Here is a 57,671-nt window from a genome sequence, read left to right on the forward strand (position 1 = left end):
GCATGTTCAGCGTCGCCGCTAGGCCACCATGTCCTTCGCCGACTCGATGTACTCGAGCGACTGGTGCCGGAAGTACGTGTTGTACAGCTCGGCGTAGTGACCGTCGTTCCCGATCAGTTCGTCGTGCGTGCCCTGTTCGATGATCTCGCCCTTGCGCAGCACGATGATCCGGTCGGAGTTCTTGATCGTGCTCAGGCGGTGGGCGATCACGATACTGGTGCGGCCCTTCATCACGGTGTCTAGCCCTTCCTGAATGAGCGCTTCAGTCAGCGGATCGACACTGGCGGTCGCCTCGTCGAGGATGAAGATGGCCGGATCTTGAAGCACAACGCGCGCCAAACACACGAGCTGCCGCTGCCCCATCGACAGCGCGCTGCCGCGTTCGCCGACTGGCGTATCCAGCCCTTGCGCCAGCACCGACAGCCAGTCGCCATTCGCAACCTGCATCGCTGCAGTTTCAACTTCTTCGTCCGTCGCGCTCGCGCGGCCGTAACGGATGTTCTCACGAACGGTACCGTCGAACAGGAACGGCGTCTGCGTTACGATGCCCAACTTGCTGCGGTACGAGTCGAGGTTCACCGTGCGCAGGCTGATCCCGTCGACCGTGATGTCACCCCCTTGGAACTCGTAGAAGCGTGCCACCAGCTTGCCAAGCGACGATTTGCCCGACCCCGTATGCCCGACCAGAGCCAACGACTCGCCCTGACGGATGTGCAGGTTGAAGTCCGACAGCACCGGCTGACCGTCCACATAGCCAAAGTCGAGGTTCTTGAACTCGATCTCGCCATTGATCCGGTCGAGCATGCGGTTCGCCGTCTGCACGACCTTCGGCTCGGCGTCGATCAGTGCGAAGACGCGCTCCCCTGCCGCCAGCCCAAGCTGGAATTGACTCCAGAACGACGCAATGCTCGTCAACGGAAACCAGAACAGGGCCAGACCCTGAATGAACAGGTACCACTGCCCCGGCGTCAGCAGGTTCGGGCTGTCGATCGCGATGCGTCCGCCGAAGAACACCAGCGCCGCCGTTCCGATGCCAGCCACCATGTTCAGGATCGGGAAGATGCTGCTGAACGTGTAGCCGGTGCGCAGGTTGATCCGGTAGCTGCGCGCGTTCACGTCCAGAAAGTCGTCGTAGATCGCCTGCTCTTGACGGAACGCCTTCGCGATCCGAATGCCGCTGACCGTCTCTTGAATGTGTGACGAAACCTCGGCATTCACACGGCGGCTCTGCGTGATCGTCGATCGTGCGATCTTTCGGAACGCCAGCGCAGTCACGACGATGAACGGGGCCAACGCCAGCGTGATCAGCGCCATGGTCACGTTGACACTGAACAGGTAGCCGACGAGCAGCACGACCAGCAGGAACTGGCTCATCAAGTCGGTCACGAGACCGACAGTCTGGCTGAACTGCTGCGTGTCGCTGGTCACGCGGCTGACGATTTTCGCGCTCGGAAACTGGTCGTAGAACGACATATCGCGCTTGGTCACCGCGTCGAACGCATCCTCGCGCAGGCGCAGCGTGACGTTGCCGATGGCCGCTGCGCTCAGCCATTGGCGAAACGCATTGAACGTCCAGCCTAGAACGCCAAGCGCGGTCACAATCAGCATAAGCCGGATCAACACCTCGGGCGTCGGACTCGTCAGCCCCAGTTCGTCCAACCCGTTCGAGATGACGACTGGCAGCGCGGTGTTGACCAGCGACGTTAGGAAGATCGCAAGCGCCACGACTCCGATCCGCCAGCCTTCGGGACGAAAGTAAGCGAGGATGCGCCGCACGAGATCGCGGTCGGAGTATTGGCGGTCGTAGGCCTCGGCATCGAGGCCGTCCATGATGAAACCCATTGTGGAGTTCTCCTAAGCGGCTAGTCGGCGGCGGTCTGAGCCGCGGGTTCGATCGCTGGAAGCGGCGTGTCGTAACGGGCGAAGATGCGCCGGTAGATGGCTGACGTTCGCAGCAAGTCTTCGTGCGAGCCGCTGGCGATCAACTCGCCGCGCTCAAGCACGAGGATGTGATCGGCCCAGCGAATCTGCGACAGGCGGTGTGTGATCAGCAGCGTCGTGCGGCCGACCTGCGCGCGGTTGATCGCCTTCTGAATCTCGTCCTCGGTCGCAGAGTCGATCGCGCTGGTCGAGTCGTCGAGAATCAAAATACGCGGATCGCTCAAGAACGCGCGTGCCAGCGCCAGCCGCTGACGTTGGCCGCCGGAGAGCGTCACACCGCGCTCGCCGATCACCGTGTCGTAGCCGTCCGGCAGCGCCATGATGAAGTCGTGCGCCTGTGCTTCGCGCGCGGCCTGTTCGATCGCTTCCTGTGGCGTCCCCGGCGCACCGAACGCGATGTTCTCCGCGATCGACCGGCTGAACAAGAACACGTCTTGCTCGATCCGGCTGATCTGCGACCGGAGCGAAGCCATATTCCAGTCGCGCACGTCAACGCCGTCGATCAGAATGCGTCCCTCGACCGTGTCGTACGTGCGGTTGATAAGGTCGGTAAGCGTCGACTTGCCACTTCCGGTCTGGCCGACGATAGCGATGGTCTGGCCGGGTCTCACGTCGAACGAAACATCCTTGAGTATGGGGATGCCGTCTTCGAACGTGAACGTGACGTTTTCGAACGTCAGCCCGCCCTGCATGACAGCAGAATGGCCGGCAGCGTTCTCGTCCATCGCCGTTTCGGCGTTGATGACTTCCAGAACGCGGCGTGCGGATGCAATGCCGAGCTGCAGCAGACTGAATGAGAAGATGCTGACGAACACTGGAAAACGCATCACGCCGACCAGCCCCATGACTGCGACGATGTCGGCCACGCCTACCCGACCGATCGCGAACAGCAGCATGCAGTGCATGAACACGCCGCCCGTGAGCAAGGCATAGAAGAACATGGGTAGGTAGCGCGCTTCGATCCGCCCCTGCTGGGCGAAGTAATCGCGGTAGGCCTTGGCATTGCGGCGGAACTTCTGGCGTTCAAAGGTTTCTTGTGCGCTCGCCTTGACCACCTCGATCCCGACAATCGTCTCTTCGAGTCCGGCGTTCATCGTGCCGAACGCCCCACGCTGGCTGTTGACGACCGGATTCAGCGCGCGCGCATAGCGCCGCACTGCGAGCGCATAGATCAAGATGAAGATCACTAGCAGCGACAGCAGTTCGAACTCGATCGAGGCAATCATGATGACCGGAACGGTCATGCCGAGCACCATGTCGAGCATAAACAGGATGCCCGGGTTGATCATGCCGTTCATCTGTTTCATGTCGTCAGTCGCGCGCGCCATGATGTCGCCGACACGCTGCCGGTCGTGCCACGTCTGGCTCTTGCCCAGCAAGGCCTCATACAGCTCCTGCCGGCCATCGCGTTCCATTCGCTGCGCTACCGTCTCGATCGAAAGTGACCCTGCCAGCGAGGCGACGCTGTCAACGAGGAGAATCAGCAGGACGGCCAAACCCGCCGACGCAAGGGCCTCCGGGTTCGGATTGATGATCGCCTCTGCGGCTTGTCCGATCAGGATGCGTGCGTAGCTGAAGCCGATGTACCCGATCATGAACCCGGCCACGCACTGCAGGAACAACCGCTTGTAACGCCAAACATGCGACCAGATCCAGCGGATCGGCCCCGAACGATCATAGGGATAGGCGGGTTGGACGAAGAACTCCGACTTCAACGCCATGCATGACTCCTGAAGCTGTTAGGTTGTTTGCGAAGCGCGTGGGGGCCTAATGCGGCACGGCAACGCGCGGGACACTCGTCCTGCGCGACGAAACTCCGTAAATGTCAGTGTAGTTTGACTCTTTTTGAATGTCAACCACGGGCCATTATAGATCACAATGGTTCAGGAGGGCTGAGACACGCGCTCCGACCGCCCGGTCGGGTCAACCCCGATGCGGTTACCAATTGCGACCAATCCGATGCTCAGAACGTAGAGCGCAATCAGAGGCCCCATCACCAGCATCATGTTCACGGGGTCAATGGTCGGGGTGATCAAGGCGGCCGCAATTGAAGACCCGACAATCGCGATGCGCCACTGCGACGCGAGCGCACGCGGCCCGATCAGACCCAGGATTCCGACGACGAAGAACACCAGCGGAATTTCGAACGCAACCCCCATCCAGAAGATCAACGCCGTAACAAACCCCAGATATTGGTCGGCAGTCCATTCGGCGCGGAAGATTTCCGATTCGAAGTTCTCCAGAAAGTTCAAGGCCGGTGGAATCAAGATGAACCATGCAAACAGTACGCCGACAACGAACAGCCCGACGATCGCCGGCAGGGCCATCATCACCACCCGTTTCTCGCTGGCCAGCAGGCCGGGCAATATGAACATCAGCAGTTGATACGTGATGACCGGAATCGCCAAAATGCCGCCAATCAGCAGCGATACGCGAAAGTACGCGACCACACCTCCGGTTGGCCCCAGTACGGTGAACTGCTGACCATACGGGGACTGCAGGTATTCCAAGACCGGGCTGGCGAACACCAAGCCGATAATCACACCGACGACGAGCGCGAGAAACGCCTTCGTCAGCCGCTGTCGAAGCTCGTTGAGGTGGTCGAGCAGGCCCATGTGTCGTTCAGGATCGGCCGTGGGTGGCGCAGGGCGCGGCGTCCGCCGCAGTCTTAAGCGTGCCATGCTGACGTCCCTATTCGTCCTTGGGTGCCTGCGACCACGTTCCGAATGCTTCGCCGGAGGACACGCCCTCCGTGTCACCTCCCCATGCGCCGAACCCGCCCTTCTCGTAGACCGACTTGTCTTTCGGTTTGGGCGGCGTGGCTGCGGGCTTACTGGGTGACGGTCCATTGGCGGGCGCAGTGCGCGACGTCGCCGGTGGTGTGGGCTTGTTGGCCGATGTCGCCTCGAGCATCTTGCGTTCGACGCTGCTCAGCGCGCCGGTGACCTCGCTTGCGGCAGTCTTGCCCTCTTCGAGCGCGCTCTGAACTTCTTTGATCGGCTGCGCGAATTCTTTCACGGTGGAGCTGCGGTTGATCTCATCCATGATTGCGCGGCGTGTCGGAAGTTCCTTGGGCACTTTGAAGTCAACACCGGCGTCATCCAACTCACGCTGCAGCTGGGCTGCGGCGGACTTCCACAAATTGCGAAGCTGCCCGGTCCACTGGCCCAACTTGCGCGCCCAAACCGCCATGCGTGCCGGCCCGGCCACAATCAGGGCAATAATGATGATCAGCGCGAACTCGAATCCGCCTACGCCAAAAAGCTCCATGCGGTCTCCTGCCGGGTGTTCACCCACCCCAGCCATTATAGACGACGATGCGCCGAAATTGACCGGTGTGCCGTGCTATACTCATTCGGTTCAATTCTACGCTCAACGTGAACCGATGCCGACAGATCCGAGCATAACTGATGCCGACCTCATGGTGCGTGTGCAGAGACGCGACGAATCCGCCCTCGCGCTGCTCTATGACCGATATGGCAAAGTCGCTTACAGCGTCGCCTATCACGTATTGCAGAATTCAACGTTGGCAGAGGAAGCGACGCAAGACGCGTTCCTAAAGGTGTGGAATCAGGCGCATCTGTGGGACGGCAACCGTGGCAAGCCGTCGACTTGGCTGCTGACAATCACGCGTTTCACTGCTATTGACCGCTTACGCGTCGAGAACCGGCGTGCGGCGTCCCATGCAGTGGATCTGGACGACGTCCTGTACACACTGGGGACAATCGCCCCGATGGACGAACCGACGTGGGCCGACGAAAGGCTGGCAAAGTCGCTGCTCAACCATCTGCCGCCCGATCAGCGACAGGTGCTTGAACTCGCGTACTTCCGCGACATGTCGCATTCCGAAATGGCCGAGTACCTTGCCATCCCGCTCGGGACGGTCAAGGGCCGGGTGCGCGCGGCACTTCACAAGCTGCGAGACCTCTGGGCGGAGCAGACGGAGGACAGCGCAGAGTGAACGCGAACAGGCTCGCCGCCGTGGACTCATCTGATCGTCCAATTTCATCGTACATAGAACTAGGGAATGCAGGTCCGGTCCCTGAGCAAGGCACTCGAAGCAGATGAACGACGAACACAACACCGGCAGCCGCCCTGATGACGCTGACCGCCTGCGCGACGATCTCGCGGCGTTCAGCCTCGGCGCTGCCGATTCAAGCGAAAGCACCGCCCTCGAAAAGCTCCTGTCGGAACGCCCCGATTTACGGGCGGAAGCAGCGCGCTTCGCAGCACAGGCAACCGTGCTGTTGTCTGACGTGCCGCGCCGCCAGCCCTCGTCGGATTTGAAGGCGCGCATTCTGTCCGCCGCACGCACCGAACCCGACGCGCATAGTCCGAGCGGCCGCATGGTCGCATTGCCGCAGCCCTCATCACGCGCGGCACCCGGCATCCGCGGCGCGCTGCTGTGGCTGAGCTCAACAGCCGCAGTGGTCCTGTTGGCGCTGTGTCTCTATATGTTTGGCGAGGTCAACGCACTGCGCAGCGATCGCGCAAACCTCGAATCGCTGCGCGGCGATCTCACCCAGCAGGTCGATGCGATGTATAAGGACCTCGCGATGGCCGTCGATCTCGTCATGCAAACCCAAAGCCGACGTGTCGAACTGATGAGCGACGATGGCGAGATGCGCGCGATGGTCGTGCTTCAGCCCGAGATGCACGAGGCAGTCATCGTCACGCACGGCTTACCCGCACTCTCGCCAGATCAAACATATCAACTGTGGATGATCGGTCCTGAAGGTGTCGTCAGCACCTGCATGTTCAACACCGACCCCGGAGGCGACATGACGATGGTGTTCAAGGTGGCCCAGTCGTGGGACAATGTATCTGCGCTGGGAATCTCGGTCGAGCCGCAAGGTGGCAGTGAGGCGCCAACGAGCGAGCCGCTCGCCGTAGGCGAACTCTAGACCCGCACCGGTAAGCTGCCGGATCGACACTGCGTCGAGGTTCGGGCCGTTAGGACGACTCTACACTCATTACGCGCCACTTGGAGCACGCGTCAAATGCCCAAACAACGCTACGATCGGCGGCTGGTGACGATTCTCGCCATCGTCTTCGCCCAATTGCTTGGCGCGTCGATGATCCTGCCGATCCTATCCCTGTACGCCATCAACGAACTTGGCGTCGCTGAAACGCAGGTGCCACTGATTCAGGCCTCGTTCTTCATCGCACAGTTCGTTGCCGCGCCCTATCTCGGCAAACTGAGCGACCGGTTCGGTCGCGTGCCTGTACTGCTGGTGAGCCAGATCGGCACTGTGATCAGCTACCTGATGATCGCATTCGCGCCGAGCATCAGCGTGGTGTATGCGAGCCGAATTCTGGACGGCATCACAGGCGGCAACATCATCGTTGCGCAAGCCTACATCATTGACATCACCCCGCGCGAGCGCCGCACGCAGGCCATCGGCATGATCTTCGCCGTATTCGGCCTTGGATTCATCTTCGGCCCTTCATTGGGCGGGGCGCTGGCGGCTGCGACAAGCCGCGAGTTCACGTTCTTCACCGCTGCGATCGTGACGACAATCCCAACTATCATGACCTATTTCACGCTCAAGGAGACGTTGACGGCCGAGGAGCGCATAGCGAATCGGGCGCGCGGCGGGCAAGCCAGCCTCGCTTCGATGCTGCGCAACCGGACCATCCGGTCAATCCTGGCCATCAGCGTCGCGGCGAGCCTCGGCATGGGTATCGTCCAGTCGACGTTCGCCGTCTATGGTCAGAACGTCTTGTTCGCCGGCCAGAGCGAAGAAGGCGTCAACCTTGGGGTTGGACTCATGCTGGGCGCAGTCGGCCTCGGGCAAACAGTCACCCAGATCTTCGTCCTGCGACGACTGCTCAAACGTTTCGGCGATGCACCGCTGGTCGCCGGCGGAACGGTCATCCGGTCGCTTTCGATGCTGTGGTACTTCGTGGTCGGGCTGCCGTTTGTGACCGCGCTGTTTGGCCAGAGTGCGCTCGGATTGGTCGCTGTGCCTGCTGCCCTGTCGTTCGCATTGGGCAGCGGAATCATGATGCCGCCGCTGCAATCGCTGGCAACGCATGCCGCGCCCGACAACGCACGTGGAGCAGTTGTCGGCCTCACTGGATCGGCCCAGAGCCTCGGTGTCATTATCGGGACGTTGATCGCCAGCCCGCTGCTGTCGATCGTCGTCGCCGGTCGGCCTACGCTTGGTCCGTACCTGTTTAATACGATCCTATTCGCCGTGATGCTCATCCCGGCAATCGGGCTCGTGCGTCGTTTCGGCGTTGGGCCCCGCGAAACGGCTGCTGCGGCGGCCCCGCCTCAGCCGGCAGAAGCGACTGTCTCGGTTGGGGACTAGACGAGGCTTTCGGCAGCGGCGCGCCCGGCGACATAGCCGGACGACCAAGCCCACTGGAAGTTGAACCCGCCAATTCGGCCGTCTACGTCGAGGATCTCGCCGCAGAGGTGAAGGCCGGGGCGGCAGCGCGATTCGAGCGTCTTCAGGTCGACTTCGGTCAGCGGAACGCCGCCTGCAGTGACCTCTGCGTAATTGAAACCCCGCGTCCCTGTGATCGGCAGCGGATAGCGTGTCAGCACGGCTGATAGTGCTCGTCGCTTCTCGCGCGTCAGTGTCGACAGCGGCGCGGACGCGTTGACGTCTGCCGCAGCGCAAAGCGTTCGCGTCAAGCGTTCAACGAGACGTCCCCCAATCCACCGAAGCGCCGATCCGGGCTGGGCTGCCAGCGCACGGTCAACCGACTCGAACGACTCCCCCGGCAGCCAGTTGACCGTCAGCACCGCAGAAGAATCGTCCAGAGTCGCATGCTGCCAGTGCCGGCTGATGTCCAATACGGCCGGGCCGGATACGCCGAAGTGCGTACACAGCATCGACCCGTCGACTGTAACTCGCGCGCGACCGCCGCGGTCCGCCAGCGTCAGCGAGACTTCGCTGCTGACACCGGAAAGCCCGGTCAGCGGATGCCCTGACGGAAGCAGCAAAGGCACCAATGCGGGAAGTACTCTGGGGGTCAGCGTGTGGCCCAGCGATCGCGCTAACGCGTAGCCGTGACCGTCGCTGCCGGACTTTGGAACGCTGCGTCCGCCTGTTGCGAGGATCAAGCGCAGGGCCGTCAGAGTTCCCCAATCTCCTTGAAGATCGAACGCTCCGCCATCGAAGTCGACCGACTCGACACGCCGCGGATGCAGGAGTGTAGCGCCAGCGTCCCGTGCTGCCGCGAGGAGCGCTTCGAGCACCGTCCGCGCGCGATCTGTGGTCGGAAACAGCTTGCCGGTCGGCTCGCGTTTGAGCGTAACGCCGAGATCGCCGAAGAAGCGCACCGTCTCCGGTACATCGAATCGCAGCAGCACCTTGCGAATAGCATGTTTCGAGCCGCCGTTGAAATCATCCGGCTCGACGCGCTCGTGGGTCACGTTGCAGCGGCCACCACCGGCAACAAGAATCTTTGCGCCGAGCCGCTCTGCGCCGTCAAGGACAATGACCCGGGCCTCTGGCCGCGTGCGCGCCGCCCAAATCGCGGCCATCAGCCCCGCGGCCCCAGCCCCAACGACGGCGATGTCCGCGTCGGCCACTAATCCTCGTCGGCGTCGATATCGCCCGTGATGATCTCGTAGACCGCGTCGAGCAGGTCCTCGCTGCGGCTGATCGAGTCGAAAGCCACCTCGTCGCCTTCGGTGAGAAACTGCGCAGCGGCAGCGAGCAGCGCCTCGGCCGCACGAATCGTCAGCGCGGCGACATCCTGATAGTCGTTGGGAACCAAAAGGTTGTCGACCGCACGGATCGCGGCATCGGCGCTGGCGCGTGCGGTCTCAAGATGCTTGACTGCTTCGCTCGTAGTCATCGTTATCCTCCTGACGTGACGCGTACCCATCGGGCCAGTATGAACATTGCGACCAGCGCCGTCACGCCAGCAGCGATCGCGATGGTGCTGGGCCCACCAGCAGCATACAGCACACCTCCGAGCAATCCGCCTGCAAACCGGCCGAGCGCGATGAATCCGATAATCGTGCCCAACACCGATGCGCGCTGGCCGGGCACGAGTTCGGTGTACAGCGGTATAGCCGCGACGACAGCGATCTCGTACCCGAAAAAGAGCAGGAATATGCCGGCTGTGGCGAGCGTAAGCGAGCTGGCGAACAACGGAAGCGCAACGTAGCAGGCGGCAGCTATCCCGAGTCCCATCAAGGCGACACGCTTTGTGCCGACCCGATCGCCAAGCGCCGCGACAATCCCTTCGCCCACGCCCTCCGCCACCGAAATGGCGATCGTCACGAACCCGAGCGCCGACAGCGCCAGCCCGAAGCTGGCATCCATGAACGCGCCGTAGTTGATGAATACCAGTTCGTTCGCTGCCGCATTCAAGCCGGCGTACAGCGAAGAAGCGACAACAACCGGGTGACGCAGCACCGCCAACGGACGGATGCGCACGCGCAGTGCGCGCGCCTCCTTGGATGGTCGATCTGCGGGAAGCAGCAGGATGACCGCCAGCGCGCCGGCGAAATTGACGATCCCGAGCGCCAGAAATACCGCCGAAAGCGTCGCCCGTTCAAGCAGCAGGCCGGTCATCGGGGCGGCGATCAGCAGCGCGCCTCCCCAGCTCATCTCGTTGATTCCGACCGCTGTCGCGCGTCTTGCGAACGGCACACGATCGCCCAAGTAGGCCAATGCCGCCGGATCGAACAGCATCTTCCCGACGCCGAACCCGATCATCATCAAAAAGAACGCGCTGTACGTCGTGAAAGCCGCGCCAAGCAGCCCGAGCACGCCGAACGCGATCATCGCGCCTGCCATCACGTACTTGCGGCCGAACCGGTCGGCTATCCCACCCACGAACGGGCTGAGAAACGACACACCGCTTTGGGCAGCAATCACGTTCTGCACCGCACTATTGGCGACTCCGAGCGAGCGCGCGATTTCGGGGACGAACGTATAGGTAAATCGGCGCGTCATGTTGACGCATGTGCGCGCCAACGTGAGCACCAAGACGGCAGAAAAAACCCCGCGCGCCGGGGCATCCGACGCGCGGGACGACAAGTCGGCCATACGTAGACCTTACTTCTTGCCTTGGAACAGCTCCCGGACAATGATGTTACGCTGGATCTCGCTGGTGCCTTCGTAGATCTGGAATATCTTGACGTCACGCAGCAGCTTGGCGACCGGATACTCTTCCATGTACCCGTAACCGCCGAACACCTGCACGGCGTCAACTGCGGCCTTGGTCGCCATGTCGGCCGCAAACGCCTTGGCGTAGGCCGGAACGGCCGGATTCTGGATGCCGGCGTCCGCCTGCCACGCCGATTGCCACACCAGCAGTCGCGAGGCGTTGTAGTTGATCGCCATATCCGCGATCTTGTGCCCGACGGCCTGATGCTGATAGATTGGCACACCGAATGCCATACGCTCGCTGGCATACTTCACCGACTCATCGAGGCAGCGGCGCTGCAAACCGACCGCGGCAGCGGCAACGCCCGGCCGGCTGTAATCGAACACCTTCATCGCAAGGTAGAAGCCCTTGCCCTCACCGCCGACCAGATTCTCGTCAGGCACTTCGACGTCCTCGAACACGATCTCAGCCGTGTCGCTGGCGCGCTGCCCGAGTTTCTCGAACTTGCGCCCGACCTTGACGCCCGGCATGTTGCGATCGACGATGAAGCACGTCATTCCGCGATGGCCCGCGCTCGGATCGGTTTTTGCGAACACCGTGAAGAAGTTGGCGTGGCTCGCGTTGGTGATGAACGTCTTGCTGCCGTTGATCACCCAACCGGCGCCCTTCTTTTCGGCGCGCGTCTCGATGCCGACAACGTTGGACCCGGCCGCGGCTTCGGTTACACCGTAGCTGCAGAACTCGCCCTTATCCATCAACCGCTCGCCGAGCCAGTGCGCCTTCTGCTGCTCGGTGCCCGCCAATAGGATTGGAAGCGAACCCAGACCGTTCGTGCCGACGCTCGTGCTGATCCCGGTGCATCCGTAGGCCATTTCTTCGCTGACGAGCACTTCCTCGAATACCGAAGCGCCGACGCCACCGTACTCGGCCGGGACGTTCATATTGGCGATTCCCAGCTCGCGCGCCTTGTGGAATATCTCTTCGGGGAACTTGGCGTGGCGGTCGTGTTCTTCGGCGACAGGAATGATCTCCTTCGCAGTGAACTCGCGCGCCAGCTTCTGCAGCATCAACTGATCGTCAGTCAGGGCGAAGTTCACGCCGGCCGACATATGCTCAACTGCGCTCATTGCAATAACCCTTTCTCACAACATTGTCGGCGCCAGTATACAGCGGCCGCCTTGCGCCTAGCAAAATTTACATTTGATTACGGCGTTGGACTGATCCATTCCAGCCGCACGTCGTCGATCCAGACCTTCGCGTTGTCCTGACTCTTGTGGCGGAACTTGACCTCCAGCCCGGACAGCGGCACTGGCCGCAGAAAGATTTCGGCCGCGCGAGGCTCGTAGTGGTCGGCGCCTTCGAAGCGAATCTTGGACTTCTGACGGACGCCGTCCGCGTAAGTGATGCGGGCCATCGCAAACCCGTCAGGAATTCGGCGAGTGTCGATATGCGCCACAAACTCCATGACGTCGCCTGCCGCCGGCATGATGCCCGAGACGTCGACCGACTGTACGAGCTTGACGTCGTCGCCTGCGCCGCCCTTGAACTGGAACGCCCACCCGCCGGAACGCTGCTTGCGCTCGCGCCGGGCGTCGCCGCCGGTACCATCGATCAGCACCCACGCGTCGGACTCAAGTTCGAATCCGCCATCGACCAGCAGGTCACGCGCGACGCGCTCGGGCGTGCTGGTCGGCGTGTATGTGACCGTTGGAGTGTTGGTTGGCGTGGGCGTATTGGACGGCGTAAACGTTTGTGTCGGAGTGAAGGTTGCGGACGGTGTGAGCGTAGGCGCCTCGGTCGCGGTGGGCGACGCGGTACTCATCGGCGCGATCGGCTGTGGAAAATACGGGGCGAGCAGCGGCCAGATCTGGTCGATGCGCACGGCTTGATTGTAGTACGGCGACGGGCCGCACTGCGATCCGTCCGGGCGACCCGCTCCGAGATGATGCAGGCCGACGACGCGGAGCGTGTCAAGCGCGATGACCGGCGAGCCGCTGCTGCCCCCTTGCGTGTCGCAGGTATACGCCAAATCCGAATTGGCGGCATACCCGGCCGTTGACGGAACGATTACGCGGCACCGCCCGCCGTCCGAGGTGCTGTTGAGGCCGAACTTCTTGGGCAAGCCGGCCGGGTGCTGAGGGATGAAGATCGTCTCGTTCGCAGTAGGCGCCGACGTATCCAGTTCCAGATATCCAAACTGCTGAACAAGCGGGAAGTCCGCCTCGCGCAGCGAGTACAGCGCCACGTCGTAGGTCGTATTGACGTAGATCAACGTGCCGCCACGCACTTCGACATAAGGCTCGATTGAGCTTGCACCACATCCCGCCGCCTGAAAGTTGAAGCGGATGATCGCCGTGTTCATGACGGTCTGGTTCGGGATACAGTGCTGGTTGGTAAGCATGAAATTGTCAGGCGTGACGCGCCACGTTGTACACACGTATTGGCCGCCGCCGTTGGTATAGAACAGCCGCGCAACGGGCTGGCGCAGACCGTACTCGATCGGGTGGCTCGACGCGCTGCACGCAACATCGACGATGTCGTTCGAGCCACAGATACTCTGTGCGAATTCCGTCACAGTGAACCCCTGCCCGAGCCGCGGGATCGTCACGCCAGCCCGGTCCGGATGGTCGCCGCTCAGGCTGATTAACGTGACGACCGCCGTTTCGCCGTCGATCGGGAACGTCCACTGCCCGGCCGAAGACGCATCGTACGTGTAGCGCTGAACGCCGTCGGGCGATGACACCACGACAGTGTCACCGGGCGCAATGTCGACCTGCTCGAGAAACGGCTGGATGTAAGTCGCGCCCGCTTTGGTTATCACGACTTCGCGCGGCGAGTCGCCGTACCCGACCGCATACCGATCTTCAACGACGCTGCCGACCGGCTGAACCACGACTTCCGCCGTATCGGTCAGAAGCGTAGGTTGGGCGTCAGGCCCACCCTGCTGCATTCCCGACACAAGCGACAGCGCACCTGCAAAGCCGAGTGTGCCGGCCACGAGGATCAAGCCGCCGATAATCCATGTTCGAGTATTGGGGCCACGCTTAGGGGTCGTCATGCGGGTAATGATAGCGCAAACGCCCCTACCGTCAGGGGGCAAGGGCGTTTGAATGCTGCAACATGGGTTGGGTTGGCTTTACAGGCCGAACTCGTCCTTGACCTGCCGCACCCAAGCTACGATGCGCTCAGGCGTCATACCCTGTTGGCCGTCTTCATCGATCCCGAGGCCGATGAAGTGGTCTTCGACCTGAGCCTTCGACTCGTTGAATTCGTACGATTTGGCCGACCACATGCCGTACAGGTCGCCACCCTGCATCAAGATTTCGTCCGCAACGATTCCAATCGCGTCAAGAAAGTTGAAGCCGTAACCGTTCTGATCGCCCAATCCGAAAAATGCGACCTTATGGCCGGAGAAATCCATCTCGCGCAGGCGGGGGAAGAACACATCCCAGTCGTCTTGCAGTTCGCCCGTGTTCCACGTCGGAATGCCAATGATGATGTTCTTGAATTTCAGCACCTGTTCAGGCGTCGACGCGCCGATGTTGTGTACCTCGACCATGTCCTGTTCGATCTTGTCGAACTCGGATTTGATCTGGTACGCGACAGCCTCGGTCTTACCCGTGCTGCTCCCGAAGAACAAGCCAATCTTCGCCATGGGGCGCCAACCTCGCGTGATCTCGCTGCGGAACAGCGACTATTGTGCCGATTTTCACGCAGAACCGCAAGGCGCAGACATCACGTCGCCCCGCGCTTCGATCATCGCATCGGCGCGTCGACCCGCACGTCCGCGTTGTCGTCGTCATCGGATTCGTCCCAGCGCATGCTCGGGCCGATGTCGATGAAATCCTCGATATTGGTGTCGTTCAGGCGGCTGTCAACGTCCTCAGCGAAGTAAGCTGGCTCCGGGATATCTGTGTGGCCGAGCTTGAGGAGCGCCTCTCGCAGCGCGTTGTAGGTATAAGTCTCCTCGTGAGCCTCTTTGGTGATGGCTTCGAGCAGCGCGGGAATGGCCCGCGTATCGCCGATCGCGCCCAGCGCCGCGGCGACCCGCGCCCGGAAGTCCGGCGACCGTTCATCCTTCGACACCAGCTTTTCGCACAGCATCGGCACAGCTTCGGGGCTTGCGATGCGTCGCAGCGCCTCGACGATGCAGTCCTGCGTCTTGCTGGCGGGTTCGGTCGAGAACAGCCGCAAGAGATGCGACACGCTCTCGCGGTCGTTCAGCCGTCCCAGCACCTCGATGATCGTGGACATCGCCCCGTGATCGGGAACCGACAGCTTCTTGCGCAGCGCCGGGGCCGCCTGCGATGCCTTGAGCCGCGCCAGCGCCAATGCTGCCTGTTGTACGACCGAAATGTGCTCGCTGTTCAGCATGTCGATCAGCGGATCGACCGCGCGCGCGTCGCCAAACGCTCCGAGCGCCTTGCACGCGTTTTGCAGGATCGCCGTACTCGAGCTCCTTCGCAGCAGTGGCAGCACGTAGTTGAACGCCGATGGGTCGGCGATTGCGGCCAACGCTTCCACCGCGGCGGCCTGCACATCGTCATCGGGGTCTGCCAGCAGCTTGACCAGATCCGGCACACTCTTTGGATCCAGGTTGTATCCGAAGGCTTGCGCAACGTGACGGCGCACCTTCGCGGAGTGCACGTCCTTGAGGATGAAGCGCAGCACCTGCGTAGCGCGGGGATCCTTGATGCGCCCGAGGGCGAGCGCGGGGCTCCAGAAGCGATCGGTGTATTCGCTCGGTTCTTTCCAGTGTTTGGTGCTGTAGAAGAATGCCAAGGTATCACGCACCATGAGGTGGATGAATTTGTAGCGGCTTGATGCCATACGCTGCAGCAGCCCAAGCTGCAGGGCGATTTCCTTGATCGCGCGGCGCTCTTCGACGTCGGCGCTGACCAGCTTGAGGTCGTTTTCGGACAGCGAGTTGGTGCGCGACATGAAGTTGGCCGCGTTGCGCATTGCCACCCGCCCGAGTGCTTCCATTAGCCGTACGACTGAAACAGGCAGCGCGTGTTCGGGGCGACGGCGGCGCTCGAACTTGTAGAGCTCACTGATGTATGCGGCGATCAAGCGCTCGCGGAACAGATGGCGATCGTTCTTCTGGTCAATCAAGCGATTGCGGTTGTCCGGGGACATCCGCTCGCACGTAAACGCGAACAGGGAGAGGATCAGCGGCGTGCGCATCATCTCCATCAGGTCGGGATCATCCTGAACGAGATCGAACAGCTCAGGGACGCGGCTCAGGAATTGGCCGATCTGGTCGTTCGTCAGTTGAGAGAGCCGCACACCACCATTGAGCGAGATGCGCGACTTAATGCGATCGTAGTCTTCGTTGCGGCAGGTCACCAGCACCGGACAATTGCGCGGGAGCTGTGCCATGAACTGGCGGTGGACCTGGTAGCGATCGTCCGTGGTGGACACGGCCGTGTGGTCACTCAATTCATCCAGCCCGTCGAAGAAGATCAGCGCTTTGCCGCTTTCGACAAGCTCGATGGTGTCACGTGGCGTATACGGATAGGAATCGAGCCAGTCGATCAGCGGCGTGCGGCCGTCCCAGCTCTGGATATTGGCGAGGATGGGGATCGGCGCATCAGGGTTGTCGAGGCGGTCAAGGATCGCGTCACGGATCAGCATCAAACCCGTTACGGTCTTGCCGCTGCCCGGCATTCCCAGCAGGAGCAGGCGCCGCTCATAGAACTCGAACGCATCGCCGATCGTCGCAAAATCCTCGCCGTAGCCGATGCGTTTCAACATCAGGTCGACAAAGGTCTGCGTACGCCCGTTCTCGTCGACGACGTCGTCCACCGTGTCCATCTCGAGGTCGATCGGATCCGCCTCAAGCGACGAGATGATGAGATGCTGCAGCATGGTCGAAATGCGGTTCCAGAGCGTGCGCAGATACGTCCGGTGCGAATCGGTATTGGACACCGCGTCGACCGCTGCGGTAATCTTGCGGCGCAGGGCGTGGCGCATCCGGCTGCGCAGTTCGGCAAGGGCCGTTTCGAACGGGCGGTTGTGGAACACCGTCCACGTGTAACCACCGTACAGGTGGCCGGGGTCGGCCGGCTCGGCCTGCACGGTCATGAAGATCAAGCCGTAATTGTGTTTGCCCTCAGTGACTGCCCAGCGCCATTCTTGCTGTACATATTCGGACTTGATCGAGGCATTCGACAGCACGCCAATAAAGAAACGCGCCTTCTTCAGCGCCTCATCAATCTTTTGATCCCATCCATTGAATTCGACCGGCATAGAATCTTTGTAGTACCACACTTCGTAGATGTCGCTCAGCGCGTCCTTGAGCCGGTGGGCAAACTCGGCATCGTGGCCGGAACTGCTGATAACGACGAGGTCTTTTTTACGACGTTGAGGCGACATGACGCGATCCTCAGAAAATTAGCACGTTTGATAAGTATGAATATCCTAACCCGAGTACTACGGAACGTCCAATAATTGGAAGTGCAGGTTTGGTTTAGGTTAGTGAGATTCGAAATATCTCCTCGATTCTTCATCAATTTTTCTTGAGGTGCTCAACTGTAACTTTATTGTAATAACGAGCTTACGCAGACCGGAGTGGTCACTGGGAGGCACTCAACATGAAGTTCGATGTCGTCGTCTTGTCGTATCGCCCATCGGATATTCCCGCGCTCGTGCGAGCGTCGGAGTCGATCGGCTTCGATGGCTTCTGGGTGGGAGAGACGAACGCCGATCCGTTTGTGGCGTTGACGCTGGCTGCCGAACACAGCGAACGGATCACGATCGGATCGGCCATCGCGGTGGCGTTCCCGCGTACCCCAACCGTCCTCGCTTACACCGCGCACGCGCTGGCCGACCTCAGCGGCGGGCGATTCGTGCTCGGCCTCGGGCCTCAGGTGCGTGCGCACAACGAACGCCGATTTGGCGTAAAGTGGGAAAAGCCTGTCGCCAAGCTCGAGGAGTCGATCGCCGTGATGCGCGCAGTCTGGAATACGTGGCAGACTGGCGCACCGCTGGCGCACCGGGGCGAGTTCTTCCGCATCGACCTGATGCCGCCGTTCTTCTCGCCTGCCCCGCACGCATTCGGCCCCATACCCGTGTACTTGGCAGCGGTCAACCCGCACATGCTGCGGCTTGTGGGCCGATCCGCCGACGGCGTTTTCGTCCATGCGCTGCATACGACTCGCTACCTGCGCGATGTCGTGCTCCCGAACGTCGAGGCCGGTCTGACCGAAGCGGGCCGGGCACGCAGCGATATCACGATCAACAGCGCCGTCTTCACTGTACCCAGGGACGACCCGAAATTCGCACGCAAAGCCGAACGGCACGTCCGCTCGCAGATCGCGTTCTATCTCAGCACGCCGGCATACCGCATCGTCGCAGAGCAGCATGGATGGGAGGAGATTCAATACGGATTGAGCCGGATGGCGCGGCGCGGCGAATGGGACAGTATGGCCGACGCGCTGCCGGAACCCGTGGCAGAGGAGATGATCGTGCGTGGCTCGTGGGCCGAGCTTCCGCACATGATCCACGAGCGGTATCGCGGCTTGCTCGACCGAGTAAGCTACTACCTGCCGTTCGTCCCGGGAGAGGTGGACAGCGGATGGCGCAGATCGATCGAGGCGTTTGCATCCCTACGAGCCTAGCGCGGCTTGCCCACGGTCATTGGCACCGCGAGTGCGGCTTCGCGTAGCGCCTGCCGATCCGCCGTCGCCTCGGCGATCATCTTGCGGCCGAACAACAAGATAAGCGACGCGACGAAGCCGATGACGGCCGACGCGGTAAACATGGCTCGAGCGTCCACGTTCTCGTAGATCCAGCCTGCCAATGGGCCGGTAAGCACCGCCGCAATCGCCGGAATGGTTACCCACGCCAGCGCCTGATTGGTCGCAACGTTGGCCGGGTGGCTGATCTCCGTCACCAGCAGCGTAAGTGAGATGTTGTGCATCGCATAGAACACGCCGCGCAGTGCAATCAACGGCATGAGCAGCGACGGACCCGTCAGGAATGCAAGGAGGAGCGCGAAAACGGCCTGTCCGGCGATCCCGAAAGCAAGCGCTCGCCGGGTCGAAATGCGCTGGTAGATTCGGTTCATGTACATCATCCACGGAATCTCGAACAGTCCGAGCGCGGCCGCAACGACACCGACTGACCCATCATCCATGTCGAGGTAATCCTTGAGGTAAACCCAAAGGAACAGGAACACGGCGTTTGTGCACACGTAGTAGAGGAAGTTGCTGAACATCATCAACCAAAACGCCGGCTTGCGTCTCGGCGGCTTGTCGACGCGCGTGTTGAGGGCTGCCGTACGTTCCGGCAGGATGCGCAGCAGAGGCAGCGAGATGATGTTGAGAATGCCGGAAAGCAGGATCAACAGCGTGTACCCGCCAATCCCAATGACCCACCCCGCGCTAATCGCCGCAATCGCCCACCCGAGCGATCCCATTGCGCGCAGACGCGCAAAGAACGTCGAGCTGTGTTCCGGATCGCCGCTGATGACGAGCTGCGACATTAAGGCGGAACCGGGGACATCCACCGCATCCCGCGTGACATACATGGCGCCCAACCACGTCCGGTTAGGCCATAAGACCATCGTTAGCGATGCCAGACCGGCAACGGCAAGCTGCACGTTCAGGAGCCGGCGGTGGACGCCGAGCCGGTCGACCAATGCGCTGTAAGCCGGTACGACGACGATCCGGACGACCGCACTCAAGCCGGCGAGTAGACCAATATCGATTGGCGAATAGCCAAGCGACACCAGATACAGTGAAATGAACGGTGCGTAGAAACCACGCGCCCCATAGTTGATGACGTAGAGCGCGACATGCTTCGCCCCACGGTACGTTATCGGCGCGCGCCGCGCGGCTGCTGCGATTGACATGGATTGTCCTGCACGATATTGGCTGACACTAGAACCGGGTTGTGGCTCATCCCGCGGCGTTTTTTGCACGCGCTTTACGTCACGGCAACGGACACGTCACACGTCAATCCCACACTGACCGCAGGTGATACATCCGGCCGAAAGGCGGTGACGATTGGTGCATGGTTGCGAGCGAAGCGAATGAATCGGAATCCGATACGCGTACGAACTCACGAAGTATAGGACGGCACACCGTTGGGCATCGTAAGTCCAATTGAATCCATCGACATGGCGTGAGGTACACGACGGCTAAGGCGCGACTTAACTCGTTCACAGCCGCGTGTGTGATACTATTCACAAGGGTGCCACCAGGGGGTTCGCGCATGCGGCGATTGTTCATCATCTTGTCGTTTCTACTGACAGTTGTGCTGGTCGCGGCGGCTATCCTTGGTCCGCGCTTCGGAGCACGTGCCACCGAGGCGAGTGAATCGCAGTTCACGCAAGTTCAACGGATTGACGTCACAAATCTCGTCAGCACGGCCGGGATTGCCGCGCCGGAACGGACCGCCATCCTCACCTTTGGGACGACAGGCACAGTGGCCGACGTTGCGGTGGAGATCGGCGATTCGGTCACCGCCGACGACGTTCTGTCCACACTGGATGTCGCCCGGCTGGAACTCGCCGTCGCGAATGCCGAACAATCGGTGATGATCGCGCAGGCGAATTTAGATCGTCTGACAACGCCCCCGACGGCGGCCCAGATTGCCGCCGCCGAAGCGGCTGTCGCTGGAGCACGCGCGCAGCTCACCGCGGCTCGGAACAATCGCGAAGCGGCCCCGGAACAACGTGCCATGAGCTGCCTTAACCTTGACACGCTGCAGCTTCAGGTCGAAGACGCGCAATCGCGGTACGACGACTACGTGAAGGCCGGTCTGCTGTACGACGCCATTTTCGTACCGGACGACAACGCGCCGCAGGCTGTCGCGTTGACCAATACCCGCAGTCAGTACGACATGGCTGCGGCACAGTGTCGAGCGGCAGAGATCGCCGCGCAGGACACCGGCGCCGTCGATGCCGCTTCGGCGCAGCTTGCACAAGCGGAGGCGCAGTTGGCTGCCTTGCTGGAAGGCCCGACCGAGAACGAAGTTGCCATCGCACGCGCTCAAGTGATGCAAGCGCAGCTTGGCCTCGATCAGGCGCATCAGGCCCTGGATGACGCCAAGATCACCCCACCGTTCTCTGGAATCGTAACCGATGTGCAGCTCCGCATTGGTCAGACTGCATCGCCCGGCGCTGGCAGCATTACGATCGCCGATCTCTCAACACTGCATTTCGATGTGGACATCGACGAACTCGACGTCGCTCAATTGGCGCAGGGGCAAAGCGTCGACATCCGCGTTGATGCACTGCGAGACGTGCCGATTTCCGGCACCGTCACGCGTGTTAGTCCGGCCGGGCGGACGGTTCAAGGCGTGACAACGTACTCTGCACGAATCGAAGTGACAGGCGATATGCCCGAGGGGCTTCGTTCAGGCATGGGCGCGGACATCGACATCGTCGTGGGCGAACAGCGCGGTGTGCTGGCAGTGCCCACGCGCTCGATTCAGCGTGGTGAGGGCGGCGAGTTCGTGCTCAAGCGTGTCGAAGGCGGCGACGATGTCGAAGTGTTGGTGATATCCGGCCAATCGGTCGGCGAGCTCACCGTGGTGGTAGGTGACCTCGACGAAGGCGACACGATCTATCTCGACATTCCCGAGTCGCTGTTTGGGTTCGGCGCGCGGCGGAGCTTCTAGCGTGAGCCCGCGCCCGATCATCGTCACTAACGACCTGCGCAAGGTGTATCAGATGGGCGACCAAACGGTCGAAGCCCTGCGCGGCGTCTCCGTGACCATCAACGAGGGGGAAATGGTCGCGATCACCGGGCCAAGCGGCAGCGGCAAGTCCACGCTGATGGCGATCCTCGGCGCGCTTGACGTGCCAAGCGCTGGGACATACCGGCTGGACGGCACCGAGCTATCCGACATGAACGAAAACCAGCTCGCGGCGATTCGCAACTGGCGTATCGGGTTCGTATTCCAGAAATTCAACCTGCTTGCCCGCGCTTCGGCGCTGGATAACGTCGCGCTGCCGCTGGTGTACGCGGGTATCCCTACGCGTAAGCGCCGTGAGATGGCCCGTGCGGCATTGGAACTCGTCGACCTCGGCAACCGTTTGTGGCACAAACCGGCCGAGCTTTCGGGCGGGCAGCAGCAGCGCGTGGCGATCGCACGTGCGCTCGTCAACACGCCGTCGATCATTCTTGCCGACGAACCAACCGGAAACCTCGATACCAAGACTGGAAGCGACATCCTCGACCTGTTTGGCCGCCTACACAGCGAGCAGGGCATCACGCTGATCATCGTGACACATGCCCAAGAGGTGGCTGGCCAGTGCGAGCGCGTCATCAAGATTCGTGACGGCTTGATCGAGGAGGACAGCGCCGAACGGGCCACCCGGCCTGCGCTGGAGGGTGGCGCATGAAGCGGCTTCTCGTGCCCGCCAGTTGGCGCTTCACCGCCGCGATCGTGCTGGGCATTGTCCTGTTTGCGTCCGGTCTGGTGTCTGAGCGGTGGTTCGACCTCGACGGCTACGTCAAGACGGTCATCGAAGGGATGTTCGACGTCGAGATCCCGGACGGCTTCACCGTTCCGCGGTCGTTTGGACAGCAGGCGGCGCAAACCGAAGTCACCGACGAGCAGGCAAACCGGCTCAGCGCCGCGACCGACCTACCGCCCGCGGTGCTGCGCCAGCTTCAATTCACATTTATCGCCATCTTCAATCCGATCTCGCTCTACGGCGGCTATGCCGTATCGGCAGCAGGCGCGTTGATCGCGCTCGGTGGCGCGATCGGGCTTGGCCGCAAACGCTCCGCATCGACATGGGACTGGATGATCCGCTGCGGGGGGCTGGTTTCCGGCGTTTTCTTCACGTACTGGCTCGGCACTGTCAATTCGGCGGCTACCGTCGTGCCGATCGTCCCGTCCATGAACGTGCTGTTCTGGGTCGCGCTCGCCGCTACGGCGCTGATGATTCTGCGTGAACTGCTGCCGTCGCCGCCTGTCGAGCAGTTGGATCAGGTCGCGTCGGTCAGCGTGGGACAGAACATCGGGGTGGCGTTCGATGCGCTGCGCGCCAACAAGCTGCGCTCGGCCCTGACCATGCTGGGCATCGTAATCGGCGTGATGGCCGTCGTTTCGCTGCTATCGGTCGGACGCGGTGCTGAAGCCGTCATCACCGACCAGATCAACAACATCGGCACAAATCTCGTGACCGTACTTCCGACGACGGGCATTAGCACGCTCACGCTAGAGGATGCCGACGCGATTCGCGCGTCGGTCAACGACCTCGCATCGGTAGTGCCGCAGTACATCGCGTCCGCGCAGATCAAGAGCGATCAAGGCAGCGTACAGGCGCGGGTAGTCGGGACGTCCGTCGACTATACCGAGACCAGCAATCTGACGGTTGACCTCGGCCGGTTCTTCGACGCAACCGAATACCAGACCGCTGCCCGGGTCGCGATCGTCGGCACGGCAGTGGCCGAGGAGCTGTTCGGTGGACTGAGCCCGGTGGGTCGCACTATTCGGGTCAACAGCCAGCGGCTCGAAATCATCGGGCTGATGCAGGAGCGCGACGCTGGTTTCGGCGCAAACCCGAATCTCCAGATCTATGTCCCGCTGACGACCAGCTACCGCAGCCTCTTCAACGCGCGTGGCATCGCGTCGAGCTTGGAGACCGTCTCCAGCATTATCATCTCGGTCGAGTCGCCAGACGATATTCCGCGCGCCAAAGACGACATCTCGCGCTTGCTTCGGCGCAGGCACGAACTCGCCCTCGACGACGAGGACGACTTTCTGATCTTCGACCAGCAGCAGCTCCTTGACGCGGCTTCGACAATCACGGGCGTGCTCACGGTGATGCTTGGCGCGATCGCCGGCGTGTCGCTGCTTGTCGGCGGCATCGGCATCATGAATATCAGCCTCGTGTCCGTCACCGAACGTACACGCGAGATCGGTCTGCGAAAGGCACTCGGCGCGCGCCGCTCGCACATTCTGCAGCAGTTCCTGATCGAAACCACCGTCCTGAGCACGATCGGCGGCGCGCTTGGCGTCCTGTTGGGCGTCGGCCTCGCCCAGCTCATCAACGCGAGCGGCGTCCTAACCGCCAGTATCACTGCCGATTCGGTGCTGCTCGGTCTTGGCTTCAGCATCATGGTCGGCATCTTCTTCGGCGTCTACCCTGCCCGGCGTGCTGCCCGGCTGCAGCCCATCGAGGCCCTGCGCTATGAATAGCTTCACCACGGAGAAATCGATGACACGGTTCGCGGCTCTGCTGCTCATCCTGACGCTGGCGATCACCGGCGTATTTGCCCAAGACGACACCGAGACGATCCGCGTTGTGTTCATCGCCGCACGAAGCGGAACCGACGGGGCCGCTGATCAGGCGGCTTATGCAGCGGCGCAGCAGGCCGTGCGCGAGGTGAACGATAACGACGACGATCCCGTCGAAGCGACAGATGGGACGCGCTACGAGATTGAGATCGAACGCGTGCTGGTCACCGATGGGGACGACGCGCTCGACGCGTATCAGGACGCACTGGACGACGGCGCGGATGTCGTGCTGGCGTCGGTATCAACGTCTTTGCAAGACGCGCTCTTGGGCCGCGCAAGCCTGCCGATCCCCGTGCTCTATTTCGCGGAGAATGACAGTAATCCGGCGGCCGCGATCAAGCTCGCACCCGATGTGCAGAGTCAGATCACGGCCATGGCCGACTACATCATCGACGAACGCGGCGCACAGTCGGTTGCAATCGTTAACGCCGACACCGTCACGGCCGACGCGCGCGCCGACGCGTTCGAGCGCGCAATCGGCGTTGGTGCACTCGCCTTGCGCAGCGTTCACGAAGCCGATGAGACGGACTTCTCGGATGTCGCGCGGAGCGTGCGTGACAGTGACGCCGACGCGATCTTCGTCTGGACGTTGGACGCGCAAGGCCGCGCACTGCTGCGCGCGCTTGACGACGTCGGTTGGTCGGGGCTGGTCATGTATGGCGATATCGACGCAGGATTTGTCACGGCTAGCAGTGCCGAGTTGATCGATGGGTTGCTCGGCCCGGCAGCCTGGAACCCGACGGCCGTCAATCCGCAGACGCGCGCATTTACCACAGAGTATGCCGCCGGTGCCGATTCCCCTACCCTGACCGAAGAGAGCGGTGCGTACTACGACGCCATCTCCCTCATCGCTGAGACCCTGCGGCGAACGCCGACGCTGTCACGCGTCAACCTCGGTGCGACCAGCTTCACCGGCGTGCAAGGGGATTACACGAACGGACGGCCCAACACGGTGCGCCTGTTCGAGATCGGCGCTGGCGGCGAATGGATCGAGGCGGCGCGCTACGTCGGCGCGGTCTGCGAGACCTGCCCCGATTTCTTCGTGAGTGACACGACGGAAGTGAACGAGGCTCGTGAGGTGTTGTTCAACATCGCGCTGCTCGCCGATCAAAGCGGTACGACGTCCGAGGTCGGCAGGCATGCCCAGCAGGCGATCGAGCTCGCCGTCCGCGAGATTAACGAGTTGGGCGGCATCATTGGGCCGCAGAACGTGCGCTATACGCTCAGGCTGGCCGTATACGATGCGCCGGATGCGACCGCTGCCCCTGCGGCGTTCGAGCGCGCTGTCCGCGAAGGCGCGAACGTCATCGTCGGCCCGGACTTGAACAGCTACGTGGTGCTAACTGCGCTGGCGGCCGATGCGGTCGGGATTCCGCAGATTGCCACAGCCACCGGCCTCACGTCGCCAAGCCTGAGCACGCTTCAGTTCCTCAAGCAGGGCCGGTCCAACGACCGTACGCGCGCCGCGGCCGCTGTCAGCTTCGTCTCCGAGGAGTTGGAATTGACGAATCTCGCGCTGATCGTCGGCCGTACCGACTGGGGCCTGAATGTGCAGTCCGCCGTGCGCGCGGCAGTACGCGCAACCGAGGACGCCGAACTCGTGTTCTCTGCGGAGCATGGGCCGGAGCTGCCAGACCTGTCCGTCTTCGTGCCAGACATCCTGAATTCGGGTGCAGAGGCCGTCATGGTCTGGTCGACGCCGGCGTCGATGCTCTCGCTCGTGCAGGCGCTGGCAGAAACCGAGTGGCAAGGGACACTGGTCTACGGATATGCCTTGCCCAACCTGCCCGAACTCGCGAGCTTGGCGTCGCTGCCCGACGGCGTGCGCCTTCTGCTGCCGGTCGGTTGGTGGCCCACCGCGACCGATTGGGCGGGCCGTTGGTTTGCCGACCAGTACCGCGAGTTATTCGATGAGGAGCCGATCGAGCAAACCGCCGCCTACTACGACGCTATCCACCTGATTCGTCGTGCGATTGAAGTCGGTGGGCCGGCGCCCGCCGCCTTGCAGGATTTCTTGACCAACGACGCCCAGTTCATCGGCGCGCAGGGCACGTACAATCCAGCAACTTATGGTACGGGCGAGCTCACACAAGCAGTGATGATCTTGGAGTGGCGAGATGGTCAAATGGCGCCAGCAGCACGGTACAACGCCTGTGACGGGGTGTGCGATCGTGTCGACTAGGCTGCGACGCGCCCGGCGGGCTGCTGCTGAGTGATGCAGTGGATACACCCGCCGCCCAGCAAGATCTCGCGCCCGGCTACAGGCACAATCTGACGGTCGGGGAACAGGCCATCGAGGATGCGTACGGCGGCCGCATCGTTGACATCGCCGAACTGCGGGACGATCACGGCACCGTTGGCGATGTAGAAATTGACGTAACTCGCAGCTAGGCGGTCACCGGCACGGCGCGGCTTGCTGCCATCGACTGCCACAACGCCGGCGGCCTCCTGCGCGGTCATCGACAGCCGGCCGGGCAGTGGCAGCCTCGAAACCATCAGGCGGCGGCCGTTGGCGTCCGTCGAGTCGGCAAGGACCTCGAACGCGCTGCGCGAGACACGGTACTGCGGATCGCGCGGATTGTCGCACCATGCGAGAACGACATGCCCGGGCGCGACAAAGCACGCCATGTTGTCGATATGTCCGTCTGTCTCGTCAAACAGGATCCCCTCGTCGAGCCATATAACGCGCCGCACCCCGACATAATCGCGCAGTCTGCGTTCGACGAGGCTTTCGGTCAGCCGGCTTCCCCTGTTCGGGTTAAGCAGGCACTGGCGGGTCGCCAGTGCTGTGCCCTGTCCATCTACATGGATGGCGCCGCCCTCCATTACGAATTCGGCGCGGTAATACGGCACACCGGCACGGTCGCATACTTCCGCCGCCACCAAGTCGTCCCGATCCCACTGCGCGTACAATCCTTTCGCCGCCCCACCCCATGCGTTGAACCGCCAGTCGACGCCGCGCACCTCGCGGTTCGCGTTGACAACGAACGTTGGCCCGACATCGCGCATCCACGCATCGTCCGTCTCAAGCTCGACAAGCCGCACGGATGATGGCAGCAGCGCGCGCGCACGGCTGACGACAGCGGCGCTCACGCCAATGGTGACGGGCTCGAAGCGGCTGATCTGGGCGGCTACGCGTGCAAAGGCCGCCTGAGCGGGCCCCGCCGACTCGCGCCAGTTGTCAGGCCGGTGCGGAAAGAGCATCCAGCAGCCTGCATGCGGCTCCCACTCGGCAGGCATCCAATACCCGTCAGCAGCAGGTGCGCGTGGCAGCGGCGGCTGTGTCATTTCGAGTCGAACCCCTCTTCGCTGCGCCAACGCTCAGGAACATCCGTCGATGTCGGCTCGACGATCCGGCTGTAGAGCTGTGGCTTGCGTTGATGAAGCAGCGGGAACAGCGCGCGCATTCGCTTGAGGACCGCCATGTCGATATCGGTGACGATCACTTCGCGGGTGTCGCGGCCCGCTTGCACGAGGACCTTTCCGGTCGGGTCGCAAACGAAGCTACTGCCGTAAAAGGTCAGCCCGAACTCCTCGCCGATTCGGTTAGCCGCGCCGACGAACACGCCATTGGCGACGGCATGCCCGCGCATGACGGTCTTCCACGCGGCCTGTGAGTCGAACTCAGGGTCGGTCGGCTCGCTGCCGATGGCTGTCGGATAGAAGATGAACGCCGCGCCGTTGAGCGCGTAGATGCGCGCCAGTTCCGGAAACCACTGGTCGTAACACGTCGGCACGGCCGTCGGCACACCATGTACATCGTGCACAGGGTATTCCGCTGCGCCCGCGAAGTAGTCGGTCTCGTGATAGCCCTCGCCGGACGGGATATGTACTTTGCGCGTGAGGCCGATCCTGTCACCGTCTGGGCCGTAGATCACGGCAGTGTTGCGATACGTGCCGTCGGCGCTGAGTTCAAACAAGCTGCCGATCAACGTGATGCCGTGACCCCTCGCCATCTCGGCAAAGAACTGCGCGGATTCACCGGTTTCCAACGCTTCGGCCCACTCAAAACCGCTTGGGTCGCGCTGAACGGGGAAATAGGGCGACAGCGACAGCTCCGGCAAGCACACCCAGCGAGCACCGAGCGCCACTGCGTCCCCGATCAGAAGATCGTATTCGTCCTTCATCGCTGCACGCGAACCCAACCAGCGGGTCTGCACCAGCGCAATCCTTGTTGTGTCGGTCACCCGAACACCTTTCGTTGAGTTGATGCCCTTCTTCGATTCTACACCGAAGTCAACAAATGCCCGCCTTCTGCGACGAACAGGGGCAAACGCTCGAGCGGGGCCGGGACGGTCGTCGTTCGGCCACCCACGTAGCTGTCCCCAGTGTGCCAATCGACCCATCGCCGGCCCGCCGGCAAGTACACGGTGCGATGGTGGGCGCCTTCCTCGTACACCGGCGCCACCAGCACATCCGGCCCGACCATGAACTCGAATGACTGATCGTACGTGTTCGGGTCGTCGGAATGGTAGAAGACCGTTGGCGCGTTGATCGGCTCGCCACGTACCGACGCGGCCAGCATTCGCTGCTTGATATAGGGCATGAAGCGCATGCGCAGCCGAATGGCGTCTCGTACCAGCGGCAGCACGTCTGGGTACATCCACGGCGACGTTACACTGCCGTCCGTGTTCCAACTGTGGATCGTGAATCGCGGGGTTAATGCACCCGCCTGCGCCCACCGGACCAGCAGTTCGGGGCTGGGCGGCGGACCGTCAAAGCCGCCGATATCGTGCCCCCAGTTCGGTACGCCGCTCAGGCTGAGGCCCAGCCCCATCGGGATGTTGAACTTGAGCGTGTGCCACGACGTGCGGTTGTCGCCCGTCCATGTCTGCGCATAGCGCTGGATGCCTGCGCTGCCCGCGCGCGTCAGCACGAGCGGCGGCTGAGACGGATCGTGCTGGGCTGTCGCTGTGTAGCTCGCGTGTGCCATCAGCAGCGTCTGAATGGGCCGCGCCTCGCCGAGCGAGAGCGTATCGCCAAAACCGGCACAGCGAGCCGCGTCGTCGGGAAGCTGAAACTCGTTGTTGTCGTTCCAAAGGGACGCGATCCCGACTTTGAGCAGTGTTTCGGTTGCTTGCTCTACCCACCAGTTGTAGCCAGCCTCGGACGTAAAATCGATGTACGCACACGGCGCCTTTTCGTTACGCCCGCCGGGCCATGCCATGGCGATCTGCGGTCGTTCGCTCTCCAGTTCTTTGATGAGCGCGCCGGAACGCCGAAGGGCCGCAAACTTCGGGTGCGACTCGAGGATGTACGGTTTGACGTTGGCGGCAAGGCGGACGCCCCGCTTTTCAAACTCCGCTGCGAGGCCCGCGGGATCGGGAATTTTGTCGGTATTCCAGCAGAACGTACGCCGGCGACCGAGCGCGTCGGTTGTGTAGCCGGACGACAGGTGGAACCCGCTCACGGGGATTTCGTGCTTTTCGCACTCGAGTAGGAATCGCCTGAGCTGGGCGTCGGCATCCTCCGCTTCGGTGTACTTCATTGCCGAGCCGAGATAGCCCAGCGCCCACCCCGGCATCTCGGCCGGTCGGCCGGTCAGCCGGGTATACTTGTCAAGCACTTCGGCCATCGTCGGGCCATAGATCACGTAGTAGTCGAGGTCGCCGCCGTCGAAACGAACCGACCGGTAAGATCCCCAGAATGCGTCGATCTCGGCCCCGTTGTCGTATTCACCGCTGTGCGCGTTGTCGTGAAACATCCCGAACGCCACGTTGTACTTGGTGTTCAGGATGATGTGAAACGGGATGTGTTTGTACAGCGGGTCGGATGTCTCGGCGTTGTACCCGAGCGCGTCGACCATCTTAAGGCGAAGCCGCCGCCCGGATTTCTCGAGCCGGCCCGTGCGCTCGCCAAATCCGTAGTACCGCTCATCGGGGCTCATCTCGAGATAGTGCCAGACGGCTTGCCCCGCACAATCGTAGGTGTAGGCGCGGTCGGGTAGATCGCGGAAGATATGCTTGCCGGCGACCGACCACGAAAGCGCGAACGTCTCGGGGTTAACCTGCACGCGCAAGCGCGCGGAGAACAACGCGTTGTCGATCCACGTGAACGGCGTCGGTGCGAAGGCGCATGGGGCATCCCGATCGCGCCCTTGTCGCGGCATCGAGCCGTCACGGTTGACGACCGCCCATGTTCGTGCGGAGCGCGGAGCGCCATCCGGCATGAACTGCACGCGCACGACATCGTCGGCCAGTGGCGTGATCTGCAGCACTTCGCCACGTGCGCCTGTAAGCACGAGGTGATTCTTCTCAACGGAGTCGACCTGTCCCTGCGAGACCGAAATCGGACGCATACGTCACTTCATCCCAGTTGTGGCAATTCCAGTGGTAATGTACTTCTGAAGGAACGCGAATACCACTGTTACAGGCAGCAAAGTCAGCACCGTCATCGCCAACAACGTGTCCCACTGCGTTTGCAGTTCGCCGCTGAAGCTGCTCAGCCCCACCTGAAGCGTCTTGTACTCGCTGGATTGCAGAACGACAAGCGGCCAAAGGAAGTCGTTCCAGCGCCACATGACGCTGAAGATTGCTAGCACGGCAAGCGCGGGACGCGCCAGCGGCAGGATGATCTGCAGGTAGATGCGCCACTCGCTCGCGCCATCCAACCGGGCCGATTCGAGCAGTTCATCGGGTATCGTGAGCATATACTGGCGCAGCAAGAACACGCCCGTCGGCGTCGCGATACTCGGGATAATCACGCCGATGAGGCTGTCAAACCAGCCAACGCTCCTGATCGTCAACAGAAGGGGAATCAAGATTACTGAGAGGGGCACAAGCAGCGTCGAAATCATCACGATGAAGATGCCGTTCCGCCCCCGAAACTGATACTTGCTGAGCGCGAACGCCGCCATGCTGTTGACCAGCAGTGTCAGGGCAGTCGCCACCGCGGTAACTGTCACCGTGTTCACGAAGTAGCGCAGGAAGTTGAAACGCTCGATCCCTCTGATGTAGTTGTCGAACGAGAAGACCACCTGTTCGACCGGCGCCGTCAGGTTGATGTTTACCCTGATGATCTCCTCTGGATTTGCCGGATCGACATGCTGTCCCTCAATTCCGACGCGGCGAATGCGGGCCAGCTCGCGTGTCGTCCCATCCTCCAGTTCGACGGTGTAGAGCGGGAGCGGATCGTCATAACCCGGTACCGTCACCATTTCTTGACGGTATGGAAGTAGACGGGGCGGGAAGTGAAGAAGGTCGGACTGCTCCTTGAACGACGATGTGACCAACCACATGACCGGCCCGAACATCAGCAGCGTGCCGAGTATCAGATATGCATACGTCGCGTAGTCGGCCCAATCGGGTCCGCGCTTGCCGTGAGTACGCCCAAGAAAGCGCCCAACTGCAGCCATCGTGGAATCCTCCTAGGCCAACTCGGACTGGCGCCCAGCCCGTAATTGAATGAGTGTCAGAACAAGGAGTATCACCGCGAGAATCAGCGATGCCGCCGCCGCTAGCCCGTACTGATTGGGAGGCATGAACGCGGTGTTGAAGACGTATTGAACCATAAAGGTCGTCGCCGTGCCCGGTCCGCCGCTCGAGAAGGCGTATACGATGTCGAACGACTGTACCGCGCGAATTACGGAGAGAACGAGTACAACCAGCATCGTAGGCATCAGCAGTGGCAGTGTGATACGCCGGAACGCTTGCCAGCGGTTCGCCCCATCGATAGAGGACGCCTCATACAGCTCTGTCGGTATCGATTGCAGCCCTGCCAGCAGGATGAGCGTGTAGAACCCCATTTGCGACCACACACTGATGAACACCACCCAGAAGCGTGTCCATCCGATGCTGACAAGAAAGGGTAGTCGCTCGCCGCCAGCGGCAACGATCAGCGCGTTGAGGAGGCCGTCGTTCTGCAAGATCCAGCGCCAAATCAGCGCAACAACGACCGGCGACAAAAGCACCGGATAAAAGAACACACTGCGGAAAAACGCACGTGCCTTGATCTTCTGGTTCAGTACCAGTGCCGTGCCGAGGGAGACCAGCACGAGCGCGCCGACTTGCAGCACAACAAACCATGTTGTGTTGTACATCGCGCTCCAAAACGTGTCCTCGCGGCACGTGTTGGGATCGAGGAAATTGCCACACTCAAACAGGCGAGAGAAATTCTCGCCACCTACGGGTGTTCTTTCCGCAAGGAAGAACTGCGTACCACCGGTGAAGGCGTACGCAAAATTCAGAATCATTGGCACCAATATGAAGATTACGAATACTGCGAGGTTCGGCAGCACGAATACGTACGGCATTCGCTTGGCGCCGATGATCCCCTGCAGGGGTCGAAAGATCCCGTCGAAAAAGTCCACGACGCCGTTGAAAATGTAGTCCCCGAACGTCCGGTGGACTCGATACTCGCTCCGGACTTTGCCTCCTGCAGCCATATCTAGTTGAACCTTTCTAGTCCCGGTTACGTGACGTTCCTTCCGAACATCACTGTGATATGAACAGTCATGCGGGGACGCCCGAACAGGCGCCCCCGCATGGGACAGAACACTTACGCGTTTTGCAGCGGGCTAGACCTAGCCGCCGGCCGCCGCGATCGCCTCATCGATGTCCTGCTGAATGCGCACAATCGCGTCATCGAGCGACAGTTCGCCGATCATGTACTGAGTCAGCCGGTCGCGCATCGAGTTCGCGAGAGGGGTGAAGTGTGCGTAAAGCTGGAGAGCCCACGCCTGATCGGCGAGCTTCGGAACCTCAGCCATGAACACGTTCAATGCCGCTGCCGCAGCTTCGCTTTCGGTCACGTACTCGAATTCCGGGAGCGCAAGGTGTCCGGGAATGAACAGCGTGCGGGCCGTGAATTCGGCATGAACCTCAGGCGAGGCCAAATACTCCATGACGCGCGCGACTTCCGCCGGGTGCTCGGTGCTCGCGAATGCCATCAGCGTGGCGCCACCCGGCATGCCGGTGCTGCCACCCGGGCCGGACGGGTTGGGAACGGCTTCCCAGTCGAACGCATCACCGATGTTGGTATCGAAGTTGCCGATTTGCCACGAGCCTGCCATGTACATGACGACCTGCCCGTTCAAGAAGTAATTGGTGGCGGGGGCGTAATTTCCGCCGCTGCCAAGCCAAACGTCTGCCGGAGTGAGGCCCTGATCATGCCAGCTCTTAAGCTCCTCGGCATAAGCACGGAAGCCTTCGCTGTCGATGGTGACGGTGCCTTCAGCATCGAGGATCGTCGCGCCCGTGCTGACCAGCGGGCCGCTGATACGATGGCCGCTGCGATCAATCGCGATCGCATAGTCGGTGCCAGTCGCTTCAGCAACGGCTTGGGCCGCCGCCACCCATTCCGCCCATGTAACCGACTCAGAAGTGTCGCTCGGGACTTCGATGCCGGCCTGTTCGAACAGCGTCCGATTGATGTAGGGGCCGGTGACGGTCAACTGCGTTGGAATGCCGTAGATTCCGGTCGTGTCGCCGTCAGGGCGAAACGCCGCCAGAAGCGGGGCCGGAAAATACGATGCAAAAGTCTCAGCATCGCTGAGGTAGGGCGTCAAGTCCAGATAGTAGTCCCGCAGCTGCGCGAACTGCGTCAGACGCGCCAAGTCGGGCGCTTCGCCAGCCTGCACCTGCAGGGGAAGCTGCTGAAGGATACCGTCGGAATAGCCTACAGTCTCGATCACGACCTTGATGTCAGGGTTGTCGGCTTCGAAGCGGTCCAGAAGTTCTCTGACAACTTCACCTTCGTTACCATCGTTGTACCAGACCATGCGGAGTTCAACGGCATCTTGCGCTGCAACACCCATGACCAGCGCAACAAGCAGCAGTAGAACAAGTGACAGCTTTCGCATACATCCTCCAATTTGTCGTATAGACGGGACGGCTCGGACCGTCTCGCACAAGAGAATAGCCCAGCGCGTAATGCCATGCAACCGGCTTAACATTAGATCACGCGCTCGTTGCCCCCATCGACCGGGACCTGCGCACCAGTCGTCCGGCTAAAGTCGGGGCCAAGCAGCGCAGCGACTGCCCGAGCCACGTCGCGGCTGTTGACGTCGGCGCGCAGGACGTTATTGGTGCGATACGCATCTACCGTCAGGCCGTACTGCGCTGCGCGTGCCGCGATGATCTCGTCCGTCCACAACGCCGTATCGAATACCTGATTGGGATGCACGATGTTCACTCGAATGCCGTCCCTGCCCCACTCCAGTGCCGCCACGCGCGCGAGCTGATTAAGCGCCGCCTTGGACGCCGAATACGCGGATGCGCCCGGTCCCGGCGCAGGCACGTTCTTGCTGCCGACCACGGCCACGCGTCCGCCGCGTGGCGCGAGCTTCAGCAGTGGATACGTTGCCTTGAGAAGTTCCATGTTGGAATTGACATTGACATCGAACGCACGCTTCCAAACGTCCGAGTCTTGATCCGCAATCTGAGACGACGGCGGGAAGATTCCGGCGTTCAGCACCACCATATCCAGCCCGCCGAACACCCACATGGCGTAGTGTAGGGCTTCGCGTGTCTTCTGGCTGTCGGTCAGGTCGACGCCAATGCCGAGATACTCCGGGCTTTCGACATGCACGTTGTCATACACCGACCGGTCGATATCGAGCGCGATTACGGCTGCCCCAAGTTCGAGCAGCCGATCCACGATCGCCTTGCCGATCCCGCTCGCCCCGCCGGTGACCAGTGCGACTTCTCCCTCGAACACGCGGCGCGTGACATGCGCCTTGAGCTTGGCTTGTTCCAGCTCCCAGTACTCGACGTCGAAGATGTGCTGGGATGCGAGCGGCTGCCATCTCTCGAGTGCCTCTGCACGCACCATCGCAACGATCGTCTGCGACGCAATCCTTCCAGCAAGCTCCGCCTCGGCCATTGTGCGCCCGGCGCTCATCATGCCCAGCTCCGGGTCGAGCACCACGCGCGGCGCGGGATCAAGCATCTGCAGCGGGCGTTCCGACTTCTCGGAATGCGCCGTGAAGTAGTCCCGGTATGTCTCGACATACTGCTCGACATCGCGCCCTACGAGGGGAATGCGCTTGGTGCGAATAACGTGATCGGGTGTGAGCGGGCCGCGCGTCGCCAATTCGGCGGCATGCTCCAGCTTCATCAGCCCGAACCCCTTCGACGACGGGTAGTACGTGAGCAGCATGGGCGCGCCGGCGGCCTGGCTAATGCGCTTACGCAGGTCGGCCTGCAGCAGCACGCGATCGATCAGCGGATCGCTGCTGCTGTACGGCCAATCGTACGCACCGTGGTCCGCCAGAAACTTCTCTGCCTGCTGCACAACACCAATCATGCGATCGTAGGCGTCTTTGGCGGTATCGCCCCACGTGAACACCCCGTGATTCATCAAGACGACGACATCGGTCGAGTCGGTCGCGTGGGTGCGCCACAGCTCCACCACCGTGCGTGCCAGCGTGAACCCGGGCATGACATACGGCACGATCAGCACGCGGTCGCCGTAGACCTCGCGGACAAACCGCTCGCCGCTAGGGGTGTTCGTGATCGTAACGACGGCGTCCGCGTGCGTGTGAAGCACGAATTTACCCGGCAACGCGGCATGCAGCACGGCTTCCACCGACGGTGAAGGCGCGGCGGCCTTGACCTTGTACGAGGCCAGCGCGTCGATCATCTCGGCGTCGCTCAGCGACGGCAGTTCTGCAAGCCGGCCTGTCTCGATCAGACGAAGCGGCGCGAAGCCCTCCTCGGTGATCGTGGCGAGATCATGTCCGCTGCCCTTGACGTAGATTCGGGCTTCCGGCTCCCCGTACAGGTCGGTCTCGTTTACCTTGACCGAGGTATTGCCGCCGCCGAACAGTACGAGCGATTGATCGGAACCGAGCAGCCGCGAAACGTAAACCAATTGTGCGAGGTCCGTCGTGAAGGCCGACGCTTTGTCCGTCGCGTAGCGGTTCTCAACGGTCATTTCCCCTCCTCAACGAACACAACACTCAACGCAGGCCGATTGCGGTCATTTTTGAACTGATGATATACTCGCAACAAGTGTACCGCAGGTTCCAGACATTGATGTCGCAAAGGGGGGTTCTGTGCGTCGGCTAACCCGAATCACTACGTGGCTTTGTGCGGTAACGGCGGCCCTCCTCGTGTTGGCGACACCCGGCGCAGCGCAGCGAGGCGACCCGGTCGCAATCAATGTATCGTTCGCCGAGGTCACCGACGGCCCGAACGAGACCACGGCACTGGGTCTGTACTTTACCGTCAACGACGCCAACGGAGACGCGATCGACCCGGGCAGCGCTCGACAGGCGGTCATTCAGCTCGAAGACGGCACGCGCACCGAAGCACGTGTCGAAGAAGCCAACTCGCCGCTGTTCGTCGTGATCGTACTCGACGCGTCAGGCTCGATGGGTGCCGCAGCAGATACGATGCGGCAAGCCGCGATTACGGCTGTCCAGAACTTGCCGGATGGTACGCGCTTCTCGGTCATGACGTTCAACCGGCAAATTTCCACGGCGACCGAGTTCTCTCAAGACAAGAACGGCGTGATCAACACAATCGCACAGTACGCCCCGGCGCGCCCCAGCGATCCGAACGCCGGCACGTGCCTCTTCGACGCCACGTTTGCCGCTATGCAGAAAGCGACCGAAGTCCCACTTCCCAACCGGCGCTCGGTGATGCTGTTTACCGATGGCCGTGACGAACTGATCGCAGGAGGCGCGCTCGACCCGTGCAGCTCGCGCACCCTCGACGAAGTCGTTGCGCGCGCCTCAGACATCGCCAACCCGGTCAACGTTTACGCGATTGGCCTCACCGGTAGCGCCCCGATCGCGCAGGGCGAGCTGCAGCGAATCACCGACTCGTCCAATGGCATTGCGGTTTTCGGCGACTTGAACGCGCTGCCTGCGCTGTTCGAACGGATTGTCGCGTCGCTGCGTAACCAGCGTGTCGCGCGTGCCGATGTCTGCATCACGCGCGGGCAGCACACGGCAACGCTGTTAATCCAGGCCGGCGGCGGTGCCGGAGGCGCTTCGCTGGCTGACAGTATCAACTTCGTCACGAACTTCGAATGTATCCCGGCTACTCCAACGCCGGAGATCGACCCAGAAGTCAACATTGACAGCGCGACGTTCGACCCCGCAACGGACACAATCACGTTCGTGTTGAGCGCCGCAGGCGAAGACCAGATCGAGGAGTACCGCGTCGAAGCCGTCGACCGGGACGGAAACACGGTCGCCAGCTTCGTGCAGAATTCGCCCATCAGCGGGCCAATCTCGTTTAGCGCCGCCGGCGCTCCGGACGGCAACGTCGAAATCACCGTACGCGCTATCCGGCGCGACGGAACCACTGCCGCCGATGACGAGCGCACCGTGCGCGTGCCACGCCCGACCGCGACGTTTACGCGCACCGCGACGTTCACCCCGTCACCGACGATAACGCCGACCCCGCGCCCACGCAGCGCCAACATCGACGGTATCCAGTACGACCGCGACACCGACGAGGTCATCGTAAATCTGCTATACCGTGAAATCGCAGAGATCTCGCGGATCCGTGTTTCCATCTTCGATGAGAACAACACGCTCGTGCGGGTCATCGAACCGCCGTCGCTGAGCGATCAGGTGTTCTTCGTCGGCCGTGCCAACGGGCTGGAACCGGGTGCGCGATACTCCATTCGTGTTCAGGCATTGGACGGCGGCGGCGCGATCCTCAATGAAAGCACGCAGGAGTTTACGTACGTCCCGATCTTGAGCCCGACGCCGACGTTTACGGAGACACCGTCGATCACACCGACGCCGACCGAGGTCATTGTTCGCGCGGCTATCGACGCAGTCACGTTCGATGCAAACGCACAGCAGTTCGTCTTGCGTATTGCTTACGAGAACGCCGAGTTGATCGACACCGTCGAGATTGACATCCTCGACTCGAACAACCTGTTGGTCGATACGATTTCGGTGCCGGTCGCAGAGACCGTAACGTACACGCCGGGCAGCAAGTTGATCGGCCAACAGCAGTACTCGTTCAGTATCAAGGCGATCAACCTCGAGGGCCGCGTGATCGACCGGCAGGTGCGACAGTTCACTGACCCGCGAACGTCGACGCCGACGCCGACTCAAACGCCGACACATACGCTGACGCCGACCATTACACCGACGCCGACCGTGACGCCAGTGGTGGTCGACCTGACGCTGAACCCGCCAGTCGAAGACATCGAAACGCAGACGCTGCGCGTCGAGTATGTCGGCAGCAACCCCGATGCCGTTGACCGCTACACGCTGGTCCTCGTCCAGCGCTCAGGCAGCAACATCATTACGGAACAGAGCTTCATTCCGAGTGAGGAGACGTTCCGGACGATCAATATGTCCGAGGTCCCTTCCGGCGAATACACGCTGACGCTTGCAGCGTTCGATGACGACGACAACGAATTGGCAGAGACAAGCATCTCGTTCCGGTGGACGAAGCCCGATCCGACCGCGACGCCGACGCCGCCGGGTATTGTCGACCGCATTCGCGAGAATCCGGTCCTTGGGGTTGTGGTCGGCTTGATTGTGCTGATCCTAGTGGGCGTGTTGGTTTGGCTGCTGCTGAGCGGACGCCGTGAACGCACCAAGCGGCAAAACACAGCCGCGTCGCTGCCGTCGCAGACGGGCGCGTTCATCATCCCGCAGATGCCGCAGGCGCCGAAGCCGTCGGGAGATCAGCCCAAGACGACCCCGCCGGCGGGTCCGTCCAAACAGATTGGTTCGGACACGAAGCCCAACTTCTTGGACGAGCCGACGATCCGGCCGGGCGCAGATTCGTTCTCGACCAATGCCGCCATCGATGTCGGCGAAGCGACCGGCGCAGCGCCAGTCGTCAACGGGTACATCATCGTTCGCGAGTCGCGCGACGAATCGCTCGTCGGAAAGACGTTCCCATTGAGCAAGTCCCCGTACTACATCGGCCGGTCAGGACCGCGCCAGAACGACCTGAATATCGATGGCGACAAGAACCTGTCGCGCGCGCACTGCGAGCTGATCTTCGACCGCAATGCGTGGTACGTGGTCGATTCGGGCAGCCAGCTTGGCACGACTGTCAATGACGGCGCACGCATCACTGGGCGTGTCCCGTTGAGCGAAGGAGACGTTATCAAGCTGGGCGGTACGACCGTGATCGCCTTCACCCGGAGAGGCTAAGCGTCTTGGAGCCCAAAGCGATCTCGTTCACGATCACCGGCGGAACCGATGTCGGTCGAAAACGGCAGCGCAACGAGGACAGCATGCGCTGGCTGCTGCCCGAGCCGGGCACGCCGGAGTCGCGCTTTGGCGCGGTAATGCTGGTCTGCGACGGCATGGGTGGGGTCGGCAAAGGCGATCTTGCCAGCCGCACGGCCGTCGAGTTCTTCTTCAAGACGTATTACGACGAGGACAACGGCGAGCTGGACACGCAGGCGCGTGTCCAGATGGCGCTTGAAGCCGCTCATGCAGAGGTTCGCAAAGCGGCGACCTCGCTGGGCATGGTGTACATCGGTACGACCGCTGCCGGCGTCGTTATCCGGGCAGACGGCACCGCGCTGATCTTCAACCTCGGCGACTCGCGCGTTTATCTGCTGCGCGGCGAGACAATGACCCTTGTCAGCAAGGATCAAAGCGTCAACGCGGCGATGCTCGAACGCGGCGAGATCACGCCGGAGCAAGCGTCGGCGTCGCGCAACATGAACATCACCGCCTTCATCGGGCATCCGTTCGAGCTCGATACCGTCTACAAGCAGATGGCTATCGAACCCGGCGATGTGTTCGTCCTCTGCAGCGACGGCCTGTGGGATGTCGTCAGCGAGAAGGTGATTCAGGAAACGGTCACGAAACAGCCGCCGGACCGCGCGATCAAGACACTCATCGACCTGACTTTGCGCGGCGGTGCGCCCGACAACGTCACGGTGATCATCGGCTCGACCAGAACGGTCAAGGCGCAGCGGCGTTGGCTGTGGCCGCTTCTTGGGCTGCTGGCGGTGATACTCGTCGCTGTCGGGGCGCTCATCGTACTGGGCGGACGGGGCGGCGATGGCTCGCCGACCGGTGCGCTGCCGCTACCGACGACTGCCGTGCAAACCACCGATGTCGCCGCGGCGCAGACAGAGACACACGCCGCGAGTGGAATCGAAGTGCTGCCCTCCGATACGCCGCCGCCATCCGCGACCGCGACCCGGACGGACATTCCGACGCGGACCGCGACCCGAACCGCGTCTCCGACCGATACCGCAACGGCGACTGAGACCCTCGAACCCACCGACCGTCCGACTCGACGCCCGTCCGCCACCGCAACCGCGACACCTTCCGCGACCGCAACGGCGACAGGGACCGACACCCCCACCGCATCGCCGACGCGCACTGCATCGGCAACGCGTACTCCGTCTGCAACGGTGTCGCCAACCGCGACATCAACGCCAACGGCAAGTGCAACCGCTACCGCCAGCGCCACACCAACCGCGTCTCCGACCGCACCGCCCACTTCAACCGACACGCCTGAGCCATCGTCGACGCCGACCGAAACGCCGCCGCCTAGCCCTACCCTTCCGCCAACTCCGACGTCGACCTTCAGCGTGGAGTACTGGGTTCTGCAAGGCACGCCCGAAAGCGCATTGGATCTGGTAACGGTCGTTAGCTACGACGTGCCGAATGCTCCGCCTGTCGAAATCTACGAGGGCGCGATTCAGAAGCGCTATGACGACATCACGCAGGCGAATCCGCTGGATGCCGGCAGCCGATACGTGCTCGTCTATCTGGCACCCAACGTGCTGGAAGGACGGCGCTTCTGGTGGTTGATCGAAGACGTTCAGCCGCAGTTCGAAGTGCTGATCGATGCTGGAATCCGCGTTTACAGCACGGCAGACCCTGATGCGCCGCTGCGGTCGCCGGTCCCGAAGGGGGAACTGGTGATCGTAACCGGCGTTTCACCCGACAAGAACTGGTACAAGATCCGGTCGCGCCGGGGCGAAGGCTGGATCTCCGCGGGATTGCTCGAGTCTGATGCGATTCGGTTCCTCGGCGATCCGGGCGACGTGCCGACGATTACACCGCCGCCGCTGGCCGCAACGCCTGACGGCAGCGAAACGCCGGGTACGCCAGAAAGCGAAGCGACGGCTGAGCCAACCGCTGAGCCGTCGCCTTCGGGGTGACCTGACCTTACGCTAGACCAGCAGTTCGTCCGCGATTTCTTCGATCTGGAACACCAGCGACACATTGCCGAGCTTGACGACACTGCCGGGCTTGAGCGGTACCGGAGCAAGATATCCAAGCGGCTTGTTGTCTACGATGAGCTGATTGTTTTCTGCAACGCGCTGAATGAGGTACTCGCCCTCGGCCTCGTTGATGCGGGCATGCTGGCGCGATACGGTCTTGTTCGTATCGAGGTCGCGCAGGTCGATCGCCAACAGGGCTGCGCTAGCCGCGTCGGTGCTGCGGCCAATCAGCGCGGGCTGCCACGCCAGCATGAACGAACGGGACGTCCCCTCCACCTTCAGTACGCCGCGCCGCGTGCCCGTAATCTCTTCGGCGCCGTGCGGAATACGCATCGCACGCCGGCCGAACTCCAACTCGGCACCCTTCGAGATATTCAGCTCGCGCAGAGTCCGATTGGCGTCGAGTTCCTGTTTGCCATGGCGCGTCCACAAAGCGAACGCGCCCTTGAGCTGGAACTCCTTCTGGATTTCGTAGATGATCGTCTTGATCGGCACGTCAGCCAGCACCTCGACGTTGTGATTGGGCTTGTCGTCGAACTGATCCGACGAAATCATCATGGTGATGTAGTCGTTCATGCTATGCCTTCTCCGCGCTCAGGCCCAGCGCCTTGCGGGCGTCTTCTTCACTTACGCCATAACCCATGAACACCGGCAGCAAGGCTTCCGGCTTGACCTTGGCCTCAGCGGCAAGCGCGGCGAGGTCGATCATATCCTCGAACGCTGACGTCGCGCGCAGCAGATCGGCGCCCTCGAGGCGCTCGACCTCGGCCACGTCAATCCCTGCGATCGGCGCGATTTCCTTCAACGCCTCGCGCAGTTTCTTCGCGTACTCGGCCGGCATCGCTGGCCCGGACGACGCGGCCGGCGCGGACGCCCCGCCGCCTGCCTTGCGCTCCGGCGTGGTGCCGTTCGATTCACCGGGTTCGGGGACCTTGATCTCGAAGTTCCAGCGCGGCGCGTCTGCCCACTTGGCTACAACGTCGTCGATATACTGGCCGAGCTGGACGTTGATCTTGGCCTGAAGCTCGGTGGAGTCCTGAATTTCGTCCGCATTCTCGATGGGGTACGGCGTGCTGATCTGTACGACGGTGAAGCGGCCCGAGCCGATCAGGAAGCCACGACCGACGGGATACGTGTTGCGTGCCAGCTTGCCCGCTGCCGTCAGGTTGAACGGCGCTTTACCTGCCGCCTCCGGATCGAGCGCCAAGCCCACCTTTGAACGGGTGATGACTTTCAGCAAGTCCTCGGTCGGCGATGCGCCCATACCGATCACAAAGTGCAGGCCGTCGGAACCATACCGACGAGCAAGGTTCGCCAGATCGGTCAGCGGCTTGGCCTTGCGGTCGAACAGGTCGCTGAAGTCGTCGTAGTTGTCGATGAAGATGAACAGCTCTGGCCGGCTGCCGGAGCCCTCCGACGTGTACAGCGAGCGCAGCGACTCGATCATCGGGTCGATCATCTCGCGGTTCTGCTCGCTGATCGCGGCGCGCACATGCGGCAGGTTCGCCAGCGACTTGCCTTCAGCGAACTCGAACATACGCTTTTGGGCGTCGATCAGGATGATGCCCAGTCGATCCGGCGAATACCGGTCGGCAAGGCTGAGAACCATCGAGCGCAGAGTCGTGGTGCGCCCGGTCAGCGGCGAACCCGCAACAACAAGATGCGGGCCCTGCTCCTTGAGGTTGAGCGCGATCGGCTGCAGGTCATGGAGCGCCTTACCCAGCATGATCTCGATGCGGCGCTCGGACGCCAGCGGCGCCATGTCACGCAACGCGACGATCGGCTCGAGCGTCTCGACCGGCTGCGGACGGCCACCCGTCCACGCATGATTCATGACTTCCGCCAGCGCCGCAAGTTGGACGCTCTCGTCGGCCTGTTCGCCCTCGGCGGTCTGCAAGTCGATACTCAGCGGCTTGGCGATGTGACACTCGAGCACAGCTCTCTCGAACGGGATGTACCCGCGACCGGGGATGTCGTCGAGGTCCGCCGGCACCCGCCCGACAATACCGCTGTATTCGCTCGGATCGGACAGCTTGAGCGACAGGCGTTGGTTGAACAAACCGGCAATTCGGCCCGGCACGGTGGAAAGCTGATCCGCCGTGACCGCGAAGAAGATTCCCTTGCTCGCGCCTTCGCGCAGGAGCGACGCCAGCTCGACGCCGGCATCCTCGTAACGCTGCCGGAACTCGGCGTAGTTGTCGAGCACGACCAGCACTGCCGGTTTCTGGGCATTGGGATGCGTACGATTGTAGACAGACAGGCTGTCGCCGCCGAACAGCTCGGCGCGCTCGCGCACCCACTGCTTCAGGCGGTTGAGCAGACGTGTCACACGCTCGTTTTCTTCGCTGTCGATCACCGCGCCGACATGCGGCAGATTCTCGATCGGGGTCAAGCCGCCGCCGCCGAAATCGAACGCGTAGACCCACAGCGCGTCGGGTGAATGACGAACGGCAAGGCTGGTGATCAGTGTGCGCAAGAATCCTGTTTTGCCCTTGCCAGACGCCCCGTAGACCAGCACGCTGCCCGCCTTCAAATCGAGGTCGAGCGGCAGTTGGCGCGCGTGGTACGGATCGTCAATCATGCCAATGCGCCCCGAGAGCGCCTCTTCACTTGACCAATCCACGTGCGGCCAGCGCTCCGAGCCGTCGGCCATCATGGTCGTCGTCTCGGTCACGCCGTTCGAACGCCCGCTGGCCTGCCGCATGATCTCGTCGATCCACGGCTTCAAGTTGCGGCTAAGCGGGAACATGGGGTTGTCGTCCACGACTTCATCGGCCGCCTCGATTTCCGGCTCTTCCTCTTCATCCGCGAAGATGTCCGATGCCTTCGGCATGCGCTGCATGGCGGACGTAATGTACTCGGCGTTCAGCGGAAGCTGTACGGGGAGCGGGTCGGGCCACGGCTTCTCCTGCTCGACCACGTCCGGTTTCTCGATCGCCAACGCGGCACAAATCTCGACGACGCGGTCGGCAACCGTGCGCAGGCTCGCGGCACTCGCCGACTTCTCCTTCTTCTTCTTGGGCCGGTCGAACCACTTGATAACCGGCGGTTTCTCTTCTTCGATCGACTCAGCGGTCGGCGGAATATAGTTGTAGCTGGCATACGCGACCTGCATGAGCTGCGGGCTGTCGTTGCCGACCATCAAGTACGCACGGCCGGGCACGCCGGTCGGAAGGAAGGCCGCATCCGAGGCGCGCAGCAGTTCGCGGCTGTCCTCGGCGGTTTCCACGCGGAGACAAATCTTGAACTTGATATTGGCGCGCATCTGGTCGGTGACCGCGCCAGTCGGGCGCTGCGTGGCGAGGATGAGCGTAACGCCGTAAGCGCGGCCCAGGCGTGTGACCGAGTCGAGATCCGCCTTAAACTGCGGCATCTCTTTCACCATTTCCGCAAATTCGTCGATGATGACGAACAGGAACGGGAACGGCTTGTGCTTGACCTTTGTCTCGGGCGCCATCGGCAGATCGGTGCGATGATAGCCCTTCTCGCGGTAGTCCACGATGTGCGGCACGCCCTGATCGGCCAACATCTTCGCGCGGCGTTTCATCTCGGACTGCAGCGCGATAAACGTGCGGGCGCCTGCGTTGCCCTGCAAGCTGGTGACGAGGTTCACCACGTGCGGAAGGCGCTCGAACATCTTGAACGCCGTACCACCCTTATAGTCGACCAGCACGAAGTTGATCACGCTCGGGTCGTACTTCATCGCCATGCCGAGGATCAGCGTGATCAGAAGCTCCGACTTACCGGAGCCGGTCGTACCGGCGATCATGCCGTGCACGCCGTCACCGTTGGCGCTGAACAATAGATCGCGCTTCTTCGGCCCCGGCAGGAAGCCGATCGGAACACGCAGCCATTCGGCAGCGGTCGCTTCGCGGCTCTTGCGCCATTTATCCCAGATGCCGTCCGCAGAAGCGTCGAGCCGTTCCGGCATGATGTGTTCGTGCAGATTGAGCAGTCGAACGTCGTTGGGCAAACCGGCGGTACCGAACGTCGAACGCACCGACAAGTTGCTGAGCTTGAGCGAGAACGTGCTCATCGCCGTCTCGGCTTTCAACGTATCAGCTACGCCGATCACACGGCGCGTATTTACTCCGACTTCCGTGTAGCGGAACAGCGTGCCAAGCTTTTGACCGTAAGCGGACACCTCGCCGCGAAGATTGGCTTCTGAGTCGACCTCGATGACTGTCTCGCACTGGCTGGGAATGTACTTCGCATCCGGCACTAGGAAGATGATCGTCGCGCCGAGGTCTTGGCCGCGGCGGAAGATCAGCGATGCAGCTTCCTGTGTATCCGCACCCTTTGCGATGCTGTTCGGATTGCTCTCGATCGAAAGCTGGTCGACGACGACGAGCAGGAACGGCAGCGTCACATCCGTGCTGGAGTCGTCTGCAAGGCGCACCAAGCGGCGTTCGAGGTCGCTCTTGATCATCATGTCCCAGAACGTCTCGACCGCCGACTGGCGTGGGCTGAAGCACAACTGATCACCCGGTTCGGTCTTGTTACCGGAGTTGCTGTGAGGCAGATAACGTGCCCAGTTCCAGTTGGTCTCGTCGCTCGGGTCGCCAAAGACAAATAGGCGCGTGTCGGTCGGCGCGTGGAAGGCTGTAAAGTTGACCAACAGCGCCCGGACGAAGTCGTAGACCTCTTGCGGGTTCGAGCCGGTGATGCCGATCGAGTGCCGGCCCATGATGCCGTCGGTCGCGTTCGGATCGGTGCGGTACGGGCGCAGTGGGATGGCAACGGGAATGTCGCTGACGTTCAGGGAGTCCTCGGCCAGCTTCATCGCCGCATACATCAGCGGATCTTCGTTATTGGCCTCAGCTTGGAACATGTACTTGACTGTCGAGGGCTGTGTGCCGATGCCAAGCCGCACCGCGCCGAAGTCGGGATCGGTCGTGCGGCGTTCCCAGAGACGGGTTCCGGAACGGTTGTCCTTGGTCCCGCGTTCCTGATTCTCGGCAATCGCGAGCACGCGCTCCATATTGGGATAGTTGTAGTAGTAGAACGTGCGCTGCTGATCGTGGTAGCCTTCCATCTCCCGGCGAAGCGCCGCCAAGCGCGCCTCGTAGCTTTCGCGCTGGCGCTGAAGTTCGCGGGTCTCGCGAATGTACGTCCAGAAGGCCAGCATCGACGACGCCACGACGGACAAACCCATCGGGATAATCAGCGCGAGGTTGCGCCCGCTTCCGGTTGCGGAAACGATGACATAGCCGATAATGGTGATCAGCGGCAGGAACGACTGAATGAGCGTGATGCCGCCAAGTTCTAACTCCGGCGGCGGCGGAACCTCTAGCTCGGCCTGTGGTAGGTCGGGCTGAATGCGCGGTGGCCGGTTAATCAGCACAGGCTGGGATTGCGTCGCCATTGATGTCTCCCTCAGCTCAACGGAACTCTACGCTTGCTTGACACGCATGCGGCTGATGAGTACCTTAGATTAGTCTATTGTGTCGCCAATCCGAATCCTTGTCAAAGCGTCACAGGGAGGTCCCATGAAGTACGTCTGCACGTTCTGCGAGCGCATTTCCCCAGACGGCAACCTGTGGTGCACAGAACAGAACTGTTTGGCCGAAGAAAAGCCGCTTGTGCTGGACACCGGCGATACCCTCGGCGACATGGAGATTCTGCGCCGTCTGACTGTCACCCGAACCGCCGCAATCTATGAAGCCAAGCGCGGTGATGACCGGTTGTTGGCGAAAGTCGCCCACAGCACGCCGGTCGCACAGGACAAACTCCGCCACGAAGCCAAGACACTGCAGCGGCTCGCAGGCAAACGGCAGCACTATGCCCTGCCGGTGCTAGTGGCGCCGTACCGCACGGCGTCTGTAGCCGACCGGCCATACGGCAAGGTCGGTTTCCAGAACGAGACCAAATACTACATGGTGTTCGAGTACGTGCACGGCCGTTTCCTCAGCGACGTGCTGCACAGCCAACCCCAGCCATGGTATCAGCACGCGGCATGGATCATGATGCAAGTCGCAGATGCGGTGGCATTCATGCATGAGAACGACGCGCTGCATCTCAACATTAGTCCTTCAGCGGTCTACGTCCGCAACGATCGAGACGATATCCCCCGCCCGATTCTGATGGACTTCGGATATCCGGTCACCAGTGTCAGTGCGGCAGAGTTGATCTCCGGCATCTCCTACACGGCGCCGGAGCTTGTTCGCGGGCAGCCTCCAACACGCAGTACTGACGTGTACGGGCTGGGCGCGCTTTTCTACGAGATGCTGGCCGGGCGTCCGGCTTATCCGGCACGGTCGCGAGGGCTGGACATGGTCCGGCGCGAGGTGGTCGAGGGTATGGTCGCCGCGCTGCGTCGCAGCGACCTCCCCATCCCGCCTGAAGGCAAGAACTATCGGGAGACGTCCGTGTTTGTCGGGAACGCGCTCGCCGCGCGCCCGGAGATGCGCCAGCAGGACGTCCCGACCTTCGCGCACGAGGTCCGGCGCTTGTATGGCGATGCGCCGGCCGAGCGGAAGAAGCGACGGATCACGCGGCGGATGCTGATCACGGCGGCAATTGTCGGTGCGCTTCTGATCGTGCTCGCTCAGCTTTTCGCCGCTCTGACCGGCTAAGCTGTCGATCAGCTGACCTGCGGATCGATACGCGGGCAGTGATGTGCACAAAAAAAGACCGGCTGTCGAAGCCGGTCTTTTCATGTTCGCGCGGTCGCTTAGGCGAAGCGCTGCGACCCGGTGTTGTCACCGTCGCGGTAGCTGCGGATCGCACCTTCCAGATCGCCGCTGAGTTCTTCGAACTTCTCGCCGATCTTCTCGATGCGCGGCTGAATGCGCGACAGGAACTGCTCGAGCGCGGTCGTTGCGCCCATGCTGATGAACGCCATCGCCTTGAGAGTGGTGATGATGATCTTCAGCGCCTTCGAGATCGCCTTGGCGACGTCGGCCATCGTGTCGAACGTCTTGGCCATGCTCTCGACATCGGGGATGTTCATGCTCACATCTGGGCTAGCCATGGGGGCCTCCTAGTCCTTTGTCTGTTCTCGTCCGGTTGATTTAGAAGATGTCGAACGCGTCGACGACGCCGCCGATCATGCCACTGATGGCTTCATCGGCCTGCTCGATGATGTTGGCCGCGTTCTGGAACGCGCCTACGAAGCTGATGCCACCGGTCATGATCGACATGATCTCCGGGAACACCACGTTCTCCATCTCATCGTAGAACTTCTCGGCACCCTGGCCGGTCCACGCCCCATTGCGGAGCGGGTTCAATGCGTTGCGGAGACCACTGAGGACCTCGTCCTGCAAGCGGTCGACTTCCTTGGTGGCGTTTTGCAGCAGGTTATCGACCTGGCTGCGAACGAAGCTGAGCAGCAATCCAACGATCATGGTTTAGTCCTCCTCTGTCCCGTGTTAGTTAACCGAAGAAGCCGCCGGCGGACTGGTCGGAGTCGCGCAGGTCAGTCAGCGCGCCAACCAGATCAAGCGAGACTTCGTTGAACTTCTGCGCCAAGCGCGAAACTGCCGGGGCGAGGCGCTCGCCGATACCGTCCGAAAGCGTGCGGCCTGCGCGGCCGAGCATCACACCACCGTCCAGCTGATCGCTGATCGCCTTGAGCGATCCCACCATTTCTTCAAGCTCGTCGGCCGTTTGCTTGGCGATTTCCGCCATCTGCTGTACGGCCTCATAATCCATCTGGATCTTGTCGGTCATCGTGGTTTCTCCTCTCTAGGTCCGGTTAGATGCTTAGAAGTTGAAGCGACCGCGCGCTTCTTCTTCGGCCTGCTGCATGCGCTCGACGGACTGGCGAATGATGTTCGACACCTGCTCGAGCACGTCTTCCAGTTTCTGGACGGCGGGAAGCAGCAAGCTCTCGGACTCATCCGCGAACTTGTCGAAACCACGACCGATCCAGCCGCCGCCCTGCAGAACCTGGAACTGCTGGCGGAACTTGTTTGCTGCGGCCTGGGTGCGGCTCGACCACTCGGCAAGGCGAGTAGCGATCTGCTCCAGCTCCTCATACTTCATCTGAACCTTATCCATCGTTCCTCTCCTTTTGATCCCTGCAGCGCGATTGCTGCATGTCGGTGTGGGGATGGTTCGAAAATTAGCGTATGCTGAGAAACAAAACCTGTCAAGTAGCCGAGGACCAACGTACCATAGGACCTCAACGTTTAATCCTGCACTTATTTTTCATCAACAATAGGATGGTCGCGGGCTTCCCGTAAATAGGCTACGCCGAGTCGGATGGTGCATTCCCTCAATTGAGGGAGCGCAAGAACCCCAGCGATTCACCGGTCAAAACGGCAGGGATTCTAGTGTGAAAGAAGTACCTGACTTCTCAACACTTGTCCGCAAAAGCCCCTGATTCGTTTCTAAGAAATCGCCGCGAATTTGTGTAGACTTCCTGACATTTCAGACCACTCTTCCCTCAGACCGGTGCTTACCCTACGCACAATGTCGCATCGGACGCGCCGGCGGTCGCGTCAGCGTTCTGGTTAGAAGTTGAACCGACCACGCGCCTCTTCTTCGGCCTGCTGCATGCGCTCGCCTGCCTGCCGCGTAATCCCTGCAAGTTGCTCCAGCACATCGCTTAGTTTGCGCATGGCCGGCATCAGTTCGCTGCGCACTTCATCGGAGAACTTATCAAAGCCACGACCGACCCAACCGCCGCCTTCCAAAACCTCGTACTGACGAATGAACTTGAACACACCGTCGTTGATTTGACTATGCATCTCGCCGAACTGGTGGGAAATTCGCTCGAGGTCTTCGTACCGGTACTGTACCTTGTCCATCCTCGATTCTCCTGTAAGAAAGCAGGCTCGGAGGAGCCTGCTCGGTCGCAAGAACAACATAATCTGAGATCAGAATCGTGTCAAATAGTTAACTGCGCGTGCGTATGAAAGCTGCATGTCGCCGCCGCTGTTCTTCGTCGGGATGCCTCGTTCAACACGTGACGGACAGGTCATTGGCAGCGCCAATACAGGCCGATGTGCCGTCGCGCCAGTGGCCGAGTCTCGCCGACTTGCGCTTTGTCCACGCGCCGATCTGTGGATTCAAGTGGCCGGCAGCACCGGGAATGAGAATGGGTCGTGACCGGTCTGGTTTGAGAATGGCCGGCGCAATACGGACGGGAACTGCTGTCCGGTGTCTATCGGCGGTGGCGCTGACGGCATGGGTCGCGCTACGTCCGGGAAGCCCCCTATGCCGCCAAATCGCGGAGCGCCCGCAACTTGTCCAAATCCTCCACCCAGCGGCGCAGCAGACCCGCCCGACGCGTCATCCTGAGCGAGGAACTCGCCCCGCGCCTCTTCCTCAGCCTGCTGCATGCGCTCGCCTGCCTGCCGCACGGCGTTGGAAACCTCGTTTAGTACATCGGAGAGCCTGCGCAGAGCAGGTGCGATCTCATCCTTCACCTCGGCTTCGAATTGGTCAAAGCCGCGACCGATCCATCCACCGTTCTCCAGCACCTGAAATTGCTGTCCTAACTTGACGGCGCACTCGACCACGCGCTGATGCATATCGGCAAACTGATGCGCGATTCGCTCGATGTCCTCGTATCGAAACTGAACCTTCTCCATGCCCAACCTCCCCTACTCGGTCGGCTGGCGCTCGTGGTCTGCCAGCGCGGCGCGTCAAAGTCAACTTATACTGAGAAAGGAATCGTGTCAAACGGCCGAGACTCCGTGCACGCGCAGAAAAGCTGTGCTAATCTGTCTTTAATTTCCTGCGGTGGACGGTGTAAAGTGGCCGTTCTACGGTAACATTGAGGGCGATCAGGACAGGATCGTACACGACGCATCCAGCTAGAGGACACGTATGGGCTTTGAGAACCTGAGCGGGCGAACGTTCGGTCAGTATGAATTGCGCGAACTGCTCGGCGTCGGCGGTATGGGATCGGTGTACCGCGCCTATCAGACGGGGCTTGATCGGCAGGTTGCGGTCAAGGTGCTGCCGCGTGCTCTGGCAAGCGAACCGGGGTACGTCGAGCGGTTCATCCGCGAAGCCCGTACAGCGGCAGCGCTTGAACATCCGCACATCGTGCGCATCTATGACTACGGCACGCAGGGCGACGTCAGCTATCTGGTGATGGCACTCCTGCGCGGCGGTTCGCTTTCGGCACGCTTGTCGCAGCGCGAGGAGCTGATGCAGTCGCGCGCATCGCTCGGGGAAATCTCCGACATGCTGAACCAGATCGCCAGCGCGCTCGACTATGCCCACAACGAAGGCGTACTGCACCGCGACATCAAGCCGGCCAACATCATGTTCGACAATCAGGGCCGGGCCTACGTCACCGACTTCGGCATCGCCAAGCTCATGGGCGCCACCACCGCACTAACCGGCACCGGCGTCGCGATGGGCAGCCCGTCCTATATGCCGCCTGAGCAGTGGGCCGGGCGTGAACTTACGCCGGCGGCGGATCAGTACGCGCTGGCCGTCACAATCTATCAGACCATCGCCGGCCGTCTGCCGTTCGAAGCCGACAGCGCCGCGCAGCTCATGTATAAGCACTTCCATGAAGAGCCGACCCCGCTGACGACGCTCCGTGGCGATATCCCGACTGCCGTGATGATCGTGCTGAGCCGCGCACTTGCGAAAGAGCCGACCCAGCGCTTCCCGAATGTCACTCAGTTGGCGCAGGCTTTTGAAGGCGCGATCGAGGGCATGCAAGGGGAGATGACCAACTTCTTCTCCTACAAGCTCCGCTCGGATAAGCCACGCCCGTCCGGCATGACACCAACACCCTACGGCGAGGAATTTGCGCCTCAGCCTATGACCGGGCCGACCTCCGGCACGCCGCCATCGGGCGAGTATGCGCCGCCTCCAAGCGGCCCCTACGGTCAGCCGCCGACCGCGCCCGGCGGGTACGGTCAGCAGCCGACGGCGCAGGGCGGTTATGGCGGCCAGCCTCCAACTCAGCCGCCCTATTACCCGACTGGCGCAACGCCAACGCCGTATGGTCAAGGAGGCACCCCTCCGGGCATGGCTTATACCGGCGGGTACGTTGCTCAGCCTCAACAGCCCAGACGCAGCTTTGGTTTGCCGATTCCGGTGATTGCCGGGATTCTCGTCGCTATTGCCGCGCTTGTGATCGTGGCGGTTATGGCGCTGGGCGGTGGCGGGCAGGACCCGGTTGCCGCGGCCCTGACAGGAACGGCAGACCAGCAGACGCTCATCGCGTCGCAGTTCACGGCAACCCCGACGAACACCCCAACGCCTACTGAAACCGCAACCGATACGCCGACGGCGACGCCAACCGATACGCCGACGGAAACCGCCACTGCGACTTCGACCGACACGGCTACGCCCACAGAGACGTTCACGCCGTCGTTAACGCCGACCGACGCCCCTACCGACACGCCGACGGCAACCAGCACCATCACGCCGTCTCCTGAACCCACCGAGACTCATACGCCGTCCATCACGCCGACCGCGACGGCTACGGAGACCCCAACGGCGACGAATACGCCGCTTCCGACGCCTACGCCCGAGCCAATCGTTCGCACCGGCCTCACGTTTGGTTCATCGCTCACTGACTCGATCACGGACAGTGCGCCGGAGTACCGCTTCCCGTTCGATGGTGTAGCCGGCCAAGTCGTCAGCATCGTCGCGGAGAAGACCGATGGCGAGGCCAACCTCGACCTCGTGCTTACGCTAGTCGGCCCGGACGGAACGGTGCTGATCGAGAACGACGATCTCGCCCAGACCACCCGCAACGCCGGCATCTTCAGTTTCGAACTGCCCGTGGACGGCCAATACACGGTTATCGTCGCGCGATTGTTCGGGGCACGGGGCAACACAATAGGCGACTTCACGCTATCACTCGTGGATGAGAGTGCTCAGCCCACTGCGATCCTCGCGCTTGACGAGCCAGCCAGCGGAACACTCGGCGACGAGATACCCGGCACGGTCTACGCATTCGAGGCGCAGAGCGGCGACGAGATCAGCCTCGCGGCGTATGCCACCAGCGGCAATCTCGATACGTATCTACGGGTGATCAACCCGTCGGGCGTCCTCGTCGCGGAAAACGACGATGCCAGCGTATCGACAAGCAACAGCGTGATCGAACGCCTCCAGATTCAAGACGCAGGAACTTACCGCGTGGAGCTTGAACGGTTCCGCGGCGAGTCCGGAAATACGGCCGGCAACTACGTGTTAATCCTTACGGCCGGCGACGCAGCGCCGTACGACGTCTCAATCCTGAACGAAGGTGAACTACAGGTCGACGTGGCGCAGTTCAACACCATCGACTCGACGTTCCCCTCGCGCGCCTACTCGTTTGAGGGGCGTCAGGGGATGATCGTGACGATTACGATGAGCGCGCTTGACGGCAACCTCGACCCGTTTCTCGAGTTGTACGCGCCAAACGGCGACAAGATCGCCGAGAACGACGACATCTCTCTGTCAGACGCGACGCGCAGCCAACTTGCAGGCATCTGGCTCCCTGAAGACGGGACATACCGGATCGTCACGACGCGTTACCGGGCCGAGGCGGGCAATACGACCGGGCGCTTCGAGCTGCTGCTGAACCTCGGCGAGCCGCGTCAAAGCGACTGCGGTGCGGCCGTCACGGTCGGATGCCCGGCCGTCGTCGGCCCGAACATCGACCGTCCGGTCGCGGTGCGGACGATCGCACGCGTGTCCGGCGATGTCCTTGCGACGCTCGAATCCGGGACGCAGGTGCAGGTAGTCGGCGGGCCGGAAGTGGCCGACGCATTCACGTGGTGGCAGATCGAGTTGAGCGACGGCACACTCGGCTGGGTCGTCGAACGAATCACGATGAGCAGGCCGGTACTTCTGCCGGTGGTGCCCTAGCGGAGATGATCGCTTGCCGGGCACTCCGATTGCGCTAAACTAATGTCCGGTCCGCGGTAAAGTCTGGGGGAGAAATGGCCCACGAGAACCTTGTTGGGCACATGCTAGGCCAATACGAACTGCGCGAGCTGCTCGGTGTGGGCGGCATGGGCGCAGTGTATCGCGGTTTCCAGACCAGTCTGAAGCGCGAAGTCGCCGTTAAGGTGCTGCCTTCGACGCTCGCCAACGAACCCGGCTACGTCGAGCGGTTCAACCGCGAGGCGCAAACGGCCGCGGCGCTTGAACACCCGCACATCGTCAGCATCTTCGATTACGGCACGCAGCAGGGCACGAGCTACCTCGTCATGCGCTTGCTGACGGGCGGCACGCTCGCCCAACGTCTGAATCAACGCGACGACAAGGACCAGCCCGTCCTCCCCTCGCTTGGCGAAACTGCGATCCTCGTCGCGCAGTTGAGCAGCGCGCTCGCCTACGCGCACAATCAAGGCGTGATCCACCGCGACATCAAGACCAGCAACGTGATGTTCGACAATCAAGGCAACGGATACCTTGTCGACTTCGGCATCGCGAAGCTGATGGGTGCTCAGTCCGGCCTGACCGGCACCGGCATGGCGATGGGCACGCCCGCGTATATGCCTCCGGAACAGTGGGCCGGAAAGGAGCTGACGCCTGCCGCCGATCAGTACGCTCTCGCGGTCCTCGTCTACGCGATGATCACGGGCCGCGTGCCGTTCGAAGCCGCGACGCCGTATGAGCTTCTGCACAAGCATCTACACGAACAGCCGACTCCAGCCCAGTCCTTCCGCGCGGACCTGCCACCGGCGGTCAATATCGTACTGGATCGCGCGCTCTCGAAGGAACCGGAAGATCGCTTCCCGTCGGTGGCCGCGTTTGCCCTGTCGTTCGAGGCGGCGATTGAGGGCTCGAAGGGCGATTCCACCGCATTCTTTACCAGCAAGATCCCGACCCGCAGCTTGCGTCCGCCCGGAATAGCCCCGCTAACCCCAATCACTCCCGGCGGATCGTCTTCGCAGCGGTCGGGTACAAGTCCGAGCGCCGCCGGCAGCGTGGGCGTTGGCCATACACCGCCGCCCTCTCAGCAGGTTGGCCTAACTCAGCCGACGCCGATACACAAGAACCCGATCACGTACCTCGTCCTGGTCGTGATCGTACTGCTGGCCGCCATTCTGATCGTCCTGCTGGGCAGCCGCGGCGGCGAACAGCCGATCGTGGTCGCCGAAGTCAGCAACACGCCGGGCAGTGGATTGACCATCATCGAGACCGAGACGCCAACCCCGACGGCCACCGAAGAGGGTCCGGTATCGACAGCTACTGACGTGGGCGTCGAACCGACCCCGTCCGAGACATCCGCGGTGATCGTACCGCCGACGGTCGTGACCGAGACCGATACGCCGGAAACCGCTGTGACTGAGCGTCCGGCCGATACAAACACGCCGACCGACGTTCCTCCGACCGCGACGGACACCGTCCCGCCGCCAACCGCGACCGACACTTCGGCGCCGCCAACCGCAACCTCAACCGAGACAGCGTCATTCGATGAAACGCCTACGACCGAAGGTGGTCTCGTCCTGATCCTGACCGAGACACCGACGGTCACGGCAACGGCAACATCGACTGCGACCGACACCGCAACGGCGACGGCGACCGCGACTATCACCAGCTCGCCCACCGCGACGACGACCGATGTACCGCCGACCGAGACCGCGACCGCAACGTCGACTGCAACCCCAACCGCGACGGCGACAGCAACAGACACCGCGACCGCGACGTCTACCGCGACCGACACGGTGACCCCGTCGCCGACGCACACAGACACGGCGACGGCGACACCGACCGACACGGCAACCGCAACGATCACGCCAAGTCCGACCGCTACCGACACGCCTACGTCTACGCCAACCGATACGCCGACCGAAACGCCAACCGTTACGCCCTCGCCCACACTCGACTTGGCCGCGCTGGAGATCGTATATGCTTCGCGCCGCGGTGGAACGATGGACCTCTACCTCACCGACAGGTCCGGCACGATCGTTCGCCAGCTTACCGACGCGTTCGGCGGCGAGACGGAGCCTACGTGGGCGCCTGACGGATCAGAAATCGCGTTCATCGGGGGTTACAACGGCGCCGCTGAGATCTGGGCGATTCGGCCGAACGGCAGCGGATTGCGGCGGATTATCGGCCAGCCTGACGTCAACATCCCATCTGGTCCGGCGTGGTCGCCCGACGGCCAGTACATCGCGTTCTCGGCCCGTACCGACGAGCCGACCGGTTCTGAGATCTACGTCGTCCGGTCCGACGGAACCGGCCTCACGCGGCTGACGTTTTCACCAGGCTTTGACTACGAGCCGAAGTGGTCGCCCGATGGTCGGCAAATCGCCTTCTCGACCGCCCGGACTGGCATCAACAGCTTGGGACTGATGAACTTCGACGGCAGCGATCAGCAGGTGTTGACGCCGAGCGCGTTCTATCCCGCATGGCTGCCGGACGGAAGCGCAATCCTGTATCAGGGTTACGACGCAGGCTTCGACCTGTACACGTACCGGCTGGACAACGGCACGATCACGAAGCTGACGAACACGCCGAGCCTTGAAGAAGGTTTCCCGGTCGTCGCCCCGGATGGCTCGGTTGCGATCTTCGAGACTCTTCGGGACGAATCTACCCAATTCGACCTGTGGCAGATCGACCTCGGCACCGGCGAGCTGAAGCAGTTGACGTTCAGCACCGACGACACCGGCGCGGCGTGGCGTCCTGATCCCGCAGCGATCGCCGCAGTTCAGCCGCTGCCGACACTGATCGCGGCTGCGCCGACAGTGACAACCGTTCCACCGACATCCACGCCCTCACCGACGTTGGCGGCGACGCAGACGCCGACTTCCGGACCGACAGCCACAAGCGCCGTGTACATGGCGATCGGGACGCGCCCGCTGCTGGTCTACAACAATCCGTCTCAGACAGCGACGGCGATCAATGTGACGAACGCACGGCTCGTCGTGCTCGGCGTTACGACGGACGGCCTCTGGTACAAAGTCCAACTGCGCGACCGCGACGGCTGGGTTTTGAGGGAGTCCGCCGGCTACCGTATCGAAGGCAACGTGAACGCGCTCCCGCTTGCGGCGCCGGGTACAGCCAGTACCGATCCGCTCAGCGGCGACCCGGGGTTCCTGCAAGTGATGGCGCAGTCGGGTTTCGACTCCGAGCTAGAGTCTATCTCGACCCGGGGCTGGGAAATCCGCCCGTTCAACGAGGAATCGACACTGTGCAGTGTCGGCGGCGACGAGAGCGCGCTGCTGACGTTCGGTTCCGAGGAATGGCGCAGCTACGAAGTCACGGTCGAATTCCAGTACCGCACCAATCAGCGCGGGCAATTCGACATCATCACGCGCATGCAGTCCGACGGCACCGGCATCCGGCATCGGATCGACGCCAGCGCCAACAACGTCTCGCAGTTCACCTTGCGGGCGACTGGTCAG

General features: G+C 62.0%; 40 protein-coding genes (1 of these 40 running past the window's edge). 13 read left to right on the forward strand and 27 right to left on the reverse strand.

Annotation, left to right across the window (positions count from 1 at the left end; genetic code table 11):
* Nucleotides 1–18: 18 nt before the first annotated feature.
* The 4 genes from IPM16_07975 to IPM16_07990 form a co-directional block, all read right to left on the reverse strand.
* Nucleotides 19–1,842 carry an ABC transporter ATP-binding protein gene (locus tag IPM16_07975; protein MBK9123048.1) on the reverse strand — a complete coding sequence of 608 codons (1,824 nt, stop codon included), beginning with the start codon at nucleotides 1,840–1,842 and terminating at the stop codon, nucleotides 19–21.
* Between the two features lie 20 nt (nucleotides 1,843–1,862).
* Nucleotides 1,863–3,662, reverse strand: a complete 1,800-nt coding sequence (locus tag IPM16_07980; protein MBK9123049.1) for an ABC transporter ATP-binding protein — start codon at nucleotides 3,660–3,662, stop codon at nucleotides 1,863–1,865.
* A 162-nt stretch (nucleotides 3,663–3,824) separates the two neighbouring features.
* Nucleotides 3,825–4,622 (reverse strand): twin-arginine translocase subunit TatC, encoded by a 798-nt coding sequence (tatC, locus tag IPM16_07985; GenBank protein ID MBK9123050.1) that lies wholly within the window; start codon nucleotides 4,620–4,622, stop codon nucleotides 3,825–3,827.
* A gap of 10 nt (nucleotides 4,623–4,632) precedes the next feature.
* The gene (locus IPM16_07990) at nucleotides 4,633–5,211 is read right to left on the reverse strand and encodes a hypothetical protein (protein MBK9123051.1); all 579 of its coding nucleotides are present in this window, start codon (nucleotides 5,209–5,211) and stop codon (nucleotides 4,633–4,635) included.
* 115 nt (nucleotides 5,212–5,326) lie between these two features.
* Here IPM16_07990 and IPM16_07995 point away from each other — a divergent pair, with 115 nt between their 5' ends.
* The 3 genes from IPM16_07995 to IPM16_08005 all read left to right on the forward strand — a co-directional run bounded on the left by IPM16_07995 (nucleotide 5,327) and on the right by IPM16_08005 (nucleotide 8,258).
* Nucleotides 5,327–5,902 (forward strand): sigma-70 family RNA polymerase sigma factor, encoded by a 576-nt coding sequence (locus IPM16_07995; GenBank protein ID MBK9123052.1) that lies wholly within the window; start codon nucleotides 5,327–5,329, stop codon nucleotides 5,900–5,902.
* Between the two features lie 103 nt (nucleotides 5,903–6,005).
* Nucleotides 6,006–6,845 (forward strand): anti-sigma factor, encoded by an 840-nt coding sequence (locus tag IPM16_08000; GenBank protein MBK9123053.1) that lies wholly within the window; start codon nucleotides 6,006–6,008, stop codon nucleotides 6,843–6,845.
* Nucleotides 6,846–6,941: 96 nt separating this feature from the next.
* A complete protein-coding gene (locus IPM16_08005) occupies nucleotides 6,942–8,258 on the forward strand; it encodes an MFS transporter (GenBank protein ID MBK9123054.1) in 1,317 nt (438 codons plus the stop codon).
* On the opposite strand, the gene IPM16_08010 is transcribed toward IPM16_08005, so the two are convergent.
* From IPM16_08010 to IPM16_08040, 7 genes are all read right to left on the reverse strand, one after another.
* Nucleotides 8,255–9,490: an aminoacetone oxidase family FAD-binding enzyme gene (locus IPM16_08010; GenBank protein ID MBK9123055.1), complete on the reverse strand. Its 1,236-nt coding sequence runs from the start codon at nucleotides 9,488–9,490 to the stop codon at nucleotides 8,255–8,257. The two genes, IPM16_08005 and IPM16_08010, sit on opposite strands and share 4 nt — an antisense overlap.
* Nucleotides 9,490–9,759, reverse strand: a complete 270-nt coding sequence (locus IPM16_08015; protein ID MBK9123056.1) for a hypothetical protein — start codon at nucleotides 9,757–9,759, stop codon at nucleotides 9,490–9,492. Before IPM16_08015 ends, IPM16_08010 begins: the two co-directional genes overlap by 1 nt.
* A 2-nt stretch (nucleotides 9,760–9,761) precedes the next feature.
* Entirely contained in the window at nucleotides 9,762–10,961 is a 1,200-nt protein-coding gene (locus IPM16_08020; protein ID MBK9123057.1) for an MFS transporter, read from the reverse strand.
* A gap of 9 nt (nucleotides 10,962–10,970) precedes the next feature.
* The gene (locus IPM16_08025; protein ID MBK9123058.1) at nucleotides 10,971–12,131 is read right to left on the reverse strand and encodes an acyl-CoA dehydrogenase family protein; all 1,161 of its coding nucleotides are present in this window, start codon (nucleotides 12,129–12,131) and stop codon (nucleotides 10,971–10,973) included.
* Between the two features lie 95 nt (nucleotides 12,132–12,226).
* Nucleotides 12,227–14,080 (reverse strand): trypsin-like peptidase domain-containing protein, encoded by a 1,854-nt coding sequence (locus tag IPM16_08030; GenBank protein MBK9123059.1) that lies wholly within the window; start codon nucleotides 14,078–14,080, stop codon nucleotides 12,227–12,229.
* 78 nt (nucleotides 14,081–14,158) lie between these two features.
* Complete coding sequence (locus tag IPM16_08035) at nucleotides 14,159–14,677, reverse strand: flavodoxin (GenBank protein MBK9123060.1); 519 nt, start codon at nucleotides 14,675–14,677, stop codon at nucleotides 14,159–14,161.
* A gap of 101 nt (nucleotides 14,678–14,778) precedes the next feature.
* Nucleotides 14,779–17,400 (reverse strand): HEAT repeat domain-containing protein, encoded by a 2,622-nt coding sequence (locus tag IPM16_08040; protein MBK9123061.1) that lies wholly within the window; start codon nucleotides 17,398–17,400, stop codon nucleotides 14,779–14,781.
* 218 nt (nucleotides 17,401–17,618) lie between these two features.
* Between IPM16_08040 and IPM16_08045 the strand changes: the two genes are divergently transcribed.
* Nucleotides 17,619–18,644, forward strand: coding sequence for a TIGR03617 family F420-dependent LLM class oxidoreductase (locus IPM16_08045; protein MBK9123062.1), 1,026 nt, complete (start codon nucleotides 17,619–17,621; stop codon nucleotides 18,642–18,644).
* Here the strand turns inward: IPM16_08045 and IPM16_08050 are convergent.
* Nucleotides 18,641–19,879, reverse strand: coding sequence for an MFS transporter (locus tag IPM16_08050; protein ID MBK9123063.1), 1,239 nt, complete (start codon nucleotides 19,877–19,879; stop codon nucleotides 18,641–18,643). The two genes, IPM16_08045 and IPM16_08050, sit on opposite strands and share 4 nt — an antisense overlap.
* A 362-nt stretch (nucleotides 19,880–20,241) precedes the next feature.
* Between IPM16_08050 and IPM16_08055 the strand changes: the two genes are divergently transcribed.
* Genes IPM16_08055 through IPM16_08070 form a run of 4 tightly spaced genes read left to right on the forward strand, consistent with a single transcriptional unit; the run spans nucleotide 20,242 to nucleotide 26,467 of the window.
* Nucleotides 20,242–21,651: an efflux RND transporter periplasmic adaptor subunit gene (locus IPM16_08055; protein ID MBK9123064.1), complete on the forward strand. Its 1,410-nt coding sequence runs from the start codon at nucleotides 20,242–20,244 to the stop codon at nucleotides 21,649–21,651.
* A gap of 16 nt (nucleotides 21,652–21,667) precedes the next feature.
* Nucleotides 21,668–22,378, forward strand: a complete 711-nt coding sequence (locus IPM16_08060; GenBank protein MBK9123065.1) for an ABC transporter ATP-binding protein — start codon at nucleotides 21,668–21,670, stop codon at nucleotides 22,376–22,378.
* Complete coding sequence (locus IPM16_08065) at nucleotides 22,375–24,186, forward strand: ABC transporter permease (GenBank protein MBK9123066.1); 1,812 nt, start codon at nucleotides 22,375–22,377, stop codon at nucleotides 24,184–24,186. The genes IPM16_08060 and IPM16_08065 overlap by 4 nt, the downstream gene beginning before the upstream one ends.
* A 19-nt stretch (nucleotides 24,187–24,205) precedes the next feature.
* Nucleotides 24,206–26,467 (forward strand): ABC transporter substrate-binding protein, encoded by a 2,262-nt coding sequence (locus IPM16_08070; protein MBK9123067.1) that lies wholly within the window; start codon nucleotides 24,206–24,208, stop codon nucleotides 26,465–26,467.
* On the opposite strand, the gene aguA is transcribed toward IPM16_08070, so the two are convergent.
* The 7 genes from aguA to IPM16_08105 all read right to left on the reverse strand — a co-directional run bounded on the left by aguA (nucleotide 26,464) and on the right by IPM16_08105 (nucleotide 36,159).
* Entirely contained in the window at nucleotides 26,464–27,573 is a 1,110-nt protein-coding gene (aguA, locus tag IPM16_08075) for an agmatine deiminase (protein ID MBK9123068.1), read from the reverse strand. The genes IPM16_08070 and aguA overlap by 4 nt on opposite strands.
* The gene (locus IPM16_08080) at nucleotides 27,570–28,472 is read right to left on the reverse strand and encodes a hydrolase (GenBank protein ID MBK9123069.1); all 903 of its coding nucleotides are present in this window, start codon (nucleotides 28,470–28,472) and stop codon (nucleotides 27,570–27,572) included. The genes aguA and IPM16_08080 overlap by 4 nt, the downstream gene beginning before the upstream one ends.
* A 38-nt stretch (nucleotides 28,473–28,510) precedes the next feature.
* Entirely contained in the window at nucleotides 28,511–30,583 is a 2,073-nt protein-coding gene (locus tag IPM16_08085; GenBank protein MBK9123070.1) for an alpha-glucosidase, read from the reverse strand.
* A 3-nt stretch (nucleotides 30,584–30,586) separates the two neighbouring features.
* Complete coding sequence (locus IPM16_08090; protein ID MBK9123071.1) at nucleotides 30,587–31,639, reverse strand: carbohydrate ABC transporter permease; 1,053 nt, start codon at nucleotides 31,637–31,639, stop codon at nucleotides 30,587–30,589.
* Between the two features lie 12 nt (nucleotides 31,640–31,651).
* Nucleotides 31,652–32,668, reverse strand: a complete 1,017-nt coding sequence (locus tag IPM16_08095; protein MBK9123072.1) for a sugar ABC transporter permease — start codon at nucleotides 32,666–32,668, stop codon at nucleotides 31,652–31,654.
* A 138-nt stretch (nucleotides 32,669–32,806) separates the two neighbouring features.
* Nucleotides 32,807–34,057, reverse strand: a complete 1,251-nt coding sequence (locus IPM16_08100) for a carbohydrate ABC transporter substrate-binding protein (GenBank protein ID MBK9123073.1) — start codon at nucleotides 34,055–34,057, stop codon at nucleotides 32,807–32,809.
* A 119-nt stretch (nucleotides 34,058–34,176) separates the two neighbouring features.
* Entirely contained in the window at nucleotides 34,177–36,159 is a 1,983-nt protein-coding gene (locus IPM16_08105) for a bifunctional aldolase/short-chain dehydrogenase (protein ID MBK9123074.1), read from the reverse strand.
* Between the two features lie 121 nt (nucleotides 36,160–36,280).
* On the opposite strand from IPM16_08105, the gene IPM16_08110 reads away from it, so the two are divergent.
* Together IPM16_08110 and IPM16_08115 are read left to right on the forward strand one after the other, a co-directional pair.
* Nucleotides 36,281–39,364: an FHA domain-containing protein gene (locus IPM16_08110; protein ID MBK9123075.1), complete on the forward strand. Its 3,084-nt coding sequence runs from the start codon at nucleotides 36,281–36,283 to the stop codon at nucleotides 39,362–39,364.
* A 5-nt stretch (nucleotides 39,365–39,369) separates the two neighbouring features.
* On the forward strand, nucleotides 39,370–41,343 hold the full coding sequence (locus IPM16_08115) for a protein phosphatase 2C domain-containing protein (GenBank protein MBK9123076.1): 1,974 nt from the start codon (nucleotides 39,370–39,372) through the stop codon (nucleotides 41,341–41,343).
* A 12-nt stretch (nucleotides 41,344–41,355) separates the two neighbouring features.
* On the opposite strand, the gene IPM16_08120 is transcribed toward IPM16_08115, so the two are convergent.
* Nucleotides 41,356–41,982, reverse strand: coding sequence for an FHA domain-containing protein (locus tag IPM16_08120; GenBank protein ID MBK9123077.1), 627 nt, complete (start codon nucleotides 41,980–41,982; stop codon nucleotides 41,356–41,358).
* Between the two features lies 1 nt (nucleotide 41,983).
* On the reverse strand, nucleotides 41,984–46,771 hold the full coding sequence (locus IPM16_08125) for a hypothetical protein (protein MBK9123078.1): 4,788 nt from the start codon (nucleotides 46,769–46,771) through the stop codon (nucleotides 41,984–41,986).
* 124 nt (nucleotides 46,772–46,895) lie between these two features.
* On the opposite strand from IPM16_08125, the gene IPM16_08130 reads away from it, so the two are divergent.
* Nucleotides 46,896–47,981, forward strand: a complete 1,086-nt coding sequence (locus IPM16_08130; GenBank protein MBK9123079.1) for a protein kinase — start codon at nucleotides 46,896–46,898, stop codon at nucleotides 47,979–47,981.
* 98 nt (nucleotides 47,982–48,079) lie between these two features.
* Here the strand turns inward: IPM16_08130 and IPM16_08135 are convergent, their stop codons facing one another.
* From IPM16_08135 to IPM16_08160, 6 genes are all read right to left on the reverse strand, one after another.
* Complete coding sequence (locus IPM16_08135) at nucleotides 48,080–48,379, reverse strand: hypothetical protein (protein MBK9123080.1); 300 nt, start codon at nucleotides 48,377–48,379, stop codon at nucleotides 48,080–48,082.
* Nucleotides 48,380–48,419: 40 nt separating this feature from the next.
* Nucleotides 48,420–48,752 carry a hypothetical protein gene (locus IPM16_08140; GenBank protein MBK9123081.1) on the reverse strand — a complete coding sequence of 111 codons (333 nt, stop codon included), beginning with the start codon at nucleotides 48,750–48,752 and terminating at the stop codon, nucleotides 48,420–48,422.
* Nucleotides 48,753–48,780: 28 nt separating this feature from the next.
* Nucleotides 48,781–49,077 carry a WXG100 family type VII secretion target gene (locus IPM16_08145; protein ID MBK9123082.1) on the reverse strand — a complete coding sequence of 99 codons (297 nt, stop codon included), beginning with the start codon at nucleotides 49,075–49,077 and terminating at the stop codon, nucleotides 48,781–48,783.
* Nucleotides 49,078–49,110: 33 nt separating this feature from the next.
* The gene (locus tag IPM16_08150; GenBank protein MBK9123083.1) at nucleotides 49,111–49,407 is read right to left on the reverse strand and encodes a WXG100 family type VII secretion target; all 297 of its coding nucleotides are present in this window, start codon (nucleotides 49,405–49,407) and stop codon (nucleotides 49,111–49,113) included.
* Nucleotides 49,408–49,862: 455 nt separating this feature from the next.
* Complete coding sequence (locus tag IPM16_08155) at nucleotides 49,863–50,159, reverse strand: WXG100 family type VII secretion target (protein MBK9123084.1); 297 nt, start codon at nucleotides 50,157–50,159, stop codon at nucleotides 49,863–49,865.
* A gap of 261 nt (nucleotides 50,160–50,420) precedes the next feature.
* A complete protein-coding gene (locus IPM16_08160) occupies nucleotides 50,421–50,945 on the reverse strand; it encodes a WXG100 family type VII secretion target (GenBank protein ID MBK9123085.1) in 525 nt (174 codons plus the stop codon).
* Nucleotides 50,946–51,183: 238 nt separating this feature from the next.
* Here IPM16_08160 and IPM16_08165 point away from each other — a divergent pair, with 238 nt between their 5' ends.
* A complete protein-coding gene (locus tag IPM16_08165; protein ID MBK9123086.1) occupies nucleotides 51,184–54,180 on the forward strand; it encodes a protein kinase in 2,997 nt (998 codons plus the stop codon).
* Nucleotides 54,181–54,254: 74 nt separating this feature from the next.
* Nucleotides 54,255–57,671, forward strand: partial view of a protein kinase gene (locus IPM16_08170; protein MBK9123087.1) — the 5' portion only. Its footprint extends 447 nt past the window's final position; 3,417 of the gene's 3,864 nt are visible here — the first part of the coding sequence; the start codon lies at nucleotides 54,255–54,257; its stop codon lies beyond the right edge, outside the window.

Source organism: Candidatus Flexicrinis affinis, from assembly GCA_016716525.1.
GTDB classification, from domain to species: domain Bacteria; phylum Chloroflexota; class Anaerolineae; order Aggregatilineales; family Phototrophicaceae; genus Flexicrinis; species Flexicrinis affinis.

Coding starts and splice junctions, on each gene's coding strand:
- IPM16_07975 (MBK9123048.1), bottom strand. CDS start 1,842: ATGGGTTTCATCATGGACGGCCTCGATGCCGAGGCCTACGACCGCCAA.
- IPM16_07980 (MBK9123049.1), bottom strand. CDS start 3,662: ATGGCGTTGAAGTCGGAGTTCTTCGTCCAACCCGCCTATCCCTATGAT.
- tatC (MBK9123050.1), bottom strand. CDS start 4,622: ATGGCACGCTTAAGACTGCGGCGGACGCCGCGCCCTGCGCCACCCACG.
- IPM16_07990 (MBK9123051.1), bottom strand. CDS start 5,211: ATGGAGCTTTTTGGCGTAGGCGGATTCGAGTTCGCGCTGATCATCATT.
- IPM16_07995 (MBK9123052.1), top strand. CDS start 5,327: ATGCCGACAGATCCGAGCATAACTGATGCCGACCTCATGGTGCGTGTG.
- IPM16_08000 (MBK9123053.1), top strand. CDS start 6,006: ATGAACGACGAACACAACACCGGCAGCCGCCCTGATGACGCTGACCGC.
- IPM16_08005 (MBK9123054.1), top strand. CDS start 6,942: ATGCCCAAACAACGCTACGATCGGCGGCTGGTGACGATTCTCGCCATC.
- IPM16_08015 (MBK9123056.1), bottom strand. CDS start 9,759: ATGACTACGAGCGAAGCAGTCAAGCATCTTGAGACCGCACGCGCCAGC.
- IPM16_08020 (MBK9123057.1), bottom strand. CDS start 10,961: ATGGCCGACTTGTCGTCCCGCGCGTCGGATGCCCCGGCGCGCGGGGTT.
- IPM16_08025 (MBK9123058.1), bottom strand. CDS start 12,131: ATGTCGGCCGGCGTGAACTTCGCCCTGACTGACGATCAGTTGATGCTG.
- IPM16_08030 (MBK9123059.1), bottom strand. CDS start 14,080: ATGACGACCCCTAAGCGTGGCCCCAATACTCGAACATGGATTATCGGC.
- IPM16_08035 (MBK9123060.1), bottom strand. CDS start 14,677: ATGGCGAAGATTGGCTTGTTCTTCGGGAGCAGCACGGGTAAGACCGAG.
- IPM16_08040 (MBK9123061.1), bottom strand. CDS start 17,400: ATGTCGCCTCAACGTCGTAAAAAAGACCTCGTCGTTATCAGCAGTTCC.
- IPM16_08045 (MBK9123062.1), top strand. CDS start 17,619: ATGAAGTTCGATGTCGTCGTCTTGTCGTATCGCCCATCGGATATTCCC.
- IPM16_08050 (MBK9123063.1), bottom strand. CDS start 19,879: ATGTCAATCGCAGCAGCCGCGCGGCGCGCGCCGATAACGTACCGTGGG.
- IPM16_08055 (MBK9123064.1), top strand. CDS start 20,242: ATGCGGCGATTGTTCATCATCTTGTCGTTTCTACTGACAGTTGTGCTG.
- IPM16_08065 (MBK9123066.1), top strand. CDS start 22,375: ATGAAGCGGCTTCTCGTGCCCGCCAGTTGGCGCTTCACCGCCGCGATC.
- IPM16_08070 (MBK9123067.1), top strand. CDS start 24,206: ATGACACGGTTCGCGGCTCTGCTGCTCATCCTGACGCTGGCGATCACC.
- aguA (MBK9123068.1), bottom strand. CDS start 27,573: ATGACACAGCCGCCGCTGCCACGCGCACCTGCTGCTGACGGGTATTGG.
- IPM16_08085 (MBK9123070.1), bottom strand. CDS start 30,583: ATGCGTCCGATTTCGGTCTCGCAGGGACAGGTCGACTCCGTTGAGAAG.
- IPM16_08090 (MBK9123071.1), bottom strand. CDS start 31,639: ATGGCTGCAGTTGGGCGCTTTCTTGGGCGTACTCACGGCAAGCGCGGA.
- IPM16_08095 (MBK9123072.1), bottom strand. CDS start 32,668: ATGGCTGCAGGAGGCAAAGTCCGGAGCGAGTATCGAGTCCACCGGACG.
- IPM16_08105 (MBK9123074.1), bottom strand. CDS start 36,159: ATGACCGTTGAGAACCGCTACGCGACGGACAAAGCGTCGGCCTTCACG.
- IPM16_08120 (MBK9123077.1), bottom strand. CDS start 41,982: ATGAACGACTACATCACCATGATGATTTCGTCGGATCAGTTCGACGAC.
- IPM16_08125 (MBK9123078.1), bottom strand. CDS start 46,771: ATGGCGACGCAATCCCAGCCTGTGCTGATTAACCGGCCACCGCGCATT.
- IPM16_08130 (MBK9123079.1), top strand. CDS start 46,896: ATGAAGTACGTCTGCACGTTCTGCGAGCGCATTTCCCCAGACGGCAAC.
- IPM16_08135 (MBK9123080.1), bottom strand. CDS start 48,379: ATGGCTAGCCCAGATGTGAGCATGAACATCCCCGATGTCGAGAGCATG.
- IPM16_08140 (MBK9123081.1), bottom strand. CDS start 48,752: ATGATCGTTGGATTGCTGCTCAGCTTCGTTCGCAGCCAGGTCGATAAC.
- IPM16_08145 (MBK9123082.1), bottom strand. CDS start 49,077: ATGACCGACAAGATCCAGATGGATTATGAGGCCGTACAGCAGATGGCG.
- IPM16_08150 (MBK9123083.1), bottom strand. CDS start 49,407: ATGGATAAGGTTCAGATGAAGTATGAGGAGCTGGAGCAGATCGCTACT.
- IPM16_08155 (MBK9123084.1), bottom strand. CDS start 50,159: ATGGACAAGGTACAGTACCGGTACGAAGACCTCGAGCGAATTTCCCAC.
- IPM16_08160 (MBK9123085.1), bottom strand. CDS start 50,945: ATGGAGAAGGTTCAGTTTCGATACGAGGACATCGAGCGAATCGCGCAT.
- IPM16_08165 (MBK9123086.1), top strand. CDS start 51,184: ATGGGCTTTGAGAACCTGAGCGGGCGAACGTTCGGTCAGTATGAATTG.